This window comes from Rhizobium sp. 10N414 (assembly GCF_056394785.1).
On record NZ_JBFTIN010000008.1, the window covers coordinates 115344 to 173014 of the forward strand.

53 protein-coding genes (2 of these 53 cut by a window edge) are annotated in these 57671 nt (G+C 59.0%); 26 read left to right on the top strand and 27 right to left on the bottom strand.

All coding sequences use genetic code 11. The features are described from left to right. Together AC1DE4_RS10435 and AC1DE4_RS10440 are read right to left on the bottom strand one after the other, a co-directional pair. Window positions 1-460, bottom strand: partial view of a propionyl-CoA synthetase gene (locus AC1DE4_RS10435; protein ID WP_477881276.1) — the start only. Its footprint begins 1451 nt before the window's first position; only the first 460 of its 1911 coding nucleotides appear in the window; the start codon lies at window positions 458-460; its stop codon lies off the left edge, out of view. An 82-nt stretch (window positions 461-542) separates the two neighbouring features. Further along, the gene (locus AC1DE4_RS10440; protein WP_025657949.1) at window positions 543-1202 is read right to left on the bottom strand and encodes a YggS family pyridoxal phosphate-dependent enzyme; all 660 of its coding nucleotides are present in this window, start codon (window positions 1200-1202) and stop codon (window positions 543-545) included. A gap of 199 nt (window positions 1203-1401) precedes the next feature. Here AC1DE4_RS10440 and leuS point away from each other — a divergent pair, with 199 nt between their 5' ends. Genes leuS through holA form a run of 3 tightly spaced genes read left to right on the top strand, consistent with a single transcriptional unit; the run spans window position 1402 to window position 5589 of the window. Then, window positions 1402-4032, top strand: coding sequence for a leucine--tRNA ligase (gene leuS, locus AC1DE4_RS10445; RefSeq protein WP_025657948.1), 2631 nt, complete (start codon window positions 1402-1404; stop codon window positions 4030-4032). Beyond that, on the top strand, window positions 4022-4543 hold the full coding sequence (lptE, locus tag AC1DE4_RS10450) for an LPS assembly lipoprotein LptE (protein ID WP_025657947.1): 522 nt from the start codon (window positions 4022-4024) through the stop codon (window positions 4541-4543). Before leuS ends, lptE begins: the two co-directional genes overlap by 11 nt. A gap of 11 nt (window positions 4544-4554) precedes the next feature. Continuing rightward, window positions 4555-5589 carry a DNA polymerase III subunit delta gene (gene holA / locus AC1DE4_RS10455; protein WP_025657946.1) on the top strand — a complete coding sequence of 345 codons (1035 nt, stop codon included), beginning with the start codon at window positions 4555-4557 and terminating at the stop codon, window positions 5587-5589. 9 nt (window positions 5590-5598) lie between these two features. On the opposite strand, the gene AC1DE4_RS10460 is transcribed toward holA, so the two are convergent. The 8 genes from AC1DE4_RS10460 to hemE all read right to left on the bottom strand — a co-directional run bounded on the left by AC1DE4_RS10460 (window position 5599) and on the right by hemE (window position 14370). Beyond that, a complete protein-coding gene (locus tag AC1DE4_RS10460; RefSeq protein WP_025657945.1) occupies window positions 5599-6483 on the bottom strand; it encodes a ParB/RepB/Spo0J family partition protein in 885 nt (294 codons plus the stop codon). Between the two features lie 26 nt (window positions 6484-6509). Then, window positions 6510-7304 (bottom strand): ParA family protein, encoded by a 795-nt coding sequence (locus AC1DE4_RS10465; RefSeq protein ID WP_025657944.1) that lies wholly within the window; start codon window positions 7302-7304, stop codon window positions 6510-6512. A gap of 17 nt (window positions 7305-7321) precedes the next feature. Next, a complete protein-coding gene (gene rsmG / locus AC1DE4_RS10470; RefSeq protein WP_025657943.1) occupies window positions 7322-7939 on the bottom strand; it encodes a 16S rRNA (guanine(527)-N(7))-methyltransferase RsmG in 618 nt (205 codons plus the stop codon). A gap of 32 nt (window positions 7940-7971) precedes the next feature. Then, window positions 7972-9846 (bottom strand): tRNA uridine-5-carboxymethylaminomethyl(34) synthesis enzyme MnmG, encoded by a 1875-nt coding sequence (gene mnmG / locus AC1DE4_RS10475; RefSeq protein ID WP_477881282.1) that lies wholly within the window; start codon window positions 9844-9846, stop codon window positions 7972-7974. A gap of 106 nt (window positions 9847-9952) precedes the next feature. Further along, on the bottom strand, window positions 9953-11266 hold the full coding sequence (mnmE, locus tag AC1DE4_RS10480; protein ID WP_477881284.1) for a tRNA uridine-5-carboxymethylaminomethyl(34) synthesis GTPase MnmE: 1314 nt from the start codon (window positions 11264-11266) through the stop codon (window positions 9953-9955). Between the two features lie 95 nt (window positions 11267-11361). After that, the gene (gene rho, locus AC1DE4_RS10485; RefSeq protein WP_018858949.1) at window positions 11362-12627 is read right to left on the bottom strand and encodes a transcription termination factor Rho; all 1266 of its coding nucleotides are present in this window, start codon (window positions 12625-12627) and stop codon (window positions 11362-11364) included. Between the two features lie 192 nt (window positions 12628-12819). Beyond that, a complete protein-coding gene (gene hemJ / locus AC1DE4_RS10490) occupies window positions 12820-13356 on the bottom strand; it encodes a protoporphyrinogen oxidase HemJ (RefSeq protein ID WP_025657940.1) in 537 nt (178 codons plus the stop codon). A 3-nt stretch (window positions 13357-13359) separates the two neighbouring features. Beyond that, complete coding sequence (gene hemE, locus AC1DE4_RS10495) at window positions 13360-14370, bottom strand: uroporphyrinogen decarboxylase (protein ID WP_477881286.1); 1011 nt, start codon at window positions 14368-14370, stop codon at window positions 13360-13362. A 426-nt stretch (window positions 14371-14796) separates the two neighbouring features. Here hemE and AC1DE4_RS10500 point away from each other — a divergent pair, with 426 nt between their 5' ends. The 5 genes from AC1DE4_RS10500 to dnaQ are packed head-to-tail and all read left to right on the top strand — an operon-like array spanning window position 14797 to window position 18413. After that, window positions 14797-15618 carry a pyruvate, water dikinase regulatory protein gene (locus AC1DE4_RS10500; protein WP_477881288.1) on the top strand — a complete coding sequence of 274 codons (822 nt, stop codon included), beginning with the start codon at window positions 14797-14799 and terminating at the stop codon, window positions 15616-15618. Between the two features lie 31 nt (window positions 15619-15649). Then, the gene (locus AC1DE4_RS10505; protein WP_025657937.1) at window positions 15650-16249 is read left to right on the top strand and encodes a Maf-like protein; all 600 of its coding nucleotides are present in this window, start codon (window positions 15650-15652) and stop codon (window positions 16247-16249) included. Continuing rightward, a complete protein-coding gene (locus tag AC1DE4_RS10510) occupies window positions 16242-17099 on the top strand; it encodes a shikimate dehydrogenase (RefSeq protein ID WP_025657936.1) in 858 nt (285 codons plus the stop codon). Before AC1DE4_RS10505 ends, AC1DE4_RS10510 begins: the two co-directional genes overlap by 8 nt. After that, a complete protein-coding gene (coaE, locus tag AC1DE4_RS10515; RefSeq protein ID WP_025657935.1) occupies window positions 17099-17710 on the top strand; it encodes a dephospho-CoA kinase in 612 nt (203 codons plus the stop codon). The genes AC1DE4_RS10510 and coaE overlap by 1 nt, the downstream gene beginning before the upstream one ends. Then, a complete protein-coding gene (gene dnaQ, locus AC1DE4_RS10520) occupies window positions 17703-18413 on the top strand; it encodes a DNA polymerase III subunit epsilon (protein WP_025657934.1) in 711 nt (236 codons plus the stop codon). The genes coaE and dnaQ overlap by 8 nt, the downstream gene beginning before the upstream one ends. 57 nt (window positions 18414-18470) lie before the next feature. Here the strand turns inward: dnaQ and secB are convergent, their stop codons facing one another. After that, entirely contained in the window at window positions 18471-18953 is a 483-nt protein-coding gene (gene secB / locus AC1DE4_RS10525; RefSeq protein WP_016556856.1) for a protein-export chaperone SecB, read from the bottom strand. A gap of 88 nt (window positions 18954-19041) precedes the next feature. Beyond that, on the bottom strand, window positions 19042-19533 hold the full coding sequence (locus tag AC1DE4_RS10530; RefSeq protein ID WP_062373746.1) for an FxsA family protein: 492 nt from the start codon (window positions 19531-19533) through the stop codon (window positions 19042-19044). A 124-nt stretch (window positions 19534-19657) separates the two neighbouring features. On the opposite strand from AC1DE4_RS10530, the gene AC1DE4_RS10535 reads away from it, so the two are divergent. The 5 genes from AC1DE4_RS10535 (at window position 19658) to gyrB (ending at window position 24980) form a co-directional block, all read left to right on the top strand. Continuing rightward, the gene (locus AC1DE4_RS10535) at window positions 19658-20362 is read left to right on the top strand and encodes a Tim44/TimA family putative adaptor protein (protein WP_025657932.1); all 705 of its coding nucleotides are present in this window, start codon (window positions 19658-19660) and stop codon (window positions 20360-20362) included. Further along, window positions 20355-21473: a murein transglycosylase A gene (gene mltA, locus AC1DE4_RS10540; RefSeq protein WP_062373743.1), complete on the top strand. Its 1119-nt coding sequence runs from the start codon at window positions 20355-20357 to the stop codon at window positions 21471-21473. Before AC1DE4_RS10535 ends, mltA begins: the two co-directional genes overlap by 8 nt. Next, window positions 21473-22036 (top strand): Smr/MutS family protein, encoded by a 564-nt coding sequence (locus tag AC1DE4_RS10545; RefSeq protein WP_025657930.1) that lies wholly within the window; start codon window positions 21473-21475, stop codon window positions 22034-22036. Before mltA ends, AC1DE4_RS10545 begins: the two co-directional genes overlap by 1 nt. Continuing rightward, the gene (locus tag AC1DE4_RS10550) at window positions 22033-22410 is read left to right on the top strand and encodes a helix-turn-helix domain-containing protein (RefSeq protein WP_018858960.1); all 378 of its coding nucleotides are present in this window, start codon (window positions 22033-22035) and stop codon (window positions 22408-22410) included. Before AC1DE4_RS10545 ends, AC1DE4_RS10550 begins: the two co-directional genes overlap by 4 nt. Window positions 22411-22544: 134 nt before the next feature. Next, entirely contained in the window at window positions 22545-24980 is a 2436-nt protein-coding gene (gene gyrB / locus AC1DE4_RS10555) for a DNA topoisomerase (ATP-hydrolyzing) subunit B (RefSeq protein WP_025657929.1), read from the top strand. 79 nt (window positions 24981-25059) lie between these two features. Here gyrB and AC1DE4_RS10560 read toward each other — a convergent pair whose 3' ends face one another. Continuing rightward, on the bottom strand, window positions 25060-25653 hold the full coding sequence (locus AC1DE4_RS10560; protein ID WP_062373739.1) for a nitroreductase family protein: 594 nt from the start codon (window positions 25651-25653) through the stop codon (window positions 25060-25062). 18 nt (window positions 25654-25671) lie between these two features. Then, the gene (locus AC1DE4_RS10565; RefSeq protein WP_025657927.1) at window positions 25672-25956 is read right to left on the bottom strand and encodes a DUF2218 domain-containing protein; all 285 of its coding nucleotides are present in this window, start codon (window positions 25954-25956) and stop codon (window positions 25672-25674) included. A 158-nt stretch (window positions 25957-26114) separates the two neighbouring features. On the opposite strand from AC1DE4_RS10565, the gene AC1DE4_RS10570 reads away from it, so the two are divergent. The 10 genes from AC1DE4_RS10570 (at window position 26115) to AC1DE4_RS10615 (ending at window position 36058) form a co-directional block, all read left to right on the top strand. Continuing rightward, window positions 26115-27068 carry a glutathione S-transferase family protein gene (locus AC1DE4_RS10570; protein ID WP_477881294.1) on the top strand — a complete coding sequence of 318 codons (954 nt, stop codon included), beginning with the start codon at window positions 26115-26117 and terminating at the stop codon, window positions 27066-27068. A gap of 95 nt (window positions 27069-27163) precedes the next feature. Beyond that, window positions 27164-28006: a fumarylacetoacetate hydrolase family protein gene (locus AC1DE4_RS10575; protein ID WP_025657925.1), complete on the top strand. Its 843-nt coding sequence runs from the start codon at window positions 27164-27166 to the stop codon at window positions 28004-28006. 205 nt (window positions 28007-28211) lie between these two features. Then, a complete protein-coding gene (locus AC1DE4_RS10580) occupies window positions 28212-29489 on the top strand; it encodes a polyhydroxyalkanoate depolymerase (RefSeq protein WP_477881296.1) in 1278 nt (425 codons plus the stop codon). Window positions 29490-29634: 145 nt separating this feature from the next. Beyond that, window positions 29635-30069, top strand: a complete 435-nt coding sequence (locus AC1DE4_RS10585) for a DUF2852 domain-containing protein (RefSeq protein WP_025657923.1) — start codon at window positions 29635-29637, stop codon at window positions 30067-30069. Between the two features lie 94 nt (window positions 30070-30163). Continuing rightward, the gene (locus tag AC1DE4_RS10590) at window positions 30164-30925 is read left to right on the top strand and encodes a M48 family metallopeptidase (RefSeq protein WP_025657922.1); all 762 of its coding nucleotides are present in this window, start codon (window positions 30164-30166) and stop codon (window positions 30923-30925) included. A 74-nt stretch (window positions 30926-30999) separates the two neighbouring features. Beyond that, window positions 31000-31668, top strand: a complete 669-nt coding sequence (locus AC1DE4_RS10595) for a phosphoribosylanthranilate isomerase (RefSeq protein ID WP_025657921.1) — start codon at window positions 31000-31002, stop codon at window positions 31666-31668. Between the two features lie 2 nt (window positions 31669-31670). Continuing rightward, complete coding sequence (gene trpB, locus AC1DE4_RS10600; RefSeq protein WP_018859418.1) at window positions 31671-32891, top strand: tryptophan synthase subunit beta; 1221 nt, start codon at window positions 31671-31673, stop codon at window positions 32889-32891. A gap of 2 nt (window positions 32892-32893) precedes the next feature. Beyond that, entirely contained in the window at window positions 32894-33733 is an 840-nt protein-coding gene (gene trpA, locus AC1DE4_RS10605; RefSeq protein ID WP_477881299.1) for a tryptophan synthase subunit alpha, read from the top strand. 39 nt (window positions 33734-33772) lie between these two features. After that, the gene (gene accD, locus AC1DE4_RS10610; protein WP_018859420.1) at window positions 33773-34678 is read left to right on the top strand and encodes an acetyl-CoA carboxylase, carboxyltransferase subunit beta; all 906 of its coding nucleotides are present in this window, start codon (window positions 33773-33775) and stop codon (window positions 34676-34678) included. Window positions 34679-34705: 27 nt separating this feature from the next. After that, window positions 34706-36058, top strand: coding sequence for a bifunctional folylpolyglutamate synthase/dihydrofolate synthase (locus AC1DE4_RS10615; protein WP_340651104.1), 1353 nt, complete (start codon window positions 34706-34708; stop codon window positions 36056-36058). Between the two features lie 50 nt (window positions 36059-36108). On the opposite strand, the gene trxA is transcribed toward AC1DE4_RS10615, so the two are convergent. The 12 genes from trxA to AC1DE4_RS10675 all read right to left on the bottom strand — a co-directional run bounded on the left by trxA (window position 36109) and on the right by AC1DE4_RS10675 (window position 53755). Next, a complete protein-coding gene (gene trxA, locus AC1DE4_RS10620; protein ID WP_007528746.1) occupies window positions 36109-36429 on the bottom strand; it encodes a thioredoxin in 321 nt (106 codons plus the stop codon). A 71-nt stretch (window positions 36430-36500) separates the two neighbouring features. After that, complete coding sequence (gene addA, locus AC1DE4_RS10625) at window positions 36501-40052, bottom strand: double-strand break repair helicase AddA (protein ID WP_477881302.1); 3552 nt, start codon at window positions 40050-40052, stop codon at window positions 36501-36503. Continuing rightward, window positions 40045-43239 (bottom strand): double-strand break repair protein AddB, encoded by a 3195-nt coding sequence (addB, locus tag AC1DE4_RS10630; protein ID WP_477881304.1) that lies wholly within the window; start codon window positions 43237-43239, stop codon window positions 40045-40047. Before addB ends, addA begins: the two co-directional genes overlap by 8 nt. Before the next feature lie 3 nt (window positions 43240-43242). Continuing rightward, the gene (locus tag AC1DE4_RS10635) at window positions 43243-43974 is read right to left on the bottom strand and encodes a nucleotidyltransferase family protein (protein ID WP_018859424.1); all 732 of its coding nucleotides are present in this window, start codon (window positions 43972-43974) and stop codon (window positions 43243-43245) included. Window positions 43975-43987: 13 nt separating this feature from the next. Then, the gene (gene tsaE / locus AC1DE4_RS10640) at window positions 43988-45502 is read right to left on the bottom strand and encodes a tRNA (adenosine(37)-N6)-threonylcarbamoyltransferase complex ATPase subunit type 1 TsaE (protein ID WP_025657916.1); all 1515 of its coding nucleotides are present in this window, start codon (window positions 45500-45502) and stop codon (window positions 43988-43990) included. Beyond that, window positions 45502-48084, bottom strand: coding sequence for a PAS domain-containing sensor histidine kinase (locus AC1DE4_RS10645; RefSeq protein WP_062373715.1), 2583 nt, complete (start codon window positions 48082-48084; stop codon window positions 45502-45504). The genes tsaE and AC1DE4_RS10645 overlap by 1 nt, the downstream gene beginning before the upstream one ends. Window positions 48085-48288: 204 nt before the next feature. Further along, the gene (gene ahcY, locus AC1DE4_RS10650) at window positions 48289-49689 is read right to left on the bottom strand and encodes an adenosylhomocysteinase (RefSeq protein ID WP_025657914.1); all 1401 of its coding nucleotides are present in this window, start codon (window positions 49687-49689) and stop codon (window positions 48289-48291) included. 169 nt (window positions 49690-49858) lie between these two features. Beyond that, entirely contained in the window at window positions 49859-50134 is a 276-nt protein-coding gene (locus tag AC1DE4_RS10655) for an HPr family phosphocarrier protein (RefSeq protein WP_018859428.1), read from the bottom strand. A gap of 16 nt (window positions 50135-50150) precedes the next feature. Further along, on the bottom strand, window positions 50151-50552 hold the full coding sequence (locus AC1DE4_RS10660) for a PTS sugar transporter subunit IIA (RefSeq protein ID WP_007528763.1): 402 nt from the start codon (window positions 50550-50552) through the stop codon (window positions 50151-50153). Window positions 50553-50705: 153 nt separating this feature from the next. After that, complete coding sequence (locus tag AC1DE4_RS10665) at window positions 50706-51158, bottom strand: HPr kinase/phosphorylase (RefSeq protein ID WP_018859429.1); 453 nt, start codon at window positions 51156-51158, stop codon at window positions 50706-50708. Then, window positions 51155-52945: a sensor histidine kinase gene (locus tag AC1DE4_RS10670; protein ID WP_112643949.1), complete on the bottom strand. Its 1791-nt coding sequence runs from the start codon at window positions 52943-52945 to the stop codon at window positions 51155-51157. The genes AC1DE4_RS10665 and AC1DE4_RS10670 overlap by 4 nt, the downstream gene beginning before the upstream one ends. A 78-nt stretch (window positions 52946-53023) precedes the next feature. Then, window positions 53024-53755: a response regulator transcription factor gene (locus AC1DE4_RS10675; protein ID WP_192241849.1), complete on the bottom strand. Its 732-nt coding sequence runs from the start codon at window positions 53753-53755 to the stop codon at window positions 53024-53026. Between the two features lie 342 nt (window positions 53756-54097). Here AC1DE4_RS10675 and AC1DE4_RS10680 point away from each other — a divergent pair, with 342 nt between their 5' ends. The 3 genes from AC1DE4_RS10680 to AC1DE4_RS10690 all read left to right on the top strand — a co-directional run bounded on the left by AC1DE4_RS10680 (window position 54098) and on the right by AC1DE4_RS10690 (window position 56852). Then, window positions 54098-55708, top strand: a complete 1611-nt coding sequence (locus tag AC1DE4_RS10680) for a phosphoenolpyruvate carboxykinase (RefSeq protein WP_018859432.1) — start codon at window positions 54098-54100, stop codon at window positions 55706-55708. A 96-nt stretch (window positions 55709-55804) separates the two neighbouring features. Then, a complete protein-coding gene (arfB, locus tag AC1DE4_RS10685; RefSeq protein WP_018859433.1) occupies window positions 55805-56239 on the top strand; it encodes an alternative ribosome rescue aminoacyl-tRNA hydrolase ArfB in 435 nt (144 codons plus the stop codon). A 1-nt stretch (window position 56240) separates the two neighbouring features. Next, window positions 56241-56852 carry an alpha-ketoglutarate-dependent dioxygenase AlkB gene (locus AC1DE4_RS10690; protein ID WP_477881308.1) on the top strand — a complete coding sequence of 204 codons (612 nt, stop codon included), beginning with the start codon at window positions 56241-56243 and terminating at the stop codon, window positions 56850-56852. On the opposite strand, the gene coaA is transcribed toward AC1DE4_RS10690, so the two are convergent. Next, on the bottom strand, window positions 56849-57671 hold the 3' portion of the coding sequence (gene coaA, locus AC1DE4_RS10695; protein WP_018859435.1) for a type I pantothenate kinase. Its footprint extends 173 nt past the window's final position; only the last 823 of its 996 coding nucleotides appear in the window; its start codon lies beyond the right edge, outside the window; it ends in the stop codon at window positions 56849-56851. The two genes, AC1DE4_RS10690 and coaA, sit on opposite strands and share 4 nt — an antisense overlap.

Here is a 57671-nt window from a genome sequence, read left to right on the forward strand (position 1 = left end):
TACGGGCCGCGAGCTCATTTGCCGCAAAGCCACCGAACACGACGGAATGGACCGCGCCGATGCGCGCGCAGGCAAGCATTGAGAAAACTGCCTGCGGGACCATCGGCATATAGATGATGACGCGGTCACCCTTTGCGATTCCACGTTGCCGGAGCGTTGCTGCAATGGCACTGACTTCAGCAAGGACGTCACCATAGCTAAACACAGCCTTGGTGCCGCTAATCGGGCTATCGTAGATAAAGGCGGTATCGTCACCACGGCCCGCTAGAACGTGCCGATCGAGACAATTGTAGCAGGTATTGGTTTCGCCCCCGGCAAACCAGCGGCCGTATGGACCACCTTCTCGCGAAAAGGTCTGCGCCGGCGGTTTGAACCAGTTGATTTCTGCCGCCGCCTCGCGCCAAAAAGCCTCCGGATCGTCCTTCCACCTGGAATAGGTCTGGCGATAGCTTCCCTGCATCTGCTCCTCCCCAGGACACGCAAATTATCCTATCAATCTAGGAGAGGCATGGCAGGAGAGAAAGCCCGACGAAAGGAGCGTATCAGCGGGCACCGAAGATCGCGGAGCCAACGCGAACGCTGGTCGCGCCAAAGGCAATCGCGGTTTCGTAGTCGCCGGACATTCCCATCGAGAGTTTCTCGACGCCGCAAGCCTTGGCGAGCCTGGCAAGCAACGCGAAATGCGGACCCGGATTCTCGTCCGCCGGCGGAATACACATCAGGCCTTCAATGGCGAGGCCGAGTTCGTCGCGGCAAAGAGCGACAAACGCTACTGTATCATCAGGGGCAATTCCTGCCTTCTGCGGCTCAAGCCCGGTATTCACCTGAACATAGAGGCGAGGGGTCTTCGCCTGACGCTTCATTTCGTCGGCGAGCACAAGGGCGATCTTTTCCCGGTCGATGGTTTCGATGACATCGAACAGCGCGACTGCCTCGGCCGCCTTGTTCGACTGCAGAGGGCCGATGAGATGAAGTTCAATGCCTGACGTCTCGGATTTCAGTTCAGGCCACTTTCCCTGGCTTTCCTGAACCCTGTTTTCCCCGAAGATCCGTTGCCCGGCCTGAATTGCCGGGCGGATCGCGTCTGCGTCGAATGTCTTTGAAACGGCGACAAGCTGAACCGAACCGTCGGGCCGTTTCCCCTGCTGCTCGGCCGCGGAGATACGCGAGCGCACGTCGTTCAATCGCTCTTCAAGTTCCATCACTCGCCTCGACATGACTGCATGAGAAGATGGCAATGCACTAAACGCCCCGACTGTGCTTGCCAAGGCCCACGCGCCCGAAATAGTGGCCGGCGGGCCGAGATCGGACGCTTGCGGCGCCCGTAAAACTTGACGCTACCGTGGTTTCATGGTGAAGGTCACCACCAACTTCCCCTGATCTTTCGGAAATACGAATACCATGGCAACCGAACGTTATAACCCGCGTGATGCTGAACCTCGCTGGCAGCAAAAATGGAACGAAGCGAAGGTCTTCGAGACCGACAACAGCGATCCGCGCGAGAAGTATTACGTCCTCGAGATGTTTCCGTATCCATCCGGCCGCATCCACATGGGCCATGTGCGGAATTACGCAATGGGCGACGTCGTAGCTCGCTATAAGCGCGCTCGCGGCTACAACGTTCTACATCCCATGGGTTGGGACGCCTTCGGCATGCCGGCTGAAAATGCGGCAATGGAGCGCGGTGTACATCCGGCCTCCTGGACCTACCAGAACATCGCATCGATGAAGTCCCAGTTGAAGGCGATGGGCCTCTCACTGGATTGGAGCCGCGAATTCGCAACCTGCGATGTCGCCTACTACCAGCACCAGCAGCATCTTTTCCTAGATTTCCTCGAGAAGGGACTCGTCTACCGCAAGCAGTCGAAGGTGAACTGGGATCCGGTCGACAACACCGTTCTCGCCAACGAACAGGTGATCGACGGACGCGGCTGGCGTTCCGGTGCCCTGGTTGAGCAACGGGAACTGACGCAGTGGTTCTTCAAGATCACCGACTTCAGCCAGGATCTGCTCGAGGCATTGGACACGCTTGATCAGTGGCCGGAAAAGGTCCGATTGATGCAGAAGAACTGGATCGGTCGCTCGGAAGGCATGATGCTGCGCTGGGAGATCGTCCAGGAGACGGCTCCGGCCGGAGAAACCGAGATCGAGGTCTACACGACCCGTCCGGACACGCTATTTGGCGCCTCCTTCCTGGCTATCGCAGCCGACCATCCGCTGGCCAAGGATGCCGCAGCGAAGAATCCGGCTATCGATGCCTTTTGTGAAGAATGCCGCCGTGCCGGAACCTCACTTGCTGCGCTCGAGACGGCGGAGAAGAAGGGCATCGATACCGGCATTCGCGTCAAGCATCCGCTCGATCCGTCATGGGAATTGCCTGTCTACGTCGCAAACTTCGTCCTCATGGACTACGGCACCGGCGCGATTTTTGGTTGCCCATCCGGTGACCAGCGTGACCTGGATTTTGCACGCAAATACGACCTGCCGGTGGTTCCCGTTGTTATGCCGGCGGATGACGATGCCGCGACCTTCAGCGTCGGCGACGTTGCCTATGACGGCGATGGCGTCATGATCAATTCGCGCTTCCTTGATGGCAAGAGCACAACTGAGGCATTCGAGATCGTTGCCGACCGCCTGTCGTCAATGACGCTTGGCAATGCTCCGCAGGGTGAGCGCAGGGTGAACTTCCGCTTGCGTGACTGGGGTATCTCGCGCCAGCGCTATTGGGGTTGCCCGATCCCTGTCATCCATTGCGACGATTGCGGCGTTGTCCCGGTTCCGAAGAAGGACCTGCCGGTGCAGCTGCCGGAGGATGTAACCTTCGACCAACCCGGCAATCCGCTCGATCGTCATCCGACCTGGCGGCACGTCGCTTGCCCGCAGTGCGCCAAGGATGCACGGCGGGAGACCGACACGATGGACACGTTTGTCGATTCGAGCTGGTATTTCACCCGCTTTACCGCTCCCTGGGAGAGCAAGCCGACCGACCGAAGCGCTGCCAATCGCTGGCTGCCAGTCGATCAGTATATTGGTGGTATCGAGCACGCGATTCTGCACCTGCTTTATTCGCGCTTTTTCACCCGGGCGATGCGCGAGACAGGCCACGTCGATGCAAAGGAGCCGTTCAAGGGTCTCTTTACCCAGGGCATGGTCGTGCACGAGACCTACAGCCGCGGCACGGGCATGGGCCGCGAGTGGGTTGCACCGGCGGATATTCGCATCGAGGAGCTGGACGGGAAACGCCGCGCCTATCACCTTTCCAGCGGGGAGGAAGTCGCGATCGGCTCGATCGAGAAGATGTCGAAGTCGAAGAAGAACGTCGTCGATCCGGACGATATCATCGCTTCTTACGGTGCAGACACTGCCCGCTTTTTCGTTCTTTCGGACTCGCCGCCTGAGCGCGACGTTATCTGGTCGGAGGCAGGCGTCGAGGGCGCCCACCGCTTCACGCAGCGGCTCTGGCGTCTGATTGCCGAGGTATCCGACAATCTTCGCGATGTTGCGCCGACTCCGGCTAAGGATGGGGAAGCTCAAGCGATTTCGCAGATCGCGCACAAAACCTTGAAGGCCGTCCAGAACGATTATGATCGTCTCTGGTTTAATAAGGCCGTCGCGAGGATCTACGAGCTCGTCAATGCCCTGGCGTCGCCATTGACCCGCGTCGCTGCAGGCGAAGGCGATACGGCGTATCGCGCCGCAGCGCGGGACGCGGCCGAGATCCTTATCCAGCTGGTAGCACCAATGACGCCGCATCTGGCTGAGGAGTGCTGGGCGGTGCTGGGCAACGGCGGATTGCTGGCGCACACTGGTTGGCCGCGTTATGACGAAACCCTCGTCGTTGAGAACGATGTGATTTTGCCGGTTCAGATCAACGGCAAGAAGCGCGCCGAATTGACAATTTCTCGCGACGCAGATCAGAATGCCGTCACCGAGGGTGTGCTCGCATTGGATGACGTCAAGAAGGCGCTGAACGGTCAGACGCCTAAGAAGATCATCGTGGTTCCACAAAGGATTGTGAACATTGTCGTTTGATATCGCTTTTAAGCTGGTGCGCGGCACCGGCATTGCCGCAATCCTAGCGTCCACGGCTTTTCTCGCATCCTGCCAGGTTCGCCCTCTTTATTCCGAAAGTTCCGGCGCTGCGGGCAAGCTGGCGTCCGTCGGTTTCTCGGAAGCGGGGAGCCGCGTTGAGCAAGAGGTTCGCAATCGACTGATTTTTATCGCTTCGCGTGGCGCCGGCGAGCCTGAGAATCCCGAATACAAGGTTGAATTCAGCGCTCGCTCGAATGTCATCAGCACGCTGCTGGTGGCGTCGTCAGACGAATCGCTTGCCGGACGTGCGACCGTCAGCGTCGACTACACTCTAAAGTCCGCAAAGGACGGCCACGTCATCAAGGCCGGCAATCGTTATGCCACTGCGCTGGTCGACTTCCCAGCTCAGGAATTTGCCAAGCAACGCGCCATCCGCGACGCCGAGAACCGCGCCGCACGGCAGGCTGCTGAGTTCGTTGGTGCCGATATTGCGGCTGCGCTTGGCCGCTGAGGAGCGGATGCATGGCGGAAATCAAATCGCACGAGTTTGAAGGCTTTCTTGAGCGATCCGCCCGCAACTACCGGCTCTTTGTGATTTATGGGCCGGATCGCGGTCTTGTTTCGGAGCGCGCCACCTCGCTGGCCGGCAGGACGGGCGTGGCATTGGATGATCCGTTTTCGCTGATCAAGCTCGATATCGGCGACCTACAGCGCGATCAAGGTCGCCTCTTGGACGAGGCGGGAGCAATTGGCCTTTTCGGAGGTGACAAGCTCATCTGGATCCGTGGTGCAGCCAACGAGAAATATCTTGTCGACTCCCTCCAGGTTCTTTCAGCGAACATGCCGGACGGCACATTCGTTCTTATTGAGGGCGGTGACCTCAAGAAGGGCTCGCTGCTGCGGAAAGCCGCCGAGACAGCACGCACTGTCATGGCGATACCCTGCTATGCCGACGATGCCCGCGCCCTCAACGGCCTGATAGATAGCGAACTTTCAAGCGCTGGCCTGGGCATCACGCCCGATGCACGCCAGGCCCTGCTGGAGCTGATAGGGGGGGATCGGATTGCCTCTCGCAACGAACTGCGAAAGCTGGCGCTCTATTGTCGGGGAAAATCGACCATCGAAGAGCACCACGTTACGGAAATAATAGGCGACGCCAGCGCCATCTCGGTGGACGACGCCGTCGATGCCGTCCTTAGCGGAAATCCAAGCAGCTTCCTGCATGCAATGCAAAAGATCATATCGTCGAAGACGGCGGTGTTTGTTGTGATCCAGGCCTGTCTGAAGCAGTTTCAGTTGCTGGACGCCATGAAGACGGAGATGGAGGAGAAGCGATTGTCGGCCGCTCAGGTCATGCAGACGCTTGGTCGTCATCTGCATTTCCGACGCAAGCCGATTATCGAGCAAGCATTGCGTACCTGGTCCGCAGAAGCGGTGGCACGCGAAGCAAACCGTCTGCAAGCGGCAATCCTGCAGACGCGCAAACGGGCGTCGTTGGAAGACAGCATCGCTCTACAGAGCCTGCTATCGACGACGCTGCAATCGGCGCGCCGATAGCGATTCCATTTAGCGGCGCTCGAGCAGCCGGCAGATTTCTTCCAATTGTTCCAACGACTTATAGGAAATTCTGATCTGGCCGCCGCCTGCCTTGTGATTGATCGTCACGTCCAGGCCGAGCGTATCCGACAAGGTGCGTTCCAGGGCGAGCGTATCTGAATCCTTCTGATCCTTCTGATGCCCCGGAATCTTCGGCTCCGACTGAGCCTTGATATCATTCTGCGCCAAACGCTCCGCGTCACGGACCGACATGCCTTTCGAAACGATCGTGCGGGCGAGGGCGGTCGGATCGGAAGTCGGCACCAAGGCGCGGGCATGACCGGCCGAGAGGCTTCCCGCGGCCAAAAGGTCCCGAACGGGCTCTGGCAGTTTCAAGAGACGCAGCGAATTCGCCACGTGACTGCGGCTCTTGCCGATAATTTCGCCGAGATCGTTCTGGGTATAGCCATACTCCGCCATCAACTGCTCGTAGCCGAGGGCCTCTTCCAGCGGATTGAGGTCGGAGCGCTGAACGTTCTCTACGATTGCAATCTCAAGAGCGGTTTTGTCATCGACATCGCGCACGATCACCGGGATCTCAACGAGGCCTGCAAGTTGTGCCGCGCGCCACCGTCTCTCGCCGGCTATAATCTCGAACTGGCTGGCGGCCAATGTGCGAACCACAATGGGCTGCACGATACCGTGCTGCCGGATCGAACCCGCGAGCTCATGCAATTCGCCATCGTCGAAAAACCGTCGAGGATTGCGCGGATTGCGACTGACGAACTCGATCGGGACCATCCGATCGGCGCTGACCCCGGGCTTGCCGGCATCAACGGGCATCGGTTGATCCATCTCACCAATCAATGCGGCCAGCCCGCGGCCGAGCCTTCTTTTCGAGATGTCATCGCTCATATCTAAACTCGCCATTCTCTTTCAAATCACGCCGCGAGACGCTGCCGTTCGCGCTGAATAACTTCCGACGCCAGCTGGAGATATGCCTGACTGCCGGCGCACTTCAGGTCGTACAGAATTGCTGGCTTGCCATAGGAGGGTGCCTCAGACACGCGAACATTTCGAGGAATCAACGTGTGGTAGACCTTCTCTCCTAGATGCGTGCGAACATCGTTAACAACCTGTTGCGCAAGATTGTTGCGGGAATCGAACATCGTCAACACTATCCCCTGGATATCGAGGTGGGGATTTACGGTACGTCGAACCTGATCGACCGTCTCCAGGAGCTGACTCAGTCCTTCCAATGCAAAGAACTCACATTGCAGAGGCACAAGCACCGAATGTGCGGCCGCCATCGCATTCATCGTGAGCAGATTGAAGGAGGGCGGGCAGTCAACGAGAATATATGAGAAGCGGAAAGCCTCTTCTTTCGCGAAAGCCTTCTTGAGTTTGAAAACGCGATCGCTTTGGCTCGCAATCTCCATCTCAATGCCGAGCAAGTCCATCGTCGACGGCACGATGTAGAGGTTTGGAACAGCGGTTTCCTGCGACACTTCTTCGATGCCGTAGTCCCCGAGCAAAAGATCATAGGAAGATAGCCGGCGATGTTTGCGATCGATCCCCAAGCCCGTGCTGGCGTTACCCTGCGGATCGAGATCGACGATCAAGACCCGCTCGCCGATCGCGGCCAGAGCTGTTGCCAAGTTGATGGCAGTCGTGGTCTTGCCGACGCCACCTTTCTGATTTGCGATGGTGATTATACGATTTCGTTCGCCAGCCATAGCCAAAGCCCGATCTGTTAAGCCACACGCTGGAGATTGAAGATTTCCAAAACGACGGAATCCTGCTCGACAGCGCTTTTATGTTCTAACAGATCGAATCTCCAGTCACCATGCGCTTTCTCGATCTCGCTCCGGTAATCCCGGCCTTTATGAAAGTAAGCTCGGAGGTTTTCATTCCGTTTCGACCACGGTTCAATAAAGCCCAGCAATTTGCCTAGGTCCGCAAGCGCTCGCGCGGAAACAAAGTCGCAGTTCTCCACGATGGCAGGGGCGTCTTCTATTCGAACAGCGTGAATAGAGCCTCTGCCGCCGGTTTCCCGGAGCGCCGTGCGCAGAAAGGCCGCCTTCTTGTGATTGCTTTCCACGAGATGGACCCATCCATCGCTGAGCTCCGCCAGCATGATGGCCGTCACAATGCCCGGAAAGCCACCCCCGCTGCCTAGGTCAATCCACGTGCGAGGGAACGGCTGGAGCTGGAAGATTTGCACCGAGTCTGCAATATGCCGGCTCCAGGCATCGGCGAGCGTTGACGGTGCAGTCAGGTTGATCGACTTCGCCCACTTTTGAAAGAGGGCCACAAAGTGTTCGAGACGTTCCTGTGTTTCACGTGAAACACGTCGGCCGTTCAGTTGCATGGTGGGACTCTCGCAGATTGCATAGGATAACGTCAAGCGGATGCCGCAACATTTGTCGCGCCGCGACGCAGGTGCACGAGCAACAACGAGATCGCCGCGGGCGTCATCCCATCGATTTTTGTTGCCTGTGCAACGTTGTAGGGACGGATAGTACGCAACTTCTGCTTCAGTTCGTTAGACAGACCGGACAACACATTGAAATCGAAGTCGGCCGGTATCACGCGGTCTTCATCCCGCTTTACGTGAGCGATATCAGCCGACTGCCGTTCCATGTAAACCGCATAGCTCGCTTCGATCTCCAGAGCTTCAGCCACGCGGCCATTCAGCTCTCTTAGTTCTGGCCAGATCGGCGCAAGATCCGGCAAGCTAATATCCGGGTAGGACAGAAGCTCATACGCCGACCGCCGTTGGCCGTCCTGGTTCAGCTTTAGACCGAATCGCCCGGCTTCGCTTGGCGTCACGGAAAGTGATGCCAACTGAGCGCGGCCCGCATCCAGCGCCTCGCCATAGGCTTGAAAACGGTCCCGACGACCGGCCGAGGCTGCGCCTATCTGTATTGCCAACGGCGTCAGCCTGACATCCGCATTGTCAGCCCTCAACGATAAGCGGTATTCGGCCCGGGAAGTGAACATACGGTATGGTTCAGCAACCCCGCGCGAGGTCAGGTCATCCACCATCACACCGATATAGGAATCGGTTCTGCTGAAGCGAACCTCGTCCTGACCGCCAGCCAGGCGCGCAGCATTGATGCCAGCGACGAGGCCTTGAGCTCCAGCCTCCTCGTATCCCGTCGTTCCATTGATCTGCCCAGCCAAAAACAGGCCTGGCATCTTCTTCACTTCGAGCGATGGTTTCAACTCACGCGGATCGACATGATCGTACTCAATTGCATAACCCGGCTGCACAATGCGGACCCGTTCGAGACCAGGAATAGTATGAATGAACGCATCCTGGATCTCGGCGGGGAGGGATGTCGAGATACCGTTGGGATAGACTGTGCTGTCATCCAGGCCTTCCGGCTCAAGAAAGACTTGGTGTCCGTCACGTTCGCCAAACTTAACAAGCTTATCCTCGATCGACGGGCAATAGCGAGGTCCGACGCCTTCAATCTGCCCCGAATACATGGCCGAACGCTTCAAATTCTCGACGATGATGCGATGGGTCGCCTCCGTCGTGCGCGTAACGCCACAGGTGATTTGTGGGTTCAAGATATGATCTGTCATAAAAGAGAAGGGGACAGGATCCTCGTCCGCTCCCTGTTGGCCGACACTCTCCCAATCGATCGTCGTCCCATCCAGCCGCGCCGGCGTTCCGGTCTTCAGCCGCCCGAGACGAACGCCCAAATTTAAGAGCGTTTGAGAAAGCCCCACCGATGGCTCTTCACCAACGCGACCTGCGGGTATCTTTTGGTCGCCGATGTGAATGAGTCCACGCAGGAAGGTCCCCGTTGTCAACACAACTGATGCGCACTTGAGAATCCGGCTATCTTTCATGACAACCGCGGCGATCCGACCGTCTTTAATAGATAGATCGAACGCGTCGCCCTCGACCACAGTGAGATTCTCAATGCTCTCGATCGACGCAAGCATAGCCTGCCGATAGAGCTTCCGATCCGCTTGGCTACGCGGGCCGCGAACAGCCGGCCCCTTCTTTCGATTCAGCATCCGGAACTGAATGCCGGCCGCATCAGCAACGCGGCCCATCAGACCGTCCATGGCATCGATCTCTCGGACCAGGTGTCCTTTGCCAAGTCCTCCAATCGCCGGATTGCAGGACATGATCCCGATGGTATCGCGACGATGAGTCACCAGCGCCGTGTTCGCTCCAAGGCGCGCGGCGGCGGCAGCGGCTTCGCATCCAGCATGCCCGCCTCCGATGACGATGACATCGAACCGTGAGGTATCCATTATTTAAGCTCCTGAGATCGTCAGGTGATGAGCGATGTCGCCCAGGGAGTCAAGGCGTTTCACGTGAAACCAGATGACAGGGCATGATTCCGATGTTTCACGTGAATCATTTTCCGATGCAGAATTCACCGAAGATCACATCAAGCAAATTCTCGACATCCACACGCCCAGTCACTCGTCCCAAGGCGTCACTCGCGACACGCAGGTCCTCGGCCCGTAGATCCAGACCACGATGAGGGTCATGAAGTGACGCTCGCAGCGCAGCCAATGTCTGTGTCAGTGTTTCCTTGTGGCGTGCGCGGCTCGGGATCGCCATGGACTGCGGATGTACCTTTGCTTTAAGGCGGTCAACGATCAAGCTTCGGAGCGCATCGAGACCAATTCCATGCGTGATCGAAATCAATAGATCAAACTCTCTAGCACTTTGACGCGGCAAATCGGATTTCGTTCCTACCAGAACGGCATCGTCGGGCACTTCCTCAGCTTCACTTTTAATCGATACGTCCTCGATGAAAATTACCAGGTCGGCCTCTGCAATGATCTTCTCAGCCCGTCGAATGCCCTCGCGCTCCACGATCTCATCCGTCTCGCGCAGACCAGCAGTGTCGTAGAGCTTGACAAGATAGCCATCCATGCTGAGATCGACATGCAGCACATCCCGTGTCGTGCCAGCGATGTCAGTGACGATCGCAACATCGCGTTTCGCCAAGGCGTTCATAAGGCTCGACTTGCCGGCATTCGGCTTGCCCGCTATGACGACCTTGAACCCATCGCGGATGATCTCTCCGGCTTCGAGTTGCTCCAGATGGCTTTTCAATTCGTTAACCAGGCTCGCCACATCCGCCCAAACCTGATCTGAGACTGAACCCGGAACGTCTTCTTCGTCGGGAAAATCCAGTTCGGCCTCGATCAGTGCGCGTGCACGCGTCAGCCTGTCTGACCAGCCATTGTAGATCGACGACAACCCCCCGGAGCTTTGCTCGACCGCGAGACGCCGCTGCATCTCAGTCTCGGCGGCGATAAGATCTGCCAAGCCTTCGATCTCGATTAGATCGAGCTTGCCGTTCTCAAATGCTCGCCGTGAAAATTCGCCTGGTGCCGCCGGCCGCAGATTGCGGAATTGGACGAGCTCACGATGCAATGCGTCGACGACCGCGCGGCCGCCATGCAGGTGCAGTTCGGCAACATTCTCGCCGGTAAAGGAATGGGGTGCCGGAAAGAACAGAATAAGGCCGGTGTCGATGACAAGACCATTACGAGTCCGAATCGATCGTAATGCTGCCTGCCGCGCAGGCGGCACGTCGCCAACGAGAGAGGCGACAACCGCCGGCACTTCCTCTCCACTAATTCTAACGACGGCCAAGCCGGCCGGGACAGGGCCACTCGAGAGCGCGAAGATCGTTTCATTGTTAGACGACATTTTACTACTCCAGTTCAAGGCTGAAGAGAGTTTTCGCTACAAATGGAAAAGCCGGCCACAGCAGTGACCGGCTTATCAAAGAATCCGGCTAAGGATCACGTATTCATAGAATCGAAGAAGTCCGGATTGTTCTTCGTCTGCTTCAACTTGTCGATCAGGAATTCGATCGCGTCGGTCGTTCCCATCGGAGCCAGGATGCGGCGCAGCACGAAGATCTTCTGGAGATCCTGACGCGGAACGAGGAGGTCTTCCTTACGCGTGCCGGACTTCAAAATGTCCATGGCCGGGAAGATACGCTTATCGGCAACCTTACGGTCGAGAACGATTTCCGAGTTACCGGTTCCCTTGAACTCTTCGAAAATCACTTCGTCCATGCGGCTGCCGGTATCGATCAGCGCGGTCGCGATGATCGTAAGCGAACCACCTTCTTCGATGTTGCGCGCTGCGCCGAAGAAGCGCTTCGGGCGCTGCAGGGCGTTCGCATCGACGCCACCCGTGAGAACCTTACCGGACGAGGGGACAACCGTGTTGTATGCGCGGCCGAGGCGCGTAATCGAATCCAGCAGGATCACAACATCACGGCCGTGCTCCACAAGGCGCTTTGCCTTTTCGATAACCATTTCCGCCACCTGCACATGGCGTACAGCGGGTTCGTCGAACGTCGAGGAGATGACTTCGCCGCGAACGGAACGCTGCATGTCCGTGACTTCTTCCGGACGTTCGTCGATGAGAAGAACAATCAGATAGCACTCGGGATGATTCGCCGTAATCGAGTGCGCGATGTTCTGCAGCAGAACCGTCTTACCGGTACGCGGCGGAGCGACGATCAGTCCGCGCTGGCCCTTGCCAAGCGGCGCGACGAGATCGATGACGCGCGGCGAAAGATCCTTCGAGGTCGGGATATCCAATTCCATCCTGAAGCGTTCGTTCGGATAGAGCGGCGTCAGGTTATCGAAATGCACCTTGTGACGGATCTTCTCGGGATCGTCGAAATTGATGGTGTTGACCTTGAGCAGCGCAAAGTAGCGTTCGCCTTCCTTAGGCCCGCGGATCGGACCCTCTACCGTGTCGCCGGTCTTCAAAGAGAAGCGGCGGATCTGGGAGGGTGAGATGTAGATATCGTCCGGGCCCGGGAGGTAGTTGGCGTTGGCAGAGCGCAGGAAGCCAAAGCCATCCTGGAGCACTTCAACGACGCCTTCGCCGATAATCTCCACATCCTGGCTGGCAAGCACCTTCAGGATTGCAAACATCAATTCCTGTTTGCGCATCGTGCTCGCATTTTCGACCTCGAGCGATTCGGCAAATGCCAGCAGATCCGTCGGGGACTTACTCTTAAGTTCTTGAAGCTTCATTTCAGCCATGAAGTGACCATTACTCTTAAATTCAGGGGGGAGGCGATGTCGAGGGCTGTAATCGGTCCTGCGAAGGGATCGCAGACGATCGAACTTTACATACATGCCACAAGGATGAGGTGGAGCGAAAATAGCGAGTAAGGCTCACCGCCGCAAGGGGGCTGCTTAAAATCAAGCAAATTTAACCGAACCCGCTTTTTCTCAGAACGGCTTGACCACGACCAGAATGACAATCGCGATCATCAGAACCGTCGGCGCCTCGTTCATGAAGCGCCAGTAACGCGCTGAATGGCGGTTCTCATCGCGCTCGAACGCTCTTGCTGCCCGCGAGAAAAAAACATGGACGGCAGTCAAAAGCACAACCAGGCCGATCTTCGCGTGCAGCCAACCACCCTGGAAACCATAAACGGACCAAGCGAGATAGAGGCCAAAGATCCAGGTCAGCATCATCGCCGGGTTCATGATCACCCGGAGCAGGCGACGCTCCATCACCTTGAATGTCTCCGACTGCGTCGAGCCCGGTTCCGCATCGGTATGGTAGATGAAGAGGCGCGGCATGTAGAACAGTCCGGCCATCCACGAGATCACCGCGATAATGTGAAGAGCCTTTATCCAGAGATAGAGATTGTCCGGGTTCCAGAGGAATAGTCCCAGGCCAAGAAGCACGAAAAACAGGATCGCAAAGTGGGCACGGCGACGCGCATAGGTGCCCGGCCTCTCATCCGTCTGCTTTGCCATGTGCTAGCGTCTCCAACCGCGGACCTGCTCGACGAGCAGCGCCACGTTTCGAGGGTCGGCCTGTGGCGTGATCCCGTGGCCGAGATTGAATATCAGCGGACCATCGCCGAGGTTGTCGAGAATATCATTGATCCCCTCCGACAGCGCCGCACCGCCGGCAACCACACGCATCGGATCAAGATTGCCTTGCACGGCTCCGTCCTTCTGCAGCTCCGCGGCAAAATCCAAAGGCACCGACCAGTCGAGCCCGATCGCATCAGCCTTCGTCTTCTGCCGATAATCTCTCAGCAGGAACCCAGCGCCTTTGGCAAAGGCAATCACTCGAGCGTTCGGACGCCGCGCCCTGATAGACGCGATCATCCGTGCAACAGGCTTCACGGCGAAAGCCTCGAATTCCCGCTCGCCGAGAACACCGGCCCAGGAATCGAAAATCTGCACGGCATCGGCACCCGCATCGATCTGCGCGACCAAATAATCGGCCGACACCTCAGCCAGGACTGCGAGCAAGCGTTCGAAGGCCTTCGGATACTTGTAGGCAAATAGCCGCGCTGGAGCCTGGTCAGGCGTTCCATGGCCAGCGATCATATAAGTCGCAACCGTCCACGGTGCGCCGCAGAAGCCGAGCAGGGTGGTCTCGGAAGGAAGTTCGCGTCGCAGGCGCTCCACCGTTTCCAGAACCGGCTTCAGGTAGGCGATGACATGCTCTGTCTCGATCCCGTCGATGCCAGCTTCGTCGATCGGATCCATTTCCGGTCCATGCCCTTCCGTGAAGCGAACGTTGCGCTTCATCGCATCCGGGATCACAAGGATATCCGAGAAGAGGATGGCTGCATCAAAGCCATAACGGCGGATAGGTTGGAGCGTTACCTCGACTGCGTGATCAGGCGTATAACAGAGGTCGAGGAAACTCCCGGCTTTCGCGCGCGTTTCTCTGTACTCGGGGAGATATCGTCCCGCCTGTCTCATCAGCCAGATTGGAGGAGGACTGAGCGTTTCGCCGTCCAAGACTCTCATGATTTTCCGACCGCTTTCACCCACGCGCTTCTTCCCTATAAAAATACAAAGATCTTTTAAAAGGTTTCTATTTCTTAGAGTCTGTTTCTATCAAGGATTAAAATCTGTCCACGACCAGAGCGTTTTGTCGCGCCATCGCCGATTCCAATGGACAGAATAACAGCTTATCAAGCCGATATCGTGGATAACTAAGAAAACGCAAATGATTCCAATCAAATAAAAGGCAGCCTTTTGGCGTTGAACTGTGGAAAAGCCTTGGAAAGGCGCGGAACTTTCAGGAGCTGTCCACAGAACCAACAAAGCGCGTTTAGCAGCTCCCACGAAATTCCATTTGTGGAAAAGGCGGCATGTTTTCCCTTGCCTTACCCGTGCCGCGTCTCTTAGCTCTCCGTTGTCCAGTCTTTTCAACAGGCCCCGGAAAATAGCGTGGAGAACCGCACGAACTTCTTCCATCTGCATCTGATTTCTGACTCGACCGGCGAAACGTTGATTTCGGCCGGGCGCGCCGCGTCGGCACAATTCAAATCCGCTCAGCCGATCGAACACGTCTATCCGCTGGTCCGAAATCGCAAGCAGCTTCTGCAGGTTTTACAGACGATTGATAGTCAGCCTGGGATCGTTCTATATACGATCGTTGACCGTGAACTCGCGACGTTGGTCGATCAGCGCTGTGCGGAGATGGGTGTCGCTTCCGTGAACGTGCTCGAGCCCGTCATGGACGCCTTTCAGATCTATCTTGGCGCACCGTCGCGCCGGCGTGTCGGTGCCCAGCATGTGATGAATGCCGGCTATTTCGCTCGCATCGAAGCGCTCAATTTCACGATGGATCACGACGACGGCCAGATGCCCGATGATTACAATGACGCCGACGTCGTGATTCTCGGCATCAGTCGGACGTCGAAAACGCCGACGAGCATCTACCTCGCCAATCGTGGTATCAAGACCGCCAACATCCCCGTCGTCTATGGCGTGCCGCTCCCGGAAAGCCTGTTCGCGACCACCAAACMCTTGATCGTCTGTCTGATCGCTACCACCGATCGCATCTCTCAGGTCCGGGAGAACCGTATCCTCGGAGCGACCCCCGGTTTTGATCGCGGGCAATACACGGACCGAGCCGCCATATCGGAGGAGTTGAAATACGCACGGTCGCTCTGCGCCCGGCACAATTGGCCACTCATCGACGTGACGCGCCGCTCCATCGAAGAGACCGCGGCGGCGATTGTTGCTCTCCGTCCGAAGCTGCGTTAAGCGCTGCCGCACCAAACCTGTTCGAGGCTCCATGACACCGAAGCTTATCCTCGCATCCTCCAGCCCGTTCCGTCGCATGCTGATGCAAAATGCCGGCCTCACCTTCGAGGCTCATGCGGCTCATATTGACGAGCGGTCGGTCGAAGCGCCGCTCGAACGAGAAGGCGCAACACCGGATGCCGTGGCCCTCGTTCTCGCCAAGGCGAAGGCGAAAGAAGTCAGTGATCGGTATCCGGCCTGTCTGGTGATCGGCTCGGACCAAACGATGTCTCTTGGCCCGCAGACCTTTCATAAGCCCAGGGATATGGCTGATGCGGAGAACCACCTTCGCATACTGTCGGGCCAGATGCACCGGTTGAACAGTGCGATCGCGATTGCCTACGACGGCGACATCGTCTGGGAGCATGTTTCACACGCTGAGCTGACGATGCGTCCGCTGGATGCGGACTTTATCCAGCGGCATTTAAAGCGCGTCGGAGAGAAGGCACTCACGAGCGTCGGCGCTTACCAACTCGAGGGGGAGGGGCTTCAATTGTTTTCGCGGATCGACGGGGACTATTTTACAATCCTGGGATTACCGATGCTACCTCTGTTGGAAAAGTTGAGAGAATTGGGTGCGATTGATGGATGATTCACGTGAAACATTCGGGCCGCGGGCTTTCGTCACGGGGTTTCCTGTCAAACACTCCCGGTCGCCTCTGATCCATGGCTATTGGCTCAAGACACTTGGACTGCCGGGATCGTATCGCGCCCATGAAGTCGCGCCAGCCGATTTTCCAGCCTTTATCGCATCGCTGAAGAGCGGCGAGGCTAGCTTCGTAGGCGGCAACGTCACGATCCCGCACAAGGAGATGGCGTTCAAACTCGCTGACGATCCGGACGCGCTTTCTGAAGAACTTGGTGCATCCAACACGCTTTGGATGGAGGGGGGCCGGCTCAAAGCGACGAACACGGATGGAGGCGGCTTCACCGCAAATCTGGACGAGCGTCATCCTGGCTGGGACAAGGCGCACTCGGCCGTGGTCCTCGGTGCCGGCGGTGCGAGCCGCGCCATCATTCAGGCGCTGCGCGATCGGGGCATCAAGGAAATTCATCTGGTCAACAGGACGGTCGGACGCGCTCAGGAATTGGCGGATAGGTTTGGCTCGAGCGTAAAAGCGCATTCGATGGCAGCCTTGGCGGAAGTCATGCACGGCGCCGGCCTTTTCGTGAACACGACTTCGCTTGGCATGGACGGCGAGGATGCGCCGGAGATCGATTTTTCGCCGCTGCTCTCCGATGCCGTCGTAACGGATATCGTCTACGTCCCCCTGAAGACTCCTTTCCTTGTCCAAGCCGAACGGCAAGGATTTGCCGTTGTCGATGGTCTCGGCATGCTGTTGCATCAGGCCGTTCCAGGTTTTGAGAAATGGTTCGGGCATCGCCCGAAGGTTGATGACAAGCTGCGCGCGCTGATTATCGAGGATATGGACAAGCACTGATGTTGCGGATCGGACTGACCGGCTCGATTGGAATGGGCAAATCAACAATGGGAAAGCTCTTCGCAGAAGCGGGGGTGCCTGTGAATGATTCGGATGCCGTCGTCCATGATCTCTATGCGGGGGAGGCGGCGCCCCTTGTCGATGCTGCCTTTCCCGGAACCATGAAAGAGGGTGCCGTCGATCGGCAGGAACTGGCCCGCCAGCTGGCTGGAAGTGCCGACGGGTTCAAGCGCCTTGAAGCAATCGTCCACCCGCTCGTGAGGAAACGCGAAGCAGAATTCACTGAACGCGAGCGGCAGCGCGGCTCGCCCATGGTGCTGCTCGATATCCCGCTGTTGTTCGAAACAGGAGCCGAGAGTAGGGTCGATGTGATCGTGGTCGTTAGCTGTGATCCACAGATACAGCGCGAACGCGTACTTGCGCGGCCAGGCATGACAGTGGAAAAATTCGATATGATTCTTGCGCGCCAGACGCCGGATGCGGAAAAGCGCGCAAGAGCCGATTATGTGATCGATACCGGGCACAGCATCGAAACGGCCAGAAAACGGGTCGCCGAGATCGTCTCGGATCTAAAGCGGCGGCTCGCCAGCGGGGACTTCCTGAATGCGTGAAATCATTTTCGATACGGAAACCACGGGCCTCGATAACCGTGTGGACCGCATTATCGAGATCGGCGGCATCGAGCTTTTCAATCATTTTCCGACTGGGAATACGATTCACATCTACATCAATCCGGGCGACCAGAAAGTGCACCCGGACGCGCTTGCCGTGCACGGCATCACAGACGAGTTTCTGAAGGACAAGCCTTCGTTCGCAGATGTTGCGCAGCAAATTATCGATTTCTTTGGTGACGCGAAGTGGATCGCGCATAACGCCACGTTCGATATGGGCTTTATAAACGCCGAGCTCGCAAGGCTCGATTTGCCGTCGATCCTGCCCGACCGGGTGCTCGACACACTGTCGATGGCGCGCCGCAAGCATCCGATGGGACCCAACTCCCTCGATGCACTTTGCCGCCGCTATGGCATCGATAATACGCATCGAACGAAGCACGGCGCGCTTCTCGACTCCGAACTGCTGGCCGATGTCTACATCGAGATGATCGGTGGTCGTCAGGCCGCCCTTGGCCTCGGCACCGTCGCGAGTAATTCGGCAGGTCAGGAAAGCTTGGTGGAGGAGATTATTATCGGGACGCTTGTGCGTCCGCGGCCCCTTGCGCCACGTCTCAGCGAAGCAGAGCAGCAAGCCCATGACGCGCTGATTGCCAAACTCGGCGCGAAGGGCGTCTGGGGAAAATACGATCTCGCAAACTAAAAATGCCCGGGGCGACCCGGGCATTTCATTTTGTTGCAGCGTGCTATGCGCGAACTGTTAGTTCGTGGTTGCCTGTACCTTGGCACGGGCCTGCTCTTCGGCAACCCGCTGCGCAAACATCTGAGAGAAATCGATCGGATCGATCATCAGGGGCGGGAAGCCGCCATTGCGCGTGACGTCGGCAATGATCTGACGTGCGAACGGGAACAGCATGCGCGGGCACTCAATGAAGAGAACCGGCAGCATGTGCTCCTGCGGGAACCCGGCAATCCGGAAGACGCCGCCATAGACGAGTTCGGTATGGAATACCGTTTTGTCGCCATCCTTGGCTTCGGCGTTCAGAGACAGAACGACATCGAAATCCGTATCGGAGAGCGGATTGGCGTTGACGTTGACATTGATATTGATGGCCGGAGCCTTGTCACGCGCCTGCAGCGAACGCGGAGCACCCGGATTTTCGAAAGAGAGATCCTTGGTGTACTGCGCAAGGATGGTAAGGCTCGGGCTCGTTGCACCGTTATTGCTGTTTTCGTCGGCCATTGGCTTTTCCTCGAGGGCATTGGATGGTGCCGCTCTATCATTTCGGGCATGGTGTTACAACCCTGGGCCAGTCGGCCGGCTGGGCTGGTCATTCCTTGCCGATATGCTTCCCTGACCAGGGAGAGTTGTCGTTGGGTTCGCGTCGATAATCCTCGTCGTCGAGGTCGACGATCTTGGAGTCCTTGGGGCGGTTCGACGTGTCGAAGCCGCTTGTTGAACCGACGACGACGAAACGGCGGCTGACATATTGCCAGGCCAGATCGCGCACAGCCGGAATGAAGATCAACAAAGCCACGATGTCGGTGATGAAGCCGGGGATCATCAGCAACAGGGAAGCGATCACGAACATCGCCGGTCGAAGCAGCTCGCGCCCCGGCACCATGCCGTTTCGCCCCTCGGCGGACATACGGCGGAGAATCCCGATGCCCTGGCGCCTGAGCAGGGCCATGCCGACCATGAAGCTCAATATGACAAGCGCCAGCGTCGGCCAAAGTCCGATCGCCTTTCCGACAAGCACGAAACCGGCAATCTCGGCGAGCGGAAGCAGCAACAGAAAACCAGGCAGGATCTTCAAGGGCATCGTTTTATTCCGGCTGAGCCGGACTCCGTTGGAGGGTCGCGTTGTCGACCCTATTTGAATCATCTGTATAGGCGGACTATATGGGAGTACAAATCAGGGATGTTAACAGCGGCAGCGGCGGGATATGGGTTCAAACGACTTCATCACATTGTTTTTTCTTGTGGCGGCGGTGCTGATTTTTTTGCAGCTGCGCAGCGTTCTCGGTCGCCGTACGGGCAATGAGAAGCCGCCACGCGATCTTTATACGCCGCGCGATGCCGTCGGACCGGATTCTCCTGATGCCGGTAAAGTGGTGACCCTGCCACGCCGTGACGCAGCGACTGAGGAAGACGATCGCTTTGCGGCAATCGATGCTTTCGCGCCAGCCGGCACCTCACTCAATGAATCGCTGCGCGAAATCAACAAGGCAGACGCTTCCTTCAATCCGAAGGAATTCGTCAATGGCGCCCGCATGGCCTATGAGATGATCGTGATGGCGTTTGCGGACGGCGATCGTAAGACGCTGAAGAACCTGCTTTCGCGTGAAGTCTATGACGGCTTCGACGCAGCCATCACCGAGCGCGAATCCAAAGGCGACAAGGTGAAATCGACCTTCGTCGGCATCGACAAGGCGGAAATCGCCAGCACCGAGATTAAGGGCACGGAGGTGCAGATTACCGTTCGTATCGTCAGCCAGTTGATTTCGGCCACTTACGACAAGGCTGATAAGCTCATCGATGGCGACGCGGAGAACGTTGCCGAGGTCAATGATCTCTGGACGTTTGCGCGCGATACCCGCTCCCGCGATCCCAACTGGAAACTCGTGGCCACCGAATCGGAACATGAGTGAAGACACTCCGGGCTTTGCCCTTCAAGCAATAAGCTTTGACGATCTGCAAGGCTGGAAGGATGATGATCCTTCCAGCCTTTTTGAAGCGATGGAAGCATGCCGGCGGCAGGTCATTGACATCAAGCCGTATCGGACGGGCTCGCTCGGCCTGACGGCTCAGGACCTTCTACCGTTGCTTGAAGCAGCGCGCAGCGAGAATATCTCGTCGGCAGCCGATGCCCGAACCTTCTTCCAATCCCACTGTCGACCCTTCAGAATTCGTCGCATCGACGGCAATCCGGGCTTCGTCACCGCTTTCTACGAGCCTGAGATTATGGTCTCGGCCGTGCCGGATGATGAGTATCGCTTTCCCTTCTATCGCCGCCCCGAAGACCTGATCGACCTTGATGAGGGTAATCGCCCTGTGGGTCTGCCGGACAGCTACGCTTTCGGCCGGCTGACCTCCGATGGCATCGAAGCCTATCCGGACCGGCGGGCAATCGATGAAGGCTTCCTGGCGGGCAGGGGATTGGAGATTGCCTGGGCAAAGTCGAAGGTCGACGTCTTCTTCGTCCATGTTCAAGGTGCGGCGCGCTTGCGGTATCCTGATGGCAGGGTTGGACGCATCACCTATGCGGCAAAGGCGGGACATCCTTTCTCGGCGATCGGCAAGCTACTCATCGAGCGCGGGGAAATCGAACGATCCGAGATTTCGATGCAGACTATTCGGCGCTGGCTCGGCGACCATCCGCAGCAGGTGGATGAGGTCCTGTGGCACAATCGCTCCTACATTTTCTTCCGCGAAGTCCCGAGCGCAGATCTGAACGCCGGGCCCGTGGCCGCAGCAAAAGTGCCGCTGATTGCCGGCCGTTCGCTCGCTGTCGATCGGCTCATCCATACTTTTGGCTTCCCGTTTTTCATTCGGTCCGAGAATCTTGTCCATCTCGATGGCGACAAGCCGTTCGCGCGAGTGATGCTGGCTCTCGACACGGGCTCTGCCATCGTCGGTCCGGCGAGGGGTGATATTTTCACCGGGTCAGGGGATGATGCAGGAGAGCTCGCTGGAACAGTGCGCCACGACGCCGACTTCGTCATTCTGCTTCCGAATGCCGCCGCCGCGAGGTTCGCCTGATGGCTCGAGACCGGAAGCTCAACACGGATGAAAGGATACTCTGGGGCAAGGTGGCACGGAGCACGCGTCCAATGCCCGGCAAGAAGGATCAGCTAGCCGAGCTCGATGCTTTTCTGACAGAGGTGGAGGTTGAACAGCAAACGGCCGCCGCCGCGAAGCGACCTTCCGAAACTGATGCCGGGCCCACGGTCCCGGTTGTTTCCAAAACACGCTCGGGTATCCATCACCCGCTCGAAAGGCCGGTCAAGCGTAAGATCGCCAAGGGCCGCGTGCCATTGGAAGCCCGTATCGACCTGCATGGGCTGGTCCAGAGCGAAGCGCATATATTGCTGCTCGAGTTCCTGATGCGAGCCCATGAACGAGGGATGAGGCATGTGCTTGTGATCACCGGCAAGGGCAGTTCGCTCGGCAGCGAAGGTGCCCTGAAACGCGCCGTCCCGATGTGGTTTTCGAAGCCGGAGTTTCGGTATTTCATCTCGTCCTATGAAACAGCAGCCCACCATCACGGAGGCGAAGGCGCCCTGTATATCCGGCTGTCGCGCCGGCATGGAGAGAGATCGTGACGCCGTTCGGTGAGGCCGTCCGCAAGCTGCGAGAGCGCAAGGGTGTCTCGCAGAAACAGATGGCGGCAGCCCTCAATGTGTCCCCGGCCTATCTGTCGGCCCTCGAACATGGAAGGCGCGGCTTGCCGACCTTCGATCTGCTCCAGCGGATCGCCGGCTACTTCAACATCATCTGGGATGAGGCCGAAGAACTCTTCCTTTTGGCCCGTTCTTCGGACCCCCGCGTCGTCGTCGATACATCGGGTTTATCGGCCGAACATACCGCTTTTGCGAACCTCCTGGCGGGTCGTATTCGCGATCTCGACCAAACGACGCTTGGCCAACTGACAAGCATTCTTAAAAACGGCGGAAAAGCGGACGGAAAACGGTCATAATCCCCTGATTTATGGCCAGTTTAAGCGCGCTGGCATTGGGAACTTGGATCAAAAACCCTATATTCTGGCATGTATAAGGCAGGTGATTCGCAAGTCTCACTTCAGCCCCGACAACAGGGAAATTCTCGAAAAGTATGACCGATATACCCACGACGGAAAACGGCGTTAGTACCGAATATGGCGCAGACTCGATCAAGGTTCTGAAGGGCCTTGATGCAGTGCGCAAGCGCCCGGGTATGTATATCGGTGACACCGATGATGGCTCGGGTCTTCATCACATGGTTTATGAAGTCGTCGACAACGCGATCGATGAAGCGCTCGCAGGCCACGCCGATATCGTGACCGTGACGCTCAATCCCGATGGGTCGGTCACCGTTACCGACAACGGCCGCGGCATCCCGACGGACATTCATACCGGCGAAGGCGTGTCGGCAGCCGAGGTCATCATGACCCAGCTGCACGCCGGCGGTAAGTTCGACCAGAACTCCTACAAGGTTTCCGGTGGTCTGCACGGCGTTGGTGTTTCTGTCGTTAACGCGCTCTCCGTCTGGCTGAGGCTGAAGATCCGCCGTCAAGGCAAGATTCATGAAATGAGTTTCACGCATGGCGTAGCCGATGCGCCGTTGAAGGTGATTGGCGACGCTGGTGATGAAACCGGCACCGAAGTCAGCTTCATGCCGAGCACTGAAACCTTCACGATGACCGAATTCGACTACGCCACGTTGGAGCATCGCCTGCGTGAGCTCGCCTTCCTGAATTCGGGCGTTCGCATCCTTCTGAGCGACAAGCGTCATTCGGACATCAAGCAGGAAGAGATGCTCTACGACGGTGGCCTGGAGGCCTTCGTCTCCTATCTCGACCGCGCCAAGAAGCCGCTTGTCGACAAGCCGGTGGCGATCCGCGGCGAAAAGGACGGGATTACCGTCGAAGTCGCAATGTGGTGGAATGACAGCTACCACGAGAACGTCCTCTGCTTCACCAACAACATTCCGCAACGTGACGGTGGCACGCATATGGCCGGCTTCCGCGCCGCGCTGACCCGCCAGATCACCTCCTACGCCGATACCTCGGGTATCACGAAGAAGGAAAAGGTGACGCTGACCGGTGACGATTGCCGCGAAGGCCTGACCGCCGTTCTTTCCGTCAAGGTGCCGGATCCGAAGTTTTCGTCGCAGACCAAAGACAAGCTGGTTTCCTCGGAAGTTCGCCCCGTTGTCGAGAACCTAGTCAGCGAAGCGCTGAGCACGTGGCTGGAAGAGCATCCGACGGAAGCTAAGGTTCTGGTCGGCAAGGTGGTCGAAGCCGCCGCGGCGCGCGAAGCGGCCCGTAAGGCGCGTGAGTTGACGCGTCGTAAGGGCGCTCTCGACATTGCCTCTCTGCCCGGCAAGCTCGCCGATTGCTCGGAGCGCGATCCGGCCAAATCCGAAGTCTTTCTTGTCGAGGGCGATTCGGCGGGTGGATCGGCCAAGCAGGGGCGTTCGCGCGAGAACCAGGCGATCCTGCCGCTGCGTGGCAAGATCCTCAACGTCGAGCGTGCTCGCTTCGACAAGATGCTGTCCAGCCAGGAAATCGGTACACTGATTACCGCGCTCGGCACAGGCATCGGCAAGGACGAGTTCAATGCCGAAAAGCTGCGCTACCACAAGATCATCATCATGACGGACGCTGATGTCGACGGCGCCCACATTCGTACGCTGCTGTTGACCTTCTTCTTCCGCCAGATGCCGGAACTGATCGAGCGTGGCCATCTCTACATCGCCCAGCCGCCGCTTTATAAGGTCTCGCGCGGCAAATCGATCCAGTACGTGAAGAACGAGAAGGCCCTTGAGGACTACCTAGTCGGCCAGGGTCTCGAAGATGCTGCCTTAAAGCTCGGCAGCGGCGAAGTGAGGACCGGCCAGGATCTTGGCGAGGTGATTAGCGATGCGTTGCGCCTCCGCGCGCTCCTTGACAATCTGCACTCGCGCTACAATCGCGCTGCCGTCGAACAGGCAGCAATTGCTGGTGCTCTCAATGCTGAAGCCGTTAGCGACCGCTCGAGAGCTGAACAGCTCGCCGGTGAAGTCGCCAGACGTCTTGACCTGATTGCCGAAGAGACAGAGCGCGGTTGGGAAGGGGGCCTCACGAGCGAAGGCGGCATCAAACTTGAGCGTATGGTGCGCGGCGTGAAGGAAGTTGTCGTTCTCGACATGGCGTTGATCGGCTCGCAGGACGCGCGGCTTCTCGATCAGCTGTCGGCTCGCTTGAAGGACATCTATCAGGTGCCTCCGTCACTCTCCCGACGCGACGGTGATGTCGAGATTTCCGGACCACGGGCACTGCTGGACGCGATTTTTGCGAGCGGCCGCAAGGGTCTGACGATGCAGCGTTACAAAGGCCTCGGTGAGATGAATGCCGAGCAGCTCTGGGAAACCACGCTCGATCCGAACGTTCGTTCGCTGCTGCAGGTGAAGGTTGCCGATGCAACGGACGCTGACGGCTTGTTCGCACGCCTGATGGGTGACGAAGTCGAACCTCGCAGAGAGTTCATCCAGGACAACGCGCTGAACGTAGCAAACCTCGATATCTAGCGAGCGGAGCTCGTTTCCGCCTAGAGTCCGCATAAAAAAGCCCCGCGCATCGACGCGGGGCTTTTGCGTGAGAACTAGTCTAGTTGGCGATAAACTTGCCGCGGAAGGCGACCTCTGAAAGAGGCTTGCGCTGGCTCGGAACTTCCCGCTCCTGGTTCCGCTCCGAAAGGACGCTCTTATCGGCAAGACGTCCCAACGCGACGCCCGCCTCCACCCGGTAACCCTCGGGAATAGCAAAAGTTTGCTGGATCTCTTCGTGCTTAATGCCGCCCATCCCGTGAGCGTAGAAACCCGAAAGCCGGGCCTGAAGCGCGAGATAACCCCAAGCAGTGCCAGCGTCGAACGAGTGTGTGTAGCTTTTCCTACCTTCGGAGAAGTCGCCGCTGAAGCCTCTTGAGACGACGTAGATCAGCGCCGAGGCGTTCTTTGCCCACTCTTGATTTGACTCGACGAGGAGACCAACGAACTTGTCCCAGTCCTCAGAACCTTTGAGCGCATAGATGAAGCGCCACGGCTGCTGGTTTGCGGACGACGGTGCCCAATGCGCGGCATCCAGTATCGTCAGAAGCTCCGATTCATCGATCACTTCGCCGGTAAAGGCACGCGGTGACCAGCGCTCGAGAAACAAGGGGTCGATCGAATATTGGGATTCACGGCTATTGCTCTTTGTCATGGCTCTTCCAAGTGCTGTTCAGGCATTCCAGGTGATGTGGAGTTCTTCGCGGAAAGCAAATCGCTTTAGGTGGTCGGCAACGACATTCTCGTATCGCTCTATCTGGGCCGGGTCAGCGGCCGACAATCTCATATGAAGCGCCGCGTGATCGGCTGAAAACGTGACTTCGGCGGTATCACTGAAGGGTACACGCCCGCTTTCCGCCGTGAATTCCACGGTAAACTTGTGGCTCCAGTGTTTGCAGAGCTGTTGGAGATACTTGCTGGCGTGTTCGGTGGCGACAGTCGAGGTCGAAACAGGCATATCAAGCTCCTTCCTGCCTTCCTTAGGCCCCATCCGATGCGTTTGGCAAGCAACTCCGCCATCTCCGGTGGTGCACAGTCTGTTTCAACAATAGTGGCCTCCCACGCGCGTAAAGGCACGCTAAGTTCCGCCAATATCAGCATGAGAGGAAAAACGCCTTGCTCGTAAATGGAAAGTGGACGGAAGATTGGCAGCCGGTTCAGGCGAAGGACGAGAAGGGCGGCTTTGTCCGTCAGATCTCCAGCTTCCGCAATTGGGTTACCCCTGACGGCGCGGCGGGCCCGACGGGAGAGGGCGGCTTCAAGGCCGAGGCGGGACGCTATCATCTCTACGTGGCCTGTATCTGCCCCTGGGCATCGCGGACGCTGATCGGCCGAAAGCTGAAGGGGCTGGAATCGGCCATCTCGGTTTCAGTCGTCGAGCCGGTATTGACGAAGCAGGGCTGGCGGTTCGGCGACTATCCGGGCGCCACGCGGGATCACATTTACGGCGCAACGTATATGCACGAGATCTATACGAGTGCGGCACGCGACTTTACCGGCCGCGCAACCGTGCCCGTGCTTTGGGACAAGCAGTTGCAGACGATCGTCAACAACGAGTCGGCTGATATCCTGCGGATGATGAACGAAGGTTTCGGCGATCTTGCTCGCAATCCGATCGACCTATATCCGGCAGCGCGTCGCACCGAGATCGACGCTTTCAACGAACGGATCTATCCGAGCCTCAACAATGGCGTCTACCGCGCGGGCTTTGCCACGACGCAGCTTGCCTACGAGGAAGCGTTTGCCGGTGTATTCAAGTGCCTCGACTGGGTGGAAACAGAGCTTGGCGATCGGCCCTTCCTGTTTGCAGACCATCCGACTGAAAGTGACATTCGTCTTTTCGTAACGCTCGTGCGCTTCGATATCGCCTATCACGGCCTGTTCAAATGCAATTTGCGCCGTCTCTCGGATTACAAGAATCTTCGCCGCTTCTGCCGGCGAATGCTCGATTGGCCGGGTGTCGTCGAGACCGTCAACTTCGACCATATAAAGCGCGGCTATTACTCGATTGAAAGCCTCAACCCCGCAGGCATCGTGCCTGCGGGTCCTGATCTAGGCGAAATTTTCTGAAGCAGCGTACCGCTTCGGCAAAAAGCCATAATGACACCGGTGAATATCTCGTTCATAGGTGATCAAAACGTGGATGCTGCTTAGGAGGAAATATTATGAAGCTCATGCGTGTTGGAGAGGTTGGTCGCGAGAAACCGGCCATGCTCGATTCCGATGGCAAGATCCGCGATCTGTCGGCGCACGTCTCGGACATCGGCGGCGAAGCGATTTCGCCCGAGGGCCTGTCGAAACTCAAGGCTCTTGACGCGAAGAGCCTGCCGGAACTCGCCTCGGGTCGCATTGGCGCCTGCGTTGCCGGCACCGGAAAGTTCATCTGCATCGGCCTCAATTTCTCTGACCACGCTGCTGAAACCGGCGCGACTGTTCCGCCGGAGCCCGTGATCTTCATGAAGGCAACATCGGCCATCGTCGGGCCGAACGACAATGTCCTGATCCCGCGTGGCTCCGAAAAGACCGATTGGGAAGTCGAACTCGGCGTCGTCATCGGCAAGACGGCAAAGTACGTCAGCGAGGCCGAAGCGCTTGATTATGTTGCCGGCTACTGTGTCTCCCACGACGTTTCGGAGCGCGCCTTCCAGACGGAACGTGCAGGCCAGTGGACCAAGGGCAAGTCCTGCGACACATTCGGTCCGATCGGACCCTGGCTCGTCACCAAGGACGAGATTGCCGACCCGCAAAATCTTGGCATGTGGCTGAAGGTCAACGGCGAAACCATGCAGAACGGCTCGTCGAAAACCATGGTCTATGGTGTCGCTCATGTGGTGTCTTACCTCAGCCAGTTCATGTCGCTGCATCCGGGCGATGTGATCTCGACCGGCACGCCTCCGGGCGTCGGCATGGGCATGAAGCCGCCGCGCTTCCTCAAGGCTGGCGACGTCGTGGAGCTCGGCATTGAAGGCTTGGGTACGCAGAAGCAGACCTTCCTGGCTGATCGATAACGTCCGTTCTGCGATCATTAAGCATTCGAGCGCACCATCATGCCGGGGGTAAATTCCCCGGCATTTCTTTTTGCGGTGCGGATGGCAATGTTGCTGCGCAACAAAAACCTGTTAATCTGCGTTGAGGTGCCAGCACGTCGTTGGAAAGAATCCGATGCCTTTCAATCGGCGTCGTCTTCCAGGTTAGAGAAAGGTGGCGCATCTCATGTTTTATCAGCTTTATGAATTGAACCATGCCGCATTGGCGCCTTATCGGGCTTTCGCCGATATCATGCGCATGGTCTATGCCAATCCCCTCAATCCGATTTCGCAGACGCCCTGGGGGCGTACGATGGCGGCGAGTCTCGAGATGTTCGAGCGGACGACCCGACGCTACGGCAAACCGGCCGTCGGTCTGCATGACACTGTTGTCGAGGAAGGAAAGGTGGCCGTACGGGAAGAGATCGTCTGGTCGCATCCCTTCTGCAATCTGCTCCATTTCGCGCGCAATGTTCCAAGCAGCCATGCGCCAGACCCGCGCATTCTCATCGTCGCGCCGATGTCGGGCCACTACGCGACACTGCTGCGCGGCACGGTCGAAGCGTTGCTGCCAAGCGCCGACGTTTACATTACCGACTGGATCGATGCGCGCATGGTGCCGATGACGGAAGGCACCTTCGATTTTGACGACTACATCGACTACGTCATCGAGATGCTTCGCTTCCTGGGCCCGGATACGCATGTGATTGCCGTCTGTCAGCCTTCCGTGCCGGTTTTGGCTGCCGTCGCCCTCATGGAAGCGGAGAACGATCCGTTTTCGCCCTCATCGATGACCCTGATGGGCGGACCGATCGACACGCGCATCAACCCGACAGCCGTCAACCAGCTTGCCAAGGAACGCTCGCTGGAATGGTTCGCGGATAATGTGATCATGAATGTGCCCTGGCCGCAGCCGGGCTTCATGCGTCCGGTCTATCCCGGCTTCCTGCAGTTGTCCGGCTTCATGTCGATGAACCTCGATCGGCACGTGATCGCTCACAAGGAGTTCTTCATGCATCTGGTGAAGAACGATGGCGAGCCGGCCGAAAAGCACCGCGACTTTTATGACGAGTACCTCGCGGTCATGGACTTGACGGCGGAGTTCTACCTTCAGACGGTCGAACAGGTCTTCATCAAGCACGCGCTGCCGAAGGGCGAGCTGCTCTACCGTGGTAAGCTTGTCGATCCCGCCGCCATCCGCAACGTGGCACTTCTCACCGTCGAGGGGGAAAACGACGACATCTCCGGCGTCGGCCAGACACAGGCTGCCCAGACCATCTGCGTCAACATCCCCGACAACATGCGCATGCACTACCTGCAGCCCGACGTCGGCCACTATGGCGTCTTCAACGGCTCACGCTTCCGCCGGGAGATTGCGCCGCGGATCATCAGCTTCGTGAAGGAACATGCCCGTTCGGGAAAGCCCGTGGTGAAACGGGTGATCAAGGGCGGAAAATCCGCCTGATTTAGTATATTCTGAATTAGCGATTGTATTTCAAGGCGTTGTCCGATTTGGGCGGGCGCTGCCTTGAAGCGGGCCAGGCGTGTAACCACATCGATTCCAGCGTTCGGTATCTCGCCGGACGCGGAAAATGCGAGGACACCGCACGATGAACCAGTCAGCATTGCTTCGCCCGGATTGGACTCCGGCTACCATTGCCCTGATGATCCTCGGCTTCGTGGTTTTCTGGCCTCTGGGTCTCGCCATGCTCGCCTACATCATCTTTGGAGAGCGTTTGCGCGGTTTCAAGCGCGACGCCAACAGCGCCGCCGATGGATTCTTCGCCGGCTGCCGACGTTCACATGGCCGCTATCGCCCTCATTTCTCGACGGGCAATGTTGCCTTCGATGATTGGCGCAAGGCCGAGCTCGACCGGCTGGAAGAAGAGCGTCGCAAGCTTGATGAAATGCGCGAGGATTTCGACTCCTACATGCGCGAACTACGCCGCGCCAAGGACCAGGAAGAGTTTGACCGCTTCATGCGCGACCGCAAGAACGGCAAGCGCGAAGACAATGGTCCGGTAGCAGAATACCAGACTCCGTAATTCCCAGGACCGTTCAGCACTGAAACTTGAACCGGCATCATCGATGCCGGCTTTTCTTTGCCAAGAATTCCAGCGAATCATATAGAAAATGCCCATGTTCCCGCTCCCTGCAAAGCCACGCCGCAGCGTTCGAAAACCGGCTCCGCCGGAAACGCGAACGCTTGACGTTGCCGGACGCCTGATGCCGCTGACGATCAAGCAGCACGAGCGGGCGACCCGCATTACATTGCGCATCGAGCCTGGCGGTCGGGGCCTGAAGATGACGATCCCGTGCGGATTGGCGCAGCGCGAGGTAAATGCCTTCCTCGACCGCCATCAGGGCTGGCTCTTGACCAAGCTTGCCAAATTCTCGACCGACAGCGGTCTTCGTGATGACGGCACCATTCTCTTTCGGGGCGTATCCCATCGCGTTCACCACACCGGCAGCGTGCGGGGCCTGACAGAAGCCGTCGTCGTTGATGGCAAACCCGTGCTCAAGGTCAGCGGCATGCCCGAGCATCTCGGACGCCGGATTGCCACGTTTCTGAAGAAGGAAGCGCGAGCCGATCTCGAGAGGCTGGCAACGTTCCATGCCCGCTCGATCAATGCGCCGATCAGGTCTATCGCCATGAAGGACACCCGCAGTCGGTGGGGTTCCTGCTCCTCGGAGGGAAACCTGAGCTTTTCCTGGCGCATCGTCATGGCGCCGCCGTCAGTGGTCGACTACCTTGCGGCCCATGAAGTCGCTCATCTCAAGGAGATGAACCACGGGCCACGCTTCTGGGCGCTCTGCAAGAAGCTCTGCCCCCACATGGAAGAGGCGAAGCTCTGGTTGAAGCGGCACGGCAGTCAACTGCACGCCATCGATTTCGACTGAGCGACGCCTCGCAAAAATCAGCTTTTGTCGTGATTTGGCTCGACTCCAAGTGCTTTTCGTGTCACTTCGCTGCCATGAAACCGGATATCAAAATCTGCGGACTGAAGACGCCTGAGGCGATCGATCGTGCACTCGCGCGCGGCGCCACACATATCGGCTTCATCTTCTTCGAAAAGAGTCCCCGCTACATCGAGCCTGATATCGCCGGCAAGCTAGCGGAGCCGGCTCGCGGCAAGGCCAAGATCGTTGCGGTTTTGGTCAATCCGAGCAACGACGATCTTGATGAAATCGTGGCGCTGCTTCGGCCCGATATCCTGCAGTTGCATGGCGACGAGAGCCCGGAGCGCGTTTTGACCATCAAGGCGGTGTATGGACTGCCGGTCATGAAGGCTTTCTCGGTGCGGTCGGCTGACGATCTGAAGCGGGTCGAGGCTTATGTCGGCATCGCCGATCGCTTCCTCTTCGACGCCAAGCCGCCGAAAGGGTCGGATTTGCCGGGTGGCAACGGCGTGTCCTTCGATTGGAGCCTGCTTACCTGGCTTGACGACAGCGTGGATTACATGCTTTCCGGTGGCCTGAACAAGGGCAATATTGCCGAGGCGCTCGGCATCACCAAGGCACCCGGGATCGACGTATCTTCGGGGGTCGAAAGCGCGCCCGGCGTCAAGAACGTCGCAATGATCGATGAGTTTTTCGATGCGGTCCAAACGGCTTGTCAGCCCGAAACGACCTCAGGGAGTTGAGAGTGAACCAGACGCCAAAACCGAATTCCTTCCGTTCCGGCCCTGATGAAGACGGCCGTTTCGGCATCTACGGCGGCCGTTTCGTCGCCGAAACGCTGATGCCTTTGATCCTCGACCTGCAGGACGAGTGGAACAAGGCAAAGGACGATCCGGAATTTCAGGCGGAGCTGAAGCAGCTTGGCACCCACTATATCGGTCGCCCGAGCCCGCTCTATTTCGCCGAGCGCCTGACGGCCGAACTCGGTGGCGCGAAGATCTATTTCAAGCGCGAAGAGCTGAACCACACCGGTTCGCACAAGATCAACAACTGCATCGGCCAGATCCTGCTCGCCAAGCGCATGGGCAAGACCCGTATCATCGCGGAAACTGGTGCCGGCCAGCATGGCGTTGCCTCGGCAACGGTTGCCGCCCGCTTCGGGCTCCCCTGTGTCGTTTACATGGGCGCAACCGACGTCGAGCGTCAGGCGCCGAACGTGTTTCGCATGAAGCTGCTTGGTGCCGAGGTAAAGCCGGTGACCGCCGGTCACGGCACGCTCAAGGACGCCATGAACGAGGCATTGCGCGACTGGGTCACGAACGTCGACGACACCTATTACCTGATCGGCACTGCCGCCGGTCCGCATCCCTATCCGGAAATGGTTCGCGACTTCCAGGCCGTCATTGGCACCGAAGCCCGTGAGCAGATTTTGGAAGCCGAAGGTCGGCTGCCGGATCTCGTCATCGCAGCCGTCGGCGGCGGTTCGAACGCGATCGGCATCTTCCATCCGTTCCTTGATGACGAGAGCGTCAAGATGGTTGGCGTCGAAGCCGGCGGCAAGGGCCTCAATGGTGACGAGCACTGCGCCTCGATCACTGCGGGTTCGCCCGGCGTCCTCCACGGTAACCGGACCTACCTTCTGCAGGATGGCGACGGCCAGATCAAGGAAGGCCATTCGATTTCCGCTGGTCTTGACTATCCTGGCATCGGCCCCGAGCATTCCTACCTGAACGACATCGGTCGCGTCGAGTATGTGCCGATCATGGACCATGAGGCGCTCGAAGCTTTCCAGACGCTGACCCGCCTCGAAGGTATCATTCCGGCGCTGGAGCCATCGCACGCGCTGGCCGAAGTCATCAAGCGCGCGCCGAAGATGGGCAAGGACGAGATCATTCTGATGAATCTCTCCGGCCGCGGCGATAAGGACATCTTCACTGTCGGCAAGATTCTGGGAATGGGTGAGTAAGCATGACCGCACGTATGGACAAACGCTTCGCCGATCTTAAGGCGGAAGGCCGGCCGGCACTCGTCACCTATTTCATGGGAGGCGACCCCGACTACGAAACCTCGCTCGGCATCATGAAGGCTCTGCCGGAAGCGGGTTCCGATGTTATTGAACTCGGCATGCCGTTCTCCGATCCGATGGCCGATGGTCCGGCGATCCAGATGGCTGGCCAGCGCGCTCTGAAGGGCGGCCAGACGCTGAAGAAGACGCTGCAGCTTGCCAGCGATTTCCGCAAGACGGACGATGCGACGCCGATCGTAATGATGGGCTATTACAACCCGATCTATGTCTACGGCGTGGAGAAGTTCCTCGACGACGCGCTGGCAGCCGGCATCGATGGCCTCATCGTCGTCGACCTTCCACCCGAGATGGATGACGAACTCTGCATCCCTGCGATCAAGAAGGGGATCAACTTCATTCGGCTTGCGACGCCGACGACCGACGAAAAGCGCCTGCCGACCGTTCTTCGGAACACGTCCGGCTTCGTCTATTATGTTTCGATGACTGGTATCACTGGCTCTGCTCTGCCGGATCCGTCTCTGGTCTCGGGCGCCGTCAAGCGCATCAAGCAGCACACCAACCTGCCTGTTTGCGTCGGCTTCGGCGTCAAGACCGCCGACCATGCAAAGGTCATTGGCAACTCGGCCGATGGCGTGGTTGTCGGCACAGCAATTGTCAATCAGGTGGCAACGAGCCTCACCAAGGATGGGAAGGCGACAGCCGATACCGTCCAGGCCGTCGCCACCCTCGTTCGTGGACTGTCAACGRGTACACGTTCGGCGCGCCTTGTTGCTGCCGAATAATTTCCCCACATTGGCAAGAGTCAATCAGGAGTTTTCGACTTGAACTGGATCACCAACTACGTCCGCCCCCGCATCAATTCCATGCTGGGCCGCCGCGAAGTGCCGGAGAACCTCTGGATCAAGTGCCCGGAAACGGGTGAGATGGTCTTCCATAAGGATCTGGAAGACAACAAGTGGGTCATTCCGGCCTCCGGTTATCACATGAAGATGCCGGCAAAGGCTCGCCTTGCCGACCTTTTCGACGATGGCGTCTATGAGGCTCTGCCGCAGCCAAAGGTCGCCCAGGATCCGCTGAAATTTCGTGATTCCAAGAAATACACGGACCGTCTGAAGGACAGCCGCATCAAGACCGAGCAGGAAGACACCATTCTCGCTGGCGTCGGCAAGATGCGCGGCCTGAAGATCGTCGCGGTCGTTCATGAGTTCAACTTCATGGGCGGTTCGCTCGGCATTGCCGCGGGCGAGGCGATCGTCAAGGCGTTCGAACGCGCCATTGCGGAGAAGTGCCCGCTGGTCATGTTCCCGGCATCTGGTGGTGCCCGCATGCAGGAAGGTATCCTGTCGCTGATGCAGCTGCCACGCACGACCGTGGCGGTAGACATGCTGAAGGAAGCAGGACTGCCTTACATCGTCGTGCTGACCAATCCGACCACTGGCGGTGTTACCGCGTCCTACGCGATGCTCGGTGACCTGCATCTGGCCGAACCCGGGGCTGAAATCTGCTTCGCCGGGAAGCGCGTTATCGAGCAGACGATCCGCGAGAAGCTTCCGGAAGGCTTCCAGACCTCCGAGTATCTGCTGGAACACGGCATGGTGGACATGGTGGTCAAGCGCCACGATATTCCGGATACGCTCGCGCGCGTCTTGAAGATCCTGACGAAGAAGCCGGTTGCGAACCTATCCAAGGAAAACAGCGGGACGCTTGCTATCGCTGCAAGCGCCTGACAGAACCCATCACAGGCGGGGTGAGCGATGATACCCAGGGGCCAAGCCGTAGTGAGTGAAGCAGCACAGGAAATCGACAAGCTCTTGGGCCTGCATCCCAAGGGCTTCGATCTATCCCTGGATCGCATTACCCGACTGCTTTCCGTCCTCGGGGATCCGCAGAAGAAATTGCCGCCCGTCATTCATGTGGCGGGCACGAACGGCAAGGGGTCCGTGACGGCGTTTTGCCGGGCTTTGCTGGAAGCCGGTGGCTACAGCGCGCATGTCCATACCTCTCCGCATCTCGTCAACTGGCACGAACGCTATCGGATCGGCGCCAAGGGCGGTCGCGGGCAACTGGTGGACGATGCGGTCTTCGCCGAGGCGGTGCGGCGCGTGGCGGCCGCCAATGACGGGCAGAAGATCACCGTTTTCGAGATCCTCACCGCAGTCACTTTCATTCTGTTCTCAGAGCATCGGGCCGATGCCGCGATCATCGAGGTTGGTCTCGGCGGTCGTTTCGACGCGACGAACGTCATCTCCGACCCGGCCGTTTCGGTCATCATGCCGATTTCCTTGGATCATCAGCCTTACCTCGGCGATCGCGTCGAACTGATCGCGGCAGAAAAAGCCGGTATCATGAAGCGCGGGCACCCTGTTGTGATCGGCAAGCAGGAATATGATGCCGCGCTCGACGTGCTGATGTCGACCGCCGAACGGCTGAACTGCCCGACCGCAGTCTTCGGCCAGGACTACATGGCGCATGAGGAATATGGGCGTCTCGTCTATCAGGACGAGTTCGGTCTCGCCGACCTGCCATTGCCCCGCCTTCCCGGCCGCCACCAATATGCCAATGCCGCCGCTGCGATCCGCGCCGTCAAGGCCGCCGGCTTTGCGGTCACCGAAACGATGATGGAAAAGGCGCTGCTGTCGGTCGAGTGGCCGGGCCGTCTCCAGCGTCTGAACGACGGCAATCTGATGGCCAGTGCTCCGGCTAAAGCAGAGATCTGGGTCGATGGCGGCCACAACCCCGGCGCCGGCGAAGTTATCGCCGAGGCCATGGCGAATTTCGAGGAAAAGCAGCCGCGCCCGCTCTTCCTGATCATCGGCATGATCAACACCAAGGATCCGGTTGGCTACTTCAAGGCTTTCAAGGGATTGGCCGAGAAGGTCTATTGCGTGCCGATCCGCGGGAGCGATGCGATGATCGATCCGGTGATCCTTGCAAACGCCGCCTATGACGCCGGCCTCGTCGCGGAACCGATGTCGACGGTCAGCGATGCGTTGGAGGCGATCAAGGAGGGCGCCTTTGAACAGGCCCACCCACCGCGCATCCTGATCGGCGGCTCTCTCTATCTCGTCGGCGATGTGCTTGCCGACAACGGGACGCCCCCGAAATGAGAAAAAGCCCGGTCGAACGCCGGGCTTTTTCCTATCTGCTTATGGATAAATTAAGCGGCGCTCGAGATCCAGCTCGAAAGAGCGGTCTTCGGGGCAGCGCCAACTTTGATGTCAGCAACTTCGCCGGCCTTGAACATGGCGAGTGTCGGAATGGAACGGACGCCAAACTGGGCGGCGAGTTCCGGGTTTTCATCGATATTGAGCTTGGCGACCTTCACCTTGCCCTGAAACTCGACAGCGAGTTCTTCGAGGCTGGGGGCGATCATCTTGCACGGGCCGCACCATTCAGCCCAGAAATCGACGACGACGGGTTCTGCGGATTCCAGAACTTCCGACTGGAAGTTGTTGATATCGACTTTTACGGTAGCCATAGGCTGCTCCTTTACGGATTCCTGTTGAAACACATGTGAGCGTGCGGTGCGGGAATTTCAATGCCCGTATTTCACTTTGTCTCGAGTTGCGCAAGCGCCGACGCCAATGCATCCGGCGTCAGCGTGTGAACCGAAGCATTTTCAGTGTAGACAAGCACGCAATCGACGCGCTTGCCGGGATAGAGCGGCGCCAGGATCTCGCGATAGATCGCAAGCTGCGCCTTGTGTGCAAATGGGATGGCCTCTGCCGTCTGCGGCGGGACGCGATTGGTCTTGTAGTCCAGCACGACGATGCGATCGTCGAAGACCGCCATTCTGTCGACACGGCCGGAAATGGCATAGTCCTGGCCGGCGATCGTCAGCGTCCCCATGACGGAGACCTCAGCCTGTGCATGAGTCGAGAAGACGGCTTCGAGGTCGGCTGCGCCCAATAGCGTCAGAACCGAGTCGACCAATTGCCGCCGCTCTGCTTCGGGCCAGAATGGCGCCGCACGCTTGGCGTATCGTGATGCTGCATCTGGCTGATCGCCGCGTGGCACATCCGGCAGCACCTGCAACATGCGGTGGAGGAGCCGCCCTTTTTGCAGCGAGCGATCCGGCTTTCCCGTTTCCGTGAAGAGCGGGGAGGCGACGAGGAGGTCATCGGCGCCATCGTCGATGATCGTTCCGATGCCGGATGGGCTGAGCGGGCGCGGCAATTGCCTGCGCGGTGGCAGTGGCCTGTCGAGGCCAGGCGGGACCGTCTGTTGTCTGGCGGTCTCCGCGCTGCGTTCAAGGCGCTCGAACCTTCTCTCTATCCGTGGTACGCGCCATTCGATGCCAGCCCATGTCCCGTCAGGCCCAGAAAATGTCGCAGCAGATACATGCGGATGGCTGTCGGTCATCGCAGCGGAAATCATGGCATGCCAGGTATCGGTGTTGGGACGAATGCCCCTGTAGCCGCAAACGGTAAGGCGATCGGCGGCCCGGGTCATCGCAACATAGAGCAGCCGGCGATATTCCTGTTCCGCCAGCGATTGGATGCGCGTCGCGTCGGCCTGGGTCAGCGAGTTACTGAGATCGCCGATCGGAACCCATGCCGGCATGGGCGGCTCGCCGCTCCCCTGTTCAAGCAGCCGCAGCTTCGGCATGTGCGAATGGGTGAAGGCCTTCGAGCCGCCGTCGACGAGGAACACGATCGGTGCCTCAAGGCCCTTTGAGGCGTGGACTGTCATGATCCGGACTTCATTCCGGCCTTTGTCCTGCTCACGCTTCACCTCCGGTGCTTCGATTTCAAGCGTCGAAATGAAGGATTGCAGGCCTGGCAGGCCCGAGCTTTCGTGATCAAGCGCGAATGTCAGGAATTCATCGAGAATATCGCTGACCTCGGTTCCGAGCCGGGCAAGGAATTGTCGTCGGCCGCCGTGGCATCCGAGAACACGAGCATAGAAATCGTGAACCGACAGCGTCTCGGATTCGTCCAGGAAGAGCCTGAGGCGAGAGACGGCTGTTTCAAAGCGCGCATTTCCATCAGCGGCGAACTTCTGCACGTGAGCCCAGGCACTCTCGCCCTCCGTACGCAGGGCGGCAATTGCGAAGACGTCGTCTTCGCTCAGATCGAGAAGCGGGCTCTTCATCAGCGCTGCCAAGGAGAGGTCGTCCTCGGGCAACAGTAGAAAGCGGCCGAGCGCCACGAGGTCCTGCACGGCAATGTGGCTCGTCAGGCGCAGGCGGTCGGCGCCGGCAACCGGTATGTCGCCGCGTCGCTTCAAGGCGCGTGTCAGCGCGTTGACGAAGGCGTCGCGCTTGCGCACGAGGACGAGGATATCGCCGGCCTCGATCAGTCGCTCCTTGCCCTTCTCGACGATCGTTTCCTTGCCCACCAGATTGCCGATCGCATGAGCAATGCGACGGGCGAGCACTGATGCTGGGGCGCTCTCCGGCGTGGCGTCAAAGGGTGCGGTCCAATCTTCTTCCTTGATCGTCGCTTCAGGCGCGACCATCTCCCAGAGATCGACTGCGCCCGGGTGGCCTATGCGGTTAGAACGGTGCACCACCGGCTCGCCTGCCGCACTTAACCCGCGGGCATTTTCAGCCGGTGTGAAGATGTGGTCCACTGCGGCAAGGACATCCGAGGTCGATCGGAATGAGAGCGGCAGCCGCACCGTTGAGAAGGCGTGCCCGCTCTGCGAGACGCGCCGACGCGTCCGCTGGCTTTCTTCTGAAAAGCGTTCGGGCCGAGCGCCCTGGAAAGAATAGATCGATTGCTTTTCGTCGCCGACGGCAAAAAGGGTACGCACCACATTGCGGGCGCTCTCGCCGGAAAAGAAATCCTCGGCCAGCGACTGGATCACGCTCCACTGGATTGGACTTGTATCCTGTGCCTCGTCGACAAGGATATGGTCGATCCCTTGGTCGAGCTTGTAGTGGATCCAGGGGCCAACGTCGCTCTTGTGCAAGAGTTCGGAAGTCCGCGTTATCAGATCCTCGAAATCGAGTTGGCTGCGCTGCTTCTTGAGGTCGTCGTAGTCTTTGTTGAGGCGGTCGGCGAGGATCAGCGCTGCGCGTGTTGCCTCGTACATGCGGGCCGTTTTCCACCGATCCCGACACAATACCACGTGCGCTCGGGCCATTGCCACGGCATCGATGAGCTCCGGTGCTTCAGTCAGCATGGCCTTCACGAAAAACTGCGAATCCGCCTTTGGTTCAGCCCTTGCGGTAAGGAAGATTTTCTCCAGCACCGACGCCCGGCGCGCGGGGTCTCGTTCGCGCGCTGCCGACCGCAAGCCGGCTGCGATATCGTGCGCCTTTGCCCCGCCTTTCTGATCCGCAAGGTCTAGGTACCGGTCGAGCACCCCGCCGCGCAGACCAGGAAGCGGCCAATACGACTCGGCGATCCCGGTCGCAGTATCGTCTTCAGAAAGGTGAAGCTTCGTGCGCAGTACCGCATCGAGGCCACCCTTCCGCTCCGCATCCTGCGTGAAAGTGCGGATCGCATTGCGGTTCGCGATGATTTCCTCAAGAAGGTTTTCGAGGCCTGACTCATCGCCGAGATTGAGCACGTAAGCAAAGGCGTCCGCGAGCGCCGGATCGTCCTCCGGTGTAGTGGCCGTAAGCAGCGATCGCCGTGCATCCGAAAGAAGCGTCGCGGCAGCCCGATCGTCGAGCACGGAAAAGTGGCCGGCGACGTTAGCTTCCAACGGAAACTGGTGCAGCAAAGCTTCGCAAAACGCGTGAATGGTTTGGATCTTCAGCCCGCCCGGCGTTTCCAGTGCTTTTGCAAAGAGGCGCCTCGCCTCCGCAAGCTTCACCCTATCCGGCGCCTTGCCTTCGATCCGCGTGATGCGTTCTTCAAGTTCCGTGTCCGGCAGAACCGCCCACTCGGCAAGCCGCTCGAAAACGCGGTTCGACATTTCGGAGGCTGCCGCCTTCGTATAGGTCAGGCAGAGGATTGCTGACGGACGTGCTCCGGCCAGCAGGAGCCGGATAACACGCTGCGTCAGGACGTGCGTTTTTCCGGAGCCGGCATTGGCGGAAACCCAGGCTGAGCGTTGCGGATCGGATGCGATCGATTGCTGGATGGTCGTCCAACTCGTCCAGGCAACGGGATCATCGCCCTCAGGCAGCGTTGCGTCGTCATTCATCGCCGGTTTCCTCGTCGCTCTCTGCGGCAGACCATTCGGAAACGCGCGCCAGATGATCGTAATCACCACCGAAATCGAACTGCTGTGCCGGCACAAGCCGCGAGGTGAAGCCCTTTTCGCCTGACTGCAGGAGCGAGACGAACTTTATGAGTTGGTCGATCGAGTCGGTGGCCAGGTCCATGGCCGATTTTGCCTTGTCGGTTCTGGCCGAAGTCTCGTTGTTGACGGTGTCGACCTTAAAGCGATTGCCCGGCCGCAGGCGCACGTAGAGAAGATCTTGTGGAACAAGACTGCCAGCATCCCGGAAGGCGCCGGCGTGAAGCGCGGCGGCCTCCAGTGCCAGCTGGGGATCAAGAAGCGCGCGTGCCTGAGGGGCGGAGGGATTGTATCCGGTCTTGTAGTCGATGATGTCGGCGGTACCGCTGCCGGTGATGTCGATCCGGTCGGCGACGCCGCTCAGGCGGACATTGATCGCCTCCAACTCCACCCCGCCACGCACCTCGGTCAATGTTCTTCGAATGCCTGGCTGTCGCTGCGCCTCCCACTCGAGAAACGCGCGGGCAACTTCACGGAAACGCGGGCGCCAGACTGCATCGATATGTGCAGGAAGTTGCTCCGTATCGAAGAGTTCGTTCAGAATGTTCTCCATCGCCGTTTCAGCTGCCGGCGTTCCGGCAACGTGACCTTCACGGACGAAGCGGTCGATGATCTTGTGATAGAGCGTTCCTCGCTCCGCGGCGCCAGGGTCTCGATTGAACGGTGCTACCGGGTCAAGGCGCAGAACGCGGCGTGCATAGATTGCATAGGGGTCGCGACGAAGGCGCCCGACCTCGCTGAAAGAGTAGGACTTAGGCTGAATCTCCAGCGGCGGTATTGGACTTGGACGTTGCGCGGGCGCTTGGCTGTCGCCTTGGTCGATGAGGTTCGCCCAATGCACAAAATTGTCGCCGCGGGCCTTGAGCTGTGCCTCGAACTCGTGCCCGCCGAATGCGAGCAGCCGCTGCAACCAGCGCGACGCGACGGTTGGCGTCGAACCTTGTCGAAGGGCTCGCGAATAGATGAGATGGCGCGTGCCATTGGCCATTTCGAAATCGTGCGACAGCTGGCCGATGCGCCGTTCTGGAGGTTCCAGCCCGATCTCGGTCTTCATTGTCCGAGAAACGAAGGGGTTATTGGATGTTTGACCCGGCCATGAGCCTTCGTTCAGGCCGCCCAGGATCAATGTGTCTACGTTCTGCAGGCGCGCTTCTAGCGTGCCGAAGATGAAAATTCTCGGATGGCTTAGCGCCCGTGGCTTTACAGCCTGGCCAGCCAATAGCGCAGTGACGATGTCGATCCACTGCGGGCCATCCGCGTCGATCTGCCCCTCGGTTTCGATCACTTCGCCGAGCATCGACGCCAGGGCGTCGCCCGCTTCGCCGGACCAGAGACCAGCAAGATCGCCGCGCGCGTCGCGGGTTACCGCCTCCAATACGCGCCCGGTTCGCTCCCCCCAATCGGCGAGCTCAAGGCTGGCCGTTAGCCCCGGCTCGGGAAGGCGCCGAACAAGCGCCGACGCCAGCGGTTCGGTCGCTTCGGCAACTCGTCGGGCAAGAGCACGCGCGTGGTCAATCGCATCGGCGGGAAGGGATTTTCGCCACTGCGGCGCGTGACGATCCAACGCCTGCTCAGACAGCTGCTGCTCAAGAAGCGGTTCCAACGCCGAGATGTCGACGTCGGCCACACCACCACGCAGTGCCAGCAGCTCCAGAGCTGCTACCGCTGCCACGTGCACGCCACGCTCCAGCCCAAAATGCGCCAGGGGATGCTTCAGCAATCCGACGATAGCGACGGGATCGCCAGGGCGAAGGGTTGCTTCCAGCAGCAGTTGCAACAGCGTTCCCTGTGGGGTGGCGGAAAGCGGCGTGCCTGCGGAATCGTCCGCAACGATGCCGAAACGCGATAATTCCGTCGTCACGCGGCGGGCTAGGTTTCGATCCGGTGTGATCAATGCCGCCCGGCTCTCGCCGTCATTGCCGGGCGCGCGCTCGAGCGCCAAGCGGAGGGCGATTGCAATTGCAGTGGCTTCCTCGCGCTCATTGCCCGCCTCGATCAGCGAGACATCTGCAAATGCCGCTGAGATCGTAGCGTCAGATAGTTTCGCCTTCCATGTGCCCCAGTCGCTGGTTGCTTCGGCAGGGGAGAGCGCATGTGAGAGGATTTCGCTACGCTGTCGCAATTCCTCGGGCGGCGCGGCAAGCTGCACCACATCCTGCCGCGTCAATTTCAGTCGCTTTAGCAACTGCGCGAGGCCGTATTGCGAGTGGCTGCGGCTCGCCGGGTCGGCGGGCTGATCTATCCGAATGTCGGGCGCCACCATTCGCCAATGCTCATCCGGCATGCCGAGGTCGAGCCCCGGCAGAACGATGACGCCTTCCGGAAGGTTGGCGACCGCTGCGATAAGGTCGGCCGTCGCCGGCACAGAGCCTGTCGATCCTGCAATGATGATGGGTCCCATCGGCCGGGCTGTCGCCAGGCGATTTGCTTCGGCACGAAGAATTGCGTTGCGGTGTCTTGCGGGCGATGATTTGCCGAGCTCATTCAGCCGCTCCGGCCAGAAGGCGCTGGCAATCTGCAGGAACTCGGCCGTCAGTTGCCACCAAAGCGCATAGTCTTTCACATTCAGGCGAGACAGTTCGTTCCAATCCCGATCCTCGGTCTCGATGGCGTCGATCAATTCCGCAAGATTGCGCGCAAGCCAAATGGCGTCGGCTGGGCTTGCGGGCGCGACGAGCGGCGAATCGGAATGGATGCTGCGCACAATCTCCGGCAGCTTGTTTCGCCAGGCGAGGATAAGGCGCGCGAGTTCCAGCAGGCGGGCGGTGTTGGATAACGGCTGAGCAAGATCCAGGGTCGCGGGCAGGGCTTCGTCGAAATAGCCGCTATCGTCGTCGGTCTCGCCGAGCGGTCGGATAACCGGGAGGATTGCGGATCGTCCGCCGAGGAGATCGACGAACTCCGAGCGGAGCACGCGTGCTGCGCGCCTCGTTGGCAGATAGATCGTGGTTTTCGAAAGCGATAGGGGATCGCCGGGATCATACCGGAAATGCGGTGTCAGTCGGCCGTCACAAAGGCTTTCGGCAAGGCTCTTCAGGAAGGGAAGCCCTGCGGGGATGCTCAAGACCCTCGGCCGGTGATGCTCGGCCATCCGTCATGCAAACGTCCGGTATCGCCGGATCGTTTCCTCCGCTTCACCAATCGCTTCCGGCGTGCCGACAGTAAGCCAGTGTCCTTCGAGTACGGTACCGTAGAGCCGGCCGCGAGCGATCGCCTTGTCAAAATAGAGATTGAGGTTGAATGGATCGGCTGGCGCGTCATCGAGAAACGACGTGTCCATTGCAATGGCGCCGGCATAGACAATTGGGCAGGGACCCGAGTCGAAGAAACGGGTCAACCGGCCATCCCGCGCCATGTTGAAGTCGTTCTTTCCGTTGTGCCCGGTCGTGTCTTCCAGTTTCACGCAAAGCATAGCCATGTCCATCTCTTCCGGTCGGAAGAATCCGGCTAAGCGTGTCAGGTTGCTGGGAACGCCGCGGCGTTCTCCGATCCAGAAGAGGTCGGCATTCGTGACAAAAACCTTGCCGGGATTAAGCAGCTTCAAGCCCTTCGCAAGGCCGCCGCCGTTGTTCAACAGCTTCTCGCGTTCGTCGGAGATGATGATCTCGAGGTCTTTGTATGAAGCCAGGTGCGCCAGCATCTGATCGGCGTGGTGATGAATATTGACCACGACCCTTTCGACACCGGCTTCCGCAAGCGAATCGAGCGCGTAATCGATCATCGCCTTGCCGTCGATCTTCACGAGCGGCTTCGGGATGGTGTCGGTGATCGGCCGCATGCGGGTTCCAAGACCTGCAGCGAGAACCATGGCTTGCTTGATGCTCATCTGATCCGAGAAATTATGATTCGCTTGGTACTATTCCAGCCCTTACGCACCAGTCGCGCAAGGGGGCAAGCGTTTCATGTTCCAGCGCAACGGAAAGATAGGACAGGGTGCGCGGCATATGCCTCATATAGCCAGGTTTTCCGTCTCGTTGCATCAAGCGAACCCAGAGGCCGGCAAGCTTGCAATTGCGTTGTGCAGACATGATTGCCCAACTCTTCAGGAAACGAGCCTCATCGAAGCCACCCTTTGTTCTGCGCAGAGATAGATAGTCGTCCATCAATTGCCGGAACAGATCGGGCGGGACCGTGACGCGCGCATCCTGCACGATTGAAGCGAGATCGTAGGCTGTGGGGCCGATCATCGCGTCCTGGAAATCAATCAGTCCGACGCGCGCTATCCCACGCTCGTTGTCGCGCCAGATAATGTTCGGCGAGTGGAAATCGCGGAGGAGAAGGCTTTTTTCGGAGGCTTCAAGTTCGTCGATCAGCCTGTCCCAGATCGCGAGGTATTCATCGCGCTCGGCGCCACTGGCGGCGGTACGGCCACGCTTCCAGGGCAAATGCCAATCGAGAACGAGACGTACCTCCATCTTCATCGCCGTCCGATCGAAGTCGGGGATGTGGTGGACGTGGCTGTCGGTGACGCGAATGTCCTGCGGGATCGTCAGCGAGTGCAGATGCGCCAGGCAGGCAACGCTCGCCCGGTAGCGGTCGGCGATGGGCTGACCTTGCAAATCCAGGACGCCGTCGGTGCCAAGGTCCTCCAGAAGCAGGATGCCTTGGTCGTAGTCGACCTGGTAGATCTCCGGTGCAGCAAAACCCTCCTGTCGGAGCACATTGGCAATGGCAACGAAAGGATAGGCATTCTCGGCGATATGCGCGACCTTCGGATATGGCTTGCCATCCAGGACCGGCGGCCCTTCCGGCAACGGTGGCCAATCCATCAGCACGCGTCGCTTCCCATCACCGGCATAGACTGCCTCGTAGGCTCGAAGCGAGGCATCGCCTGTCAGAAAACGACGCTTCGCATTGGTGTATCCCGCTGCATCGATGAAATCACGTATGGCCAGGACGCGTCGGATCCGGGCAGCCTGTTTTTCCGGGGCCGCAATGGTCACCTTTCGACCCAGGCCCTCGTGCTCCAGCTTGAGCGCAATGCGGTCTGCCGGCAGCTCGTCGCTTGCCATCTCAGGCCACTCGACGAGGCAGATGCCGTCCTGGAGTGCTTCGTCGAAGCCGAGTTCGGTGAGTTCGGCCGGATCGCCGAGACGGTACAGGTCGAAATGTGCGACCGGTACGCGCAGGTCGTAGGCTTGCACCAGGGTGAAGGTGGGGCTTGGCACGTCGAGTTCGTCATCATCCGCCATCGCACGCAGGAATGCGCGCGCGAGCGACGATTTCCCGGCCCCGAGGTCGCCCGAAAGGGCAAGGCAGTCGCCGCGTTTCAGCGCCAACGCCAGGTCCTCTCCAAAGCGGATTGTTTCCGCCTCATCCTTCAGGAAGAGAGAAATGACAGGAGTGCCCGACATCATTCGGCTGCGACGGACGTCGGAAGATCGACCGAAGGAATCCGGCAGGTCACGATCGTGCCCTTGCCCGGCTGGCTGTCAATGGTGACCGTCCCATGGTGAAGGCTGACAAAGCTGTCGACGATCGACAGCCCAAGTCCCGCGCCGCCCCTCTTGCCGCTCTTAGCGCCGGTCGCGAATCGATCAAACACATTGGCGATCATATCCTGCGAGATACCAGGACCGCGATCGCTGACGGAGAAGAGGAAATCCATCCCTTCACGCCGGCATTCGAGCGAGATTGACGAGCCTTCCGGAGAGAAATTGGCTGCGTTGGAGAGCAGCTTGACGAGGATCTGCTTCAGTCTTTGCGGGTCGGCGACGATCGAGCCAAGATGCGCCGGAGCGGTAATCTCCAGCGTCACGCCGCTTTCCTGCAGCCTGTCGGCAATCTGCATCGATACGTCGTCGAGCAGATCGCCAAGATCAATCGACGAGTAGCTCAGCCGCATGATTCCGGCGTCGACCGTGGCAAGATCGAGGATGTCGTTGACCAGCGTCAGCAGCACCGAAGAAGAGGTCGAGATGTGATCGATATATTCAGCCTGCCGGTCGTTCAGCGGTCCGAGTCCCGGCGTGCGCAGCAGGTCGGTAAAGCCAATAATGTTGGTCAGCGGCGAGCGCAGCTCATACGAGACATGCTGGACGAAGTCGTTCTTAAGCTCGTCTGCCTTGCGCAGTGCTTCGTTCTTTTCCGTCAGGGCGCGCTCAGCACGGACGCTGTCGGTCATGTTGACGAAGGTCAGCATCGTCTGCGCATTCGGCAGCGGGATGACAGCATAGTCGAGCACGAGACCCGAGAACAGCTCGAGCGTTCCCTGGCTGGAGCGGCGCTCGTCGTCGAAGCTGGTGATCAGCTCAGCGAAGGTCTTCCATCCGTCCGGACGGTCATATGATTGAGAGCACGCCTCGCCAAGGGCACGGATATGCGTGCCGGGCTTGGCCTCCGCTTCCGTGATTCCCCAGAGCGCACGGAAGGCGGGATTTGAAAGGCGCATGCGCCCATCAGGTCCAAAGACGGCAACGCCTTCCGAAAGGTGGTCAATCGTCTCGCCCTGCACCTTGAGAAGCGTGTTGTAGCGCGTCTCGAGGTCGACCTGCTCGGTGAGGTTTTCGAATACCCAGGTGGCACCGCCTTGCGGATGCGCTGTCGCGAATACGCGGAGCGTCTGGCCGTTCGGCAGGTGCCACAAATCCGATTGGGTATCGATCGATCGATAGACAGAGAGCGCGGTTTCCTTCCAGGATTTCCAGTTCAGTTGGTCCGGCAGCTTCTTCGCGGCGCGCAGGCGCTCCAGCAATTCCGCATTGTCGGGCCGGCTCTCGAGGAAAGCGATATCAAGCTCCCAGAGCGAGACGAAGGCCTGATTGTAAAACTGCAGCCGTCGGTCGCCGTCGAAAATTGCAACGGGTGTTGCGAGATGGTCGAGTGTTTCGGCGTGGCTTTTCAGGGTCCGCTCAAGCTCGGCGCGAACAGTCTCGATGCCGGAAACGTCGACGGCAATGCCGGCGGAGCCGCTTGGGACCTTCACATCGACAACGTCGAAGAAGGTGCGGTTGCCGCGCACCACGGTCGAGATCTTGTCGTGGAATGGTGACTCGGCCGTCGCCGTGGCACGGATGCGCTCGCGGGCAACGGTGGTCAGGAACTCGCGGCCCTCGTTGACCGCCTGATCTGGCGTGGGCGCCTCGACCGCGTCGCCGTAAGCGTGATTGACCCAGGTCAGCCGACCTTCGGTGTCACGCTGCCATGCCGGAAGATCGATTGCGTCGAGCATGCTTTGAAACGCCGAGATCGAGGACAACAGTCTGTCCCGTTCGATCTTAAGCTCAGCAAGCTCGGCGCGAAGATTGTTCAGCGCTACAAAACGGACGAATGCGCGGCCTCCGGAAACCCGGCCTTGCGCTTCCAGGATCTCCTCCCGGTGAGTTTCAACGACCATGTCGAAGCTATGGGCTGCCCCGCGCAGACGGTCGATCGCGCGCTCGAGCTCAGATGCGGAGCGCGACTTCAGCCACAGGCCGAAGGCGAGGAATTCGTTGTCCTGCGGCGCGCCGGTTTCGGGAGGCAGCTGACCGATAAGCTCAGGGCGCTCGTTGCCATCCCAGATTACGATCCGGCGATTCTTGTCTGCAATCAGTGCCTGATATTGCGAGATGCGCTGCTGCGCATCGGAGAGTGCCGAGCGGATCTCCCGGCTTTCGCTTTCCATATTCCCACGCTGCCGCACGACCCAAAGGGTGGAAAGCAGCGCGGCGGAGATCACGCCGATGACGACGGAAAGGCCGATAACCTGCGACGAGGTGAAAAGATGCGCGGATGTGACAGCCTCGGCTTCGACCTGCGCGAGAACCGGCTGCGCAATCGATGTCATTGCAGTGCCGGCCGCAAAAATCCGCGCCACATGAGCCAATAGTCCCGGCTTCTCGGCGACGGCCCTTGAAGTGCCGGCAGGTTTCCGTTCGCCCGAACGGAGCGGGCAGGGGTCAGCGTGAACGCCATCCTCTGCCTGTTCGACCAGGCTGTGCATCATTTCCGACATGCGCGGTATGTCTCCGTCCCTTAATGTGCCGCCATCACGACAAGACATCCCATTTTCGAAGCAAACGGACACGTCCGTGGCCACGAATCGAGTGTTAAAACAATACTTCGGAAGGGAATCGGCGGGAAGATGTGTGCCAAAAAATAAGGGCGACGCATTTGTCAATGCGACGCCCTCTAGATGTTGTGGATATTGATCTCGTGATTAATATCGGTAGTGGTCGGCCTTGAATGGGCCCTGTGGCTTCACGCCGATGTAGGCGGCCTGTTCTTCCGAAAGCTGCGTCAGCTTCACGCCAAGCTTGTCGAGATGAAGGCGTGCAACCTTCTCATCGAGATGCTTCGGCAGGATGTAGACCTGGTTCTGGTACTGGCCGGGCTTGGTGAAAAGCTCGATCTGGGCCAGCGTCTGGTTGGTGAAGGACGCGGACATGACGAAGGACGGATGGCCGGTGGCGTTGCCGAGGTTGAGCAGGCGACCTTCAGACAGAAGGATGATGCGGTTGCCCTTCGGGAACTCGATGAGGTCGACCTGCGGCTTGATGTTGGTCCACTTGAGGTTACGCAGTGCTGCAACTTCGATTTCGTTGTCGAAGTGGCCGATGTTGCCGACGATTGCCATGTCCTTCATCTGACGCATGTGGTCGATGCGGATGACGTCCTTGTTGCCGGTCGTGGTGATGAAGATGTCTGCTGAAGACACCACGTCTTCGAGAGTGACGACTTCGAAACCGTCCATGGCAGCCTGCAGCGCGCAGATCGGATCCACTTCCGTGACCTTGACGCGGGCGCCAGCGCCCTGGAGCGAAGCAGCCGAGCCCTTGCCGACGTCGCCGTAGCCGCAGACGACGGCGACCTTGCCTGCCATCATCACGTCGGTGCCGCGGCGGATGCCATCGACTAGCGATTCCTTGCAGCCGTACTTGTTGTCGAACTTCGACTTGGTGACCGAGTCGTTGACGTTGATCGCCGGGAAGGGCAGGAGGCCCTTCTGGCTCAACTGATACAGACGGTTCACGCCGGTCGTGGTTTCTTCGGTTACGCCCTTGATCGCATCGCGCTGCTTGGTGAACCAGCCCGGCGAAGCGGCAAGACGCTTCTTGATCTGTGCGAAAAGGATTTCTTCTTCTTCGGAATGCGGCTTGGAGAGCACGTCCTCGCCGGCTTCGGCGCGGGCGCCGAGAAGGATGTACATGGTGGCGTCGCCGCCGTCATCGAGGATCATGTTGGAGAGGCCGCCATCGGCCCACTGGAAGATCTTGTCAGTGTAGACCCAGTAGTCTTCCAGCGACTCGCCCTTGATGGCGAAAACCGGAACGCCGGCAGCAGCGATTGCGGCTGCGGCATGATCCTGCGTCGAGAAGATGTTGCACGAAGCCCAGCGGACTTCGGCGCCGAGCGCGACCAACGTCTCGATGAGAACGGCCGTCTGGATCGTCATGTGCAGCGAGCCGGTGATGCGCGCGCCCTTCAGCGGCTTTGCTTCGCCGAATTCGGCGCGGCAGGCCATCAGGCCCGGCATCTCGGTTTCTGCGATCGTGATTTCCTTGCGGCCGAAGTCCGCGAGGCCGATGTCGGCGACGACATAATCTTTTTCAGTGCTCATTGGGTTCTCCAGGCTGAAAAGCGGATCAAAATTCGAAGGCGCAAGCGTATGTGCGCCAGAAAGCATCCACGCGGCATGCGCGGCTAGGATGGCCGTTTAGCAGGCTTCCATGACGAAGGCAATAATGATATAAAGAAGTCTTTATATGTTTATATGAGCGGCAAGCAGCTCAAATTTCCTCGCCGAACCGGTTCTGGATCAGTTCGTCGAGAGCATCAAGCGCCTGTGCGGCCTGATTGCCGCTGGCGGAGACTAGGACGCTGGAACCGGGGCTCGCGGCCAGCATCATCAATCCCATGATCGACGTCCCGCCGACCGTCATTCCGTCTTTCGATACGGTGATCGCGGCATCGAAATTCTCGACCAGCTGTACGAACTTTGCCGAAGCGCGTGCGTGCAGTCCGCGCTTGTTGATGATCAGAATTTCTCGGGAGAGTGCCGTCATGGGCGCAATGTGCTCACTATTTGCCGCTGAGGACGCGGCTGGCGACGTTGATGTATTTCCGTCCGGCTTCGGACGCTTCGACAAGTGCCTTTTCCATATTGTTCTCGCCGCGTACCCCGGCAAGTTTGATCAGCATCGGCAGATTCATGCCAGCGATGACTTCGGTGTGGCCACTGCTCATGACGGATATTGCCAGGTTGGAGGGGGTGCCCCCGAACATGTCGGTGAGGATGACGACTCCGTGGCCGTCGTCGGCGCGTGACACTGCTTCCAGGATGTCTTGTCGCCTTTGATCCATGTCGTCTTCGGGACCGATACAGACCGTTTCGATGAATTTCTGAGGACCGACGACATGTTCGACCGCATGACGAAACTCTTCAGCCAGCTTGCCATGAGTGACAAGCACAAGTCCGATCATGATATTACTGCTCCTAGTGGCGTATGCAAACGGTGGCCCCAATATCGCAATGCAGCAATCGCGTCCACCGTGGGGGCACATCTTGGCGATGAAAAGCCGAAGTGCAAGACAAAAATACGACTTTTAGGGCAGGATTTGCCAATTTCGCGGGCATTACTGGCCAATATCGGGCGCTTTTGCCATCAGTATCGCCAGCGGCAACGGAGTATTCGCCAGCAACCGAATGACCGGCAGATTTATGCTGCCAGCAATAGTTGTCTGCTCTCCTTCCGGCGGCAACCGCTTCTCTCCCGACGCGCTTGCGGGAAGCACAGCGTAATGCATCACGGCGCTTGCAATATGAGGTACTCGGACGATGCCGGTGCCGCGGAGTTCGATCAAACCGCAGATCGACGCGGGGCAGGTCGCAATCACGGTTTCGTCTCCTTTGGAGATGAGCACCTGATCGTCGGCGACGAGCACGGAATAGATGCCCATGCGCTGTGCTTCATTGATGCAGGCGAAGGCCAGCATCGACTTTCCCCAGCCGGAGGGACCCATGAAGAGAAGGCCGGTCGTGCCGACGACGATGGCCGTTGCGTGGATGTTTGAAGGCGCGCCCGTCATACGGTGGTATCGGCGGGAAGAGCGAGAATGAAGCGTGCTCCAAGCAGCTTCTCGCTCTCGGGATCGATAATGTTCTCCGCGCGCAGCGAACCACCATGCGCTTCGGCAATCTGGCGACTGATCGATAGGCCGAGGCCCGAATTCTGCCCGAAGCCTTCCGACTCCGGTCGGTCGGTATAGAAGCGCTCGAAGATGCGATCGATATTTTCTGCCTGGATGCCAGGGCCGTTGTCTTCGATATAGACAATGCAGCGCGAGCGGGTTCTGACCAGCCGCACGGTGATCTTGCCATCGTGTTCAGGAACGAAGGAGCGGGCGTTCTCGATGAGGTTGGTGACGACCTGCCCGATGCGCAAGTCGTGGCCGTTTACCACGAAGCGCGTCTTGACGCCCGGTTTGCGCTCGATCGCGAATTCGATCTGCACTTCCTTTTTGCGATTGCGGATTTGCCGCGACACGTCGATGAGGTCGCGAAGCAAAATCTCCAGATCGACCGAACCTGCATCGACCCGCGCCAGTTCCGCATCGAGGCGGGAGGCGTCGGAAATGTCGCTGATCAGGCGGTCGAGGCGGCGAACATCGTGCTGGATAACATCGAGAAGCCGCTTTTTGGACTCGTCCGTTTTGGCGAGCGGTAGCGTCTCGACGGCGCTGCGAAGCGACGTCAGCGGGTTCTTCAGTTCGTGGCTGACGTCGGCCGCAAAGCTTTCGATCGCGTCGATGCGATCGTAGAGAGCCGTCGTCATCTCGCGCAGAGCAATGGAAAGGTTACCGATCTCGTCCTGACGTGCCGAAAAGTCCGGGATTTCCTCGCGCTCCTTCGCGCCACGGCGGACACGAATGGCGGCCGCCGACAGACGCCGCAAGGGATTGGCGATCGTCGACGAGAGGACGAGAGACAAGAGAACGTTGACGAGGGTCGCGACCCCGAACACGCGCATGATGCCCAGGCGCTCGGCGTGGACGATGTTGTCGATATCTCCGGCCTGCGTCGACAATAGCAGCACGCCAAGGACGGCGCGGAAGCGCTGGATCGGAACGGCGACCGACACGATCAGCTCGCCCTTCTCGGTGGTGCGAACCACAGCGCCGCGCACGCCGGTCAGCGCGTTCATCACTTCCGGATAAATAGAGCCGTCGCCGCCCGGGGCTTCCTTGTAGAGAGGCAGATTTCCAGGCTGCAGGACCTTGTTGAAGATGGTCGTGAACCACTGGCCCCAGGTCTGTTCTTCGTCATCGACCGGCGGCAGATCAAAGCGCAGGACCTGGCCGCGTGAATAGAGGTGGCGCGAATCGAGCAGCAGGTTGGCGTCAGCGTCGAAAATACGCGCCCGGGTTCTGGTCGGCGAAATCAGACGGCGCAGGACCGGCGCGACCTTCTCCGGATCGATCGGGAACTCGAGGTCCTCGTCGTTCGGAACTGGCGTAATGCTCTGCCCGGCCTGCAGTTCGAGCAGCTTTTCCGGGTCGATGGTGATCGAGTTGGTGTCGACTGAGGCCGAGGCCGAGACGGCACCGGCGATAATTTCGCCCTGCGTCAGAAGGCTTTCGACGCGGGCATCGATCAGCCCTTCGCGAAACTGATTGAGATAGAGAATGCCACCGACGAGAACGACAAGCGCCGCGAGATTGAAGAACAGGATGCGACGCGTCAGGCTCGAAAAGACGGCGTTGCCGAAGATGCGGCGGATGATCGTGAAGGGATGCGACCAACGGCGTCCCCTGACGCGGCGGCTGCTTACGCCTTCCGCCTCATCCAGATCCCTTTCCTGCACCAACTGCGCCAACGATAGGCCCTTTCGGAGAGCGGGTCGCTTTCGCGATCACCACTCTCGACAATTCTCAGATGCCGCGCCGTTTGGGCGTCAGGCTGCTTCGCGGAAGCGGTATCCCACTCCGTAAAGCGTTTCAATCATATCAAAGTCGATATCGACCATCTTGAATTTCTTGCGAAGCCGCTTGATGTGGCTGTCGATGGTGCGATCGTCGACATAGACCTGCTCGTCATAAGCCGCGTCCATCAGCGCGTCACGGCTTTTGACGACCCCCGGACGCTGGGCCAACGAATGCAGGATGAGGAATTCGGTGACCGTTAGCGTCACCGGCTCGCCTTTCCAGGTGCAGGTGTGGCGTTCCTGGTCCATGACCAGCTGACCGCGCTCGAGTGAGCGAGCGAGCTGTTGTGCCGTGCCCGGCTTTGGAGCGGCACCGCCGGCTGCGGCGGCAGCCTCGCGGCTCGATGCACGGCGCAGAACAGCGCGCACCCGCTCGACCAGCAGGCGCTGTGAGAATGGCTTGGTAATAAAGTCATCCGCGCCCATCTTCAGGCCGAACAGCTCATCGATCTCCTCATCCTTGGAAGTGAGGAAGATGACCGGCATGTCGGATTTCTGTCGCAGGCGGCGCAGGAGTTCCATGCCGTCCATGCGCGGCATCTTGATGTCGAAGATGGCAAGCTGCGGCGGGCGGGCGAGAAGACCATCAAGGGCGGAAGCGCCGTCCGTATAAGTCTCGACCTTATATCCTTCAGCCTCAAGTGCGATCGACACCGAGGTGAGGATGTTGCGGTCGTCATCAACGAGCGCGATTGTCGGCATGGTATTCGTCTCCGTCATCTATGCGCGTCTCCAGGAATTTTGAAGGTCCCCCAGGCGGCCTTTCTGAACCGGATGCGCTTATGGGGATAAAGGTGGAACAAATTGTGGCAAAGATAAAGGGTGGGATTGTCGCAAAGTTTTGAAGACAACCAAAAGCTGTGTTGTCAATTTGACCAGCGACTTCTGATTCAAACGATTTAAAATAAAGCGGAAAAATTTAAATCGATTAATAGTTTGATATTACTACATTTTATTGATTCTCGGCTCTTGCGTTTTAAAAAACCAGCCCGTACGGTCAGCCTCAGTTCTTAACGGCACGAGCCTCAAGGGAAGGGAAAGACCATGGAGCTGTTCGGAGTCCACAACCCGGCGATAGAGCTGGCGACGATCGGTTTGGGGAGTGCAAACAGCGCTCGCTATAACTTTACCGCCGCCTCCCTCTATGAAGAATCGATTCGCCGGGGTGAGGCTGAGCTGACCGCCCATGGCGCCTTGCGGGCCCTGACGGGCCAGCACACCGGCCGTTCGCCGAGGGACAAGTTCGTCGTACGCGACGCCAAAACCGATGGCGAGATCTGGTGGGACAACAACAAGCCGATGTCGCCGGAGCACTTCGCGCTGTTGAAGCAGGACATGCTCGCGCATGCCGCCGGCAAGGATCTGTTCGTTCAGGACCTCATCGGAGGTGCTGACGAAAACAACGCGCTGCCGACCCGTGTCGTCACGGAGCTGGCCTGGCATTCGCTGTTCATTCGTAACCTGCTGATCCGCCCAGAGCGCCCGACGCTCGAATCCTTCGTCCCGAAGCTGACGATCATCAACCTGCCGACCTTCAAGGCCGATCCAGCGCGATACGGCTGCCGCACCGAAACGGTCATCGCTTGCGACCTGACGAATGGCGAAGTGCTGATCGCCGGCACCTTCTATGCCGGCGAGATGAAGAAGTCGGTCTTTACCGTGCTGAATTACCTGCTCCCGGCAAAGGGCGTCATGCCAATGCACTGCTCGGCCAATGTCGGTCCGGCTGGGGATTCCGCTGTCTTCTTCGGCCTTTCGGGCACCGGCAAGACGACGCTTTCGGCGGATCCTGCCCGCACGCTGATCGGCGACGACGAGCACGGGTGGGGTGAGGATGGCATCTTCAACTTCGAAGGCGGCTGCTACGCCAAGACGATCCGTCTCTCGGCGGAAGCGGAACCGGAAATCTACGCAACGACGCAGCGCTTCGGTACGATTCTCGAAAACGTCGTTCTGAACGATGAACGCGAACCCGACTTCAACGACGGCTCGCTGACGGAGAACACACGCTGCGCCTACCCACTGGATTTCATTCCGAACGCCTCCAAGACCGGCCTCGCCGGTCACCCGAAGACAATCATCATGCTGACGGCCGATGCCTTCGGCGTCATGCCGCCGATCGCCAAGCTGACGCCGGATCAGGCCATGTACCACTTCCTTTCCGGGTACACCGCCAAGGTGGCCGGTACCGAACGGGGCGTGACCGAGCCGGAGGCGACGTTCTCGACTTGCTTCGGCGCGCCGTTCATGCCACGCCATCCGTCGGAATACGGCAATTTGCTGAAGGATCTGATCGGTCGCCACGGCGTTGAATGCTGGCTCGTCAACACGGGCTGGACCGGCGGGGCTTACGGCACCGGCAAGCGGATGCCGATCAAGGCGACCCGCACGCTGCTGGCCGCAGCACTCTCGGGTGAGCTCGGCAAGGCAGACAGCCGCGTCGACCCGAACTTCGGCTTTGCTGTTCCCGTTGTGGTGCCGGGCGTTGACACGGCCATCCTCGATCCACGTTCTACGTGGCAGGATCCGGTCGCCTATGATGCGCAGGCTAGCAAGCTCGTGACGATGTTCATCGAGAACTTCGCGAAGTTCGAAGGCCACGTGGATGGCGGGGTGCGCGATGCGGCTCCGGGGTTTCGCGCCGCCGCTGAATGATGCGCCAAAACATTGATGATTCACGTGAAACCCGGCGGTCTCCGCCGGGTTTCTTTGTCTGTTCCCAAGGGCCGGCCGATGTGAGATAGAAAATGCATGGCCAGCGAACCGCTTTACATCAACGATCGAATCATCATCGCCGGGTGGGAGTTGACCGAGCAGTTCGTTCTGGCGGGCGGCCCCGGCGGGCAGAACGTCAACAAGGTCTCGACAGCAGTCCAGCTCTTCTTCAACATCCCAAACTCACCGTCCTTGACGGAGCGGGTGAAAGCGAATGCCGTGAAACTGGCCGGGAAGCGCCTCTCGAAAGAGGGCGTGTTGATGATCGAGGCAAGCCGCTTTCGCAGCCAGGATCGCAACCGCGAAGACGCGCGCGAGCGGCTGAAGGAACTGATTCTCGAGGCGGCAAAACCGCCCCCGCCACCGCGCAAGAAAACCAAGCCGACAAAGGGGTCGGTCGAGCGCCGACTGAAGGAGAAATCGGGCCGTGCGGAGGTGAAGAAGATGCGCGGGCGACCGCTCGGAGATTGATATGCTGAAGCTTCCGAACGGCGTCAGTCATCGTCCTGATTATCTGGACCGGCCGCGACAGCAGGCTTTGGTGGATATTGTCAGGTCGATCGTGGCGGATGCGCCGCTCTTCGTGCCCGTCATGCCTGGCACCGGCAAGCCGATGTCAGTGCGCATGACGAATTTTGGACCGCTCGGCTGGGTAACCGACAAGGAGCGCGGCTATCGCTATCAGCCGACCCACCCCGTTACAGGCAAGCCCTGGCCGGACATGCCTGTGGAATTGATCGAGATCTGGAACGACGTCTCTGGCTATGCCAAGCCGCCACAGGCCTGCCTCGTTAACTTCTACTCCGACGAGGCCCGCATGGGACTGCATCAGGACAAGGATGAACAGGACCTTGCAGCGCCTGTTGTGTCGATCTCGCTCGGCAATAGCTGCCTGTTTCGCGTCGGTGGCCTCGCGCGCGACGACCGCACGCTTTCCTTCAAGCTCTTAAGCGGCGATGTCGTGATCTTGGGTGCGGAAGGCCGCCTTTGCTTCCATGGCGTCGACAGGATCTATCCATCGACGTCGACCTTGCTGAAGAATGGCGGCCGGATCAATCTGACGCTTCGCCGGGTAACGGCCTAGAGCTTCCTCAATGCGACCTGTTCTATCAGGTGATTGTTGCCCTTGCGCAGGATAAGGTCGGCACGCGGGCGCGTCGGGAGGATGTTTTCCCGCAGGTTCTTCAGGTTGATGTTTTCCCAGAGGCCTTCGGCAATCGTCAGCGCTTCCTCCTCGCTGATCGAGGCATAGCGGTGGAAGAAGGAGTGGGGATCGCGAAACGCCGTTTCGCGCAGCCGCAGGAAACGCGTCACATACCAGTCGTGAATCCGACTTTCATCCGCATCGATGTAGATCGAGAAGTCGAAGAAGTCGGAAACCATCGGAACGATCTTGCCGCCAGCCGGCAGGTCGCGCGACTGCAGCACGTTGATGCCCTCGAAGATCAGAATATCCGGCCGATCGACGATCTTGTACTCGTTCGGCAGCACGTCATAGACAAGATGCGAATAGGACGGTGCCTTGACGTTCGGCTGCCCAGCCTTGATCGCGGCCAGGAAACGCAGGATCGCGCCGGTGTCGTAGCTCTCGGGAAAACCCTTGCGCTGCATCAGGTTTTCACGCTGCAGCACGGCATTCGGGTGCAGGAAGCCGTCCGTGGTGACAAGATCCACCTTTGGACTGGACGGCCAGCGCGACAACAGTTCCTTCAGGATACGGGCGGTCGTCGATTTGCCGACAGCCACGGAGCCGGCGATGCCGATCACGAAGGGAGTCTTCGCGACGTTGGAGAGGCTGAGGAAGCGATTGCGCTGCTCGAACAGCAGCTGCGAGGATTCCACATGCGCCGACAGAAGGCGCGACAGCGACAGATAGATGCGCCGCACTTCATCGAGGTCGATC

Coding starts and splice junctions, on each gene's coding strand:
- AC1DE4_RS10440 (WP_025657949.1), bottom strand. CDS start 1,202: ATGGAACTTGAAGAGCGATTGAACGACGTGCGCTCGCGTATCTCCGCG.
- leuS (WP_025657948.1), top strand. CDS start 1,402: ATGGCAACCGAACGTTATAACCCGCGTGATGCTGAACCTCGCTGGCAG.
- holA (WP_025657946.1), top strand. CDS start 4,555: ATGGCGGAAATCAAATCGCACGAGTTTGAAGGCTTTCTTGAGCGATCC.
- AC1DE4_RS10460 (WP_025657945.1), bottom strand. CDS start 6,483: ATGAGCGATGACATCTCGAAAAGAAGGCTCGGCCGCGGGCTGGCCGCA.
- AC1DE4_RS10465 (WP_025657944.1), bottom strand. CDS start 7,304: ATGGCTGGCGAACGAAATCGTATAATCACCATCGCAAATCAGAAAGGT.
- rsmG (WP_025657943.1), bottom strand. CDS start 7,939: ATGCAACTGAACGGCCGACGTGTTTCACGTGAAACACAGGAACGTCTC.
- mnmG (WP_477881282.1), bottom strand. CDS start 9,846: ATGGATACCTCACGGTTCGATGTCATCGTCATCGGAGGCGGGCATGCT.
- mnmE (WP_477881284.1), bottom strand. CDS start 11,266: ATGTCGTCTAACAATGAAACGATCTTCGCGCTCTCGAGTGGCCCTGTC.
- rho (WP_018858949.1), bottom strand. CDS start 12,627: ATGGCTGAAATGAAGCTTCAAGAACTTAAGAGTAAGTCCCCGACGGAT.
- hemJ (WP_025657940.1), bottom strand. CDS start 13,356: ATGGCAAAGCAGACGGATGAGAGGCCGGGCACCTATGCGCGTCGCCGT.
- hemE (WP_477881286.1), bottom strand. CDS start 14,370: ATGAGAGTCTTGGACGGCGAAACGCTCAGTCCTCCTCCAATCTGGCTG.
- AC1DE4_RS10505 (WP_025657937.1), top strand. CDS start 15,650: ATGACACCGAAGCTTATCCTCGCATCCTCCAGCCCGTTCCGTCGCATG.
- AC1DE4_RS10510 (WP_025657936.1), top strand. CDS start 16,242: ATGGATGATTCACGTGAAACATTCGGGCCGCGGGCTTTCGTCACGGGG.
- coaE (WP_025657935.1), top strand. CDS start 17,099: ATGTTGCGGATCGGACTGACCGGCTCGATTGGAATGGGCAAATCAACA.
- dnaQ (WP_025657934.1), top strand. CDS start 17,703: ATGCGTGAAATCATTTTCGATACGGAAACCACGGGCCTCGATAACCGT.
- secB (WP_016556856.1), bottom strand. CDS start 18,953: ATGGCCGACGAAAACAGCAATAACGGTGCAACGAGCCCGAGCCTTACC.
- AC1DE4_RS10530 (WP_062373746.1), bottom strand. CDS start 19,533: ATGCCCTTGAAGATCCTGCCTGGTTTTCTGTTGCTGCTTCCGCTCGCC.
- AC1DE4_RS10535 (WP_025657932.1), top strand. CDS start 19,658: ATGGGTTCAAACGACTTCATCACATTGTTTTTTCTTGTGGCGGCGGTG.
- mltA (WP_062373743.1), top strand. CDS start 20,355: ATGAGTGAAGACACTCCGGGCTTTGCCCTTCAAGCAATAAGCTTTGAC.
- AC1DE4_RS10545 (WP_025657930.1), top strand. CDS start 21,473: ATGGCTCGAGACCGGAAGCTCAACACGGATGAAAGGATACTCTGGGGC.
- gyrB (WP_025657929.1), top strand. CDS start 22,545: ATGACCGATATACCCACGACGGAAAACGGCGTTAGTACCGAATATGGC.
- AC1DE4_RS10560 (WP_062373739.1), bottom strand. CDS start 25,653: ATGACAAAGAGCAATAGCCGTGAATCCCAATATTCGATCGACCCCTTG.
- AC1DE4_RS10565 (WP_025657927.1), bottom strand. CDS start 25,956: ATGCCTGTTTCGACCTCGACTGTCGCCACCGAACACGCCAGCAAGTAT.
- AC1DE4_RS10575 (WP_025657925.1), top strand. CDS start 27,164: ATGAAGCTCATGCGTGTTGGAGAGGTTGGTCGCGAGAAACCGGCCATG.
- AC1DE4_RS10580 (WP_477881296.1), top strand. CDS start 28,212: ATGTTTTATCAGCTTTATGAATTGAACCATGCCGCATTGGCGCCTTAT.
- AC1DE4_RS10585 (WP_025657923.1), top strand. CDS start 29,635: ATGAACCAGTCAGCATTGCTTCGCCCGGATTGGACTCCGGCTACCATT.
- AC1DE4_RS10590 (WP_025657922.1), top strand. CDS start 30,164: ATGTTCCCGCTCCCTGCAAAGCCACGCCGCAGCGTTCGAAAACCGGCT.
- AC1DE4_RS10595 (WP_025657921.1), top strand. CDS start 31,000: ATGAAACCGGATATCAAAATCTGCGGACTGAAGACGCCTGAGGCGATC.
- AC1DE4_RS10615 (WP_340651104.1), top strand. CDS start 34,706: ATGATACCCAGGGGCCAAGCCGTAGTGAGTGAAGCAGCACAGGAAATC.
- trxA (WP_007528746.1), bottom strand. CDS start 36,429: ATGGCTACCGTAAAAGTCGATATCAACAACTTCCAGTCGGAAGTTCTG.
- addA (WP_477881302.1), bottom strand. CDS start 40,052: ATGAATGACGACGCAACGCTGCCTGAGGGCGATGATCCCGTTGCCTGG.
- addB (WP_477881304.1), bottom strand. CDS start 43,239: ATGGCCGAGCATCACCGGCCGAGGGTCTTGAGCATCCCCGCAGGGCTT.
- AC1DE4_RS10635 (WP_018859424.1), bottom strand. CDS start 43,974: ATGAGCATCAAGCAAGCCATGGTTCTCGCTGCAGGTCTTGGAACCCGC.
- tsaE (WP_025657916.1), bottom strand. CDS start 45,502: ATGTCGGGCACTCCTGTCATTTCTCTCTTCCTGAAGGATGAGGCGGAA.
- AC1DE4_RS10645 (WP_062373715.1), bottom strand. CDS start 48,084: ATGTCGGAAATGATGCACAGCCTGGTCGAACAGGCAGAGGATGGCGTT.
- ahcY (WP_025657914.1), bottom strand. CDS start 49,689: ATGAGCACTGAAAAAGATTATGTCGTCGCCGACATCGGCCTCGCGGAC.
- AC1DE4_RS10655 (WP_018859428.1), bottom strand. CDS start 50,134: ATGACGGCACTCTCCCGAGAAATTCTGATCATCAACAAGCGCGGACTG.
- AC1DE4_RS10660 (WP_007528763.1), bottom strand. CDS start 50,552: ATGATCGGACTTGTGCTTGTCACTCATGGCAAGCTGGCTGAAGAGTTT.
- AC1DE4_RS10665 (WP_018859429.1), bottom strand. CDS start 51,158: ATGACGGGCGCGCCTTCAAACATCCACGCAACGGCCATCGTCGTCGGC.
- AC1DE4_RS10675 (WP_192241849.1), bottom strand. CDS start 53,755: ATGCCGACAATCGCGCTCGTTGATGACGACCGCAACATCCTCACCTCG.
- AC1DE4_RS10680 (WP_018859432.1), top strand. CDS start 54,098: ATGGAGCTGTTCGGAGTCCACAACCCGGCGATAGAGCTGGCGACGATC.
- arfB (WP_018859433.1), top strand. CDS start 55,805: ATGGCCAGCGAACCGCTTTACATCAACGATCGAATCATCATCGCCGGG.
- AC1DE4_RS10690 (WP_477881308.1), top strand. CDS start 56,241: ATGCTGAAGCTTCCGAACGGCGTCAGTCATCGTCCTGATTATCTGGAC.